The 57,671-nt window shown below is 55.1% G+C and carries 48 protein-coding genes (1 of these 48 running past the window's edge); 33 read left to right on the top strand and 15 right to left on the bottom strand.

Annotated features, from left to right (window positions below; genetic code table 11):
• The 13 genes from Q0796_RS11620 to lpxC form a co-directional block, all read left to right on the top strand.
• Window positions 1–1,528 carry the 3' portion of a penicillin-binding transpeptidase domain-containing protein gene (locus Q0796_RS11620; RefSeq protein WP_298443245.1) on the top strand. The gene continues 212 nt to the left of window position 1, outside the view, so 1,528 of the gene's 1,740 nt are visible here — the last part of the coding sequence; its start codon lies beyond the left edge, outside the window; the stop codon is at window positions 1,526–1,528.
• Entirely contained in the window at window positions 1,512–2,987 is a 1,476-nt protein-coding gene (gene murE / locus Q0796_RS11615; protein ID WP_298443243.1) for a UDP-N-acetylmuramoyl-L-alanyl-D-glutamate--2,6-diaminopimelate ligase, read from the top strand. The genes Q0796_RS11620 and murE overlap by 17 nt, the downstream gene beginning before the upstream one ends.
• On the top strand, window positions 2,984–4,354 hold the full coding sequence (murF, locus tag Q0796_RS11610; protein WP_298443242.1) for a UDP-N-acetylmuramoyl-tripeptide--D-alanyl-D-alanine ligase: 1,371 nt from the start codon (window positions 2,984–2,986) through the stop codon (window positions 4,352–4,354). The genes murE and murF overlap by 4 nt, the downstream gene beginning before the upstream one ends.
• Entirely contained in the window at window positions 4,354–5,433 is a 1,080-nt protein-coding gene (gene mraY, locus Q0796_RS11605; protein ID WP_298443240.1) for a phospho-N-acetylmuramoyl-pentapeptide-transferase, read from the top strand. Before murF ends, mraY begins: the two co-directional genes overlap by 1 nt.
• A gap of 1 nt (window position 5,434) precedes the next feature.
• Entirely contained in the window at window positions 5,435–6,739 is a 1,305-nt protein-coding gene (gene murD / locus Q0796_RS11600) for a UDP-N-acetylmuramoyl-L-alanine--D-glutamate ligase (RefSeq protein ID WP_298443238.1), read from the top strand.
• Complete coding sequence (gene ftsW, locus Q0796_RS11595) at window positions 6,733–7,944, top strand: putative lipid II flippase FtsW (protein ID WP_298443236.1); 1,212 nt, start codon at window positions 6,733–6,735, stop codon at window positions 7,942–7,944. Before murD ends, ftsW begins: the two co-directional genes overlap by 7 nt.
• Window positions 7,941–9,020: an undecaprenyldiphospho-muramoylpentapeptide beta-N-acetylglucosaminyltransferase gene (gene murG, locus Q0796_RS11590; protein WP_298443234.1), complete on the top strand. Its 1,080-nt coding sequence runs from the start codon at window positions 7,941–7,943 to the stop codon at window positions 9,018–9,020. The genes ftsW and murG overlap by 4 nt, the downstream gene beginning before the upstream one ends.
• Complete coding sequence (murC, locus tag Q0796_RS11585) at window positions 9,021–10,487, top strand: UDP-N-acetylmuramate--L-alanine ligase (protein WP_298443232.1); 1,467 nt, start codon at window positions 9,021–9,023, stop codon at window positions 10,485–10,487. It begins immediately after the preceding gene.
• The gene (locus Q0796_RS11580) at window positions 10,477–11,394 is read left to right on the top strand and encodes a D-alanine--D-alanine ligase (RefSeq protein WP_298443230.1); all 918 of its coding nucleotides are present in this window, start codon (window positions 10,477–10,479) and stop codon (window positions 11,392–11,394) included. Before murC ends, Q0796_RS11580 begins: the two co-directional genes overlap by 11 nt.
• A 12-nt stretch (window positions 11,395–11,406) precedes the next feature.
• Complete coding sequence (locus Q0796_RS11575; protein WP_298443228.1) at window positions 11,407–12,135, top strand: cell division protein FtsQ/DivIB; 729 nt, start codon at window positions 11,407–11,409, stop codon at window positions 12,133–12,135.
• Window positions 12,132–13,367, top strand: a complete 1,236-nt coding sequence (gene ftsA, locus Q0796_RS11570) for a cell division protein FtsA (protein WP_298443226.1) — start codon at window positions 12,132–12,134, stop codon at window positions 13,365–13,367. Before Q0796_RS11575 ends, ftsA begins: the two co-directional genes overlap by 4 nt.
• 32 nt (window positions 13,368–13,399) lie before the next feature.
• Window positions 13,400–14,593 carry a cell division protein FtsZ gene (gene ftsZ, locus Q0796_RS11565; RefSeq protein WP_298443224.1) on the top strand — a complete coding sequence of 398 codons (1,194 nt, stop codon included), beginning with the start codon at window positions 13,400–13,402 and terminating at the stop codon, window positions 14,591–14,593.
• A 111-nt stretch (window positions 14,594–14,704) separates the two neighbouring features.
• Complete coding sequence (gene lpxC / locus Q0796_RS11560; RefSeq protein WP_298443222.1) at window positions 14,705–15,616, top strand: UDP-3-O-acyl-N-acetylglucosamine deacetylase; 912 nt, start codon at window positions 14,705–14,707, stop codon at window positions 15,614–15,616.
• A 19-nt stretch (window positions 15,617–15,635) separates the two neighbouring features.
• Here lpxC and Q0796_RS11555 read toward each other — a convergent pair whose 3' ends face one another.
• Entirely contained in the window at window positions 15,636–16,175 is a 540-nt protein-coding gene (locus Q0796_RS11555) for a DciA family protein (protein WP_298443220.1), read from the bottom strand.
• Between Q0796_RS11555 and Q0796_RS11550 the strand changes: the two genes are divergently transcribed.
• The 3 genes from Q0796_RS11550 to Q0796_RS11540 all read left to right on the top strand — a co-directional run bounded on the left by Q0796_RS11550 (window position 16,103) and on the right by Q0796_RS11540 (window position 20,318).
• A complete protein-coding gene (locus Q0796_RS11550; RefSeq protein ID WP_298443218.1) occupies window positions 16,103–17,011 on the top strand; it encodes a M23 family metallopeptidase in 909 nt (302 codons plus the stop codon). The two genes, Q0796_RS11555 and Q0796_RS11550, sit on opposite strands and share 73 nt — an antisense overlap.
• 66 nt (window positions 17,012–17,077) lie before the next feature.
• Window positions 17,078–19,822 carry a preprotein translocase subunit SecA gene (gene secA, locus Q0796_RS11545; RefSeq protein ID WP_298443216.1) on the top strand — a complete coding sequence of 915 codons (2,745 nt, stop codon included), beginning with the start codon at window positions 17,078–17,080 and terminating at the stop codon, window positions 19,820–19,822.
• Between the two features lie 103 nt (window positions 19,823–19,925).
• Window positions 19,926–20,318, top strand: coding sequence for an NUDIX domain-containing protein (locus Q0796_RS11540; RefSeq protein ID WP_298443214.1), 393 nt, complete (start codon window positions 19,926–19,928; stop codon window positions 20,316–20,318).
• Between the two features lie 9 nt (window positions 20,319–20,327).
• On the opposite strand, the gene yacG is transcribed toward Q0796_RS11540, so the two are convergent.
• The 9 genes from yacG to Q0796_RS11495 form a co-directional block, all read right to left on the bottom strand.
• Complete coding sequence (gene yacG, locus Q0796_RS11535) at window positions 20,328–20,543, bottom strand: DNA gyrase inhibitor YacG (protein ID WP_298443212.1); 216 nt, start codon at window positions 20,541–20,543, stop codon at window positions 20,328–20,330.
• Entirely contained in the window at window positions 20,540–21,289 is a 750-nt protein-coding gene (locus tag Q0796_RS11530; protein WP_298443210.1) for a cell division protein ZapD, read from the bottom strand. The genes yacG and Q0796_RS11530 overlap by 4 nt, the downstream gene beginning before the upstream one ends.
• Before the next feature lie 5 nt (window positions 21,290–21,294).
• Window positions 21,295–21,897: a dephospho-CoA kinase gene (gene coaE, locus Q0796_RS11525; protein WP_298443207.1), complete on the bottom strand. Its 603-nt coding sequence runs from the start codon at window positions 21,895–21,897 to the stop codon at window positions 21,295–21,297.
• A complete protein-coding gene (locus tag Q0796_RS11520; RefSeq protein WP_298443204.1) occupies window positions 21,894–22,775 on the bottom strand; it encodes an A24 family peptidase in 882 nt (293 codons plus the stop codon). The genes coaE and Q0796_RS11520 overlap by 4 nt, the downstream gene beginning before the upstream one ends.
• Before the next feature lie 32 nt (window positions 22,776–22,807).
• Window positions 22,808–24,091, bottom strand: coding sequence for a type II secretion system F family protein (locus Q0796_RS11515; RefSeq protein ID WP_298443202.1), 1,284 nt, complete (start codon window positions 24,089–24,091; stop codon window positions 22,808–22,810).
• 42 nt (window positions 24,092–24,133) lie between these two features.
• Window positions 24,134–25,696 (bottom strand): type IV-A pilus assembly ATPase PilB, encoded by a 1,563-nt coding sequence (pilB, locus tag Q0796_RS11510; RefSeq protein ID WP_298443200.1) that lies wholly within the window; start codon window positions 25,694–25,696, stop codon window positions 24,134–24,136.
• Window positions 25,697–25,720: 24 nt separating this feature from the next.
• A complete protein-coding gene (locus Q0796_RS11505; RefSeq protein ID WP_298443199.1) occupies window positions 25,721–26,164 on the bottom strand; it encodes a pilin in 444 nt (147 codons plus the stop codon).
• A gap of 306 nt (window positions 26,165–26,470) precedes the next feature.
• On the bottom strand, window positions 26,471–27,319 hold the full coding sequence (gene nadC / locus Q0796_RS11500; protein WP_298443197.1) for a carboxylating nicotinate-nucleotide diphosphorylase: 849 nt from the start codon (window positions 27,317–27,319) through the stop codon (window positions 26,471–26,473).
• Between the two features lie 4 nt (window positions 27,320–27,323).
• On the bottom strand, window positions 27,324–27,791 hold the full coding sequence (locus Q0796_RS11495; RefSeq protein WP_298443195.1) for a retropepsin-like aspartic protease: 468 nt from the start codon (window positions 27,789–27,791) through the stop codon (window positions 27,324–27,326).
• A gap of 104 nt (window positions 27,792–27,895) precedes the next feature.
• On the opposite strand from Q0796_RS11495, the gene ampD reads away from it, so the two are divergent.
• The 7 genes from ampD (at window position 27,896) to Q0796_RS11460 (ending at window position 40,745) form a co-directional block, all read left to right on the top strand.
• Complete coding sequence (gene ampD, locus Q0796_RS11490) at window positions 27,896–28,462, top strand: 1,6-anhydro-N-acetylmuramyl-L-alanine amidase AmpD (protein ID WP_298443194.1); 567 nt, start codon at window positions 27,896–27,898, stop codon at window positions 28,460–28,462.
• Window positions 28,459–29,298 carry a beta-lactamase regulator AmpE gene (gene ampE, locus Q0796_RS11485; protein ID WP_298443192.1) on the top strand — a complete coding sequence of 280 codons (840 nt, stop codon included), beginning with the start codon at window positions 28,459–28,461 and terminating at the stop codon, window positions 29,296–29,298. The genes ampD and ampE overlap by 4 nt, the downstream gene beginning before the upstream one ends.
• 292 nt (window positions 29,299–29,590) lie before the next feature.
• Window positions 29,591–30,349 (top strand): pyruvate dehydrogenase complex transcriptional repressor PdhR, encoded by a 759-nt coding sequence (pdhR, locus tag Q0796_RS11480; protein ID WP_298443190.1) that lies wholly within the window; start codon window positions 29,591–29,593, stop codon window positions 30,347–30,349.
• 59 nt (window positions 30,350–30,408) lie between these two features.
• Complete coding sequence (aceE, locus tag Q0796_RS11475) at window positions 30,409–33,075, top strand: pyruvate dehydrogenase (acetyl-transferring), homodimeric type (protein WP_298443188.1); 2,667 nt, start codon at window positions 30,409–30,411, stop codon at window positions 33,073–33,075.
• Window positions 33,076–33,089: 14 nt separating this feature from the next.
• Window positions 33,090–34,688 carry a pyruvate dehydrogenase complex dihydrolipoyllysine-residue acetyltransferase gene (gene aceF, locus Q0796_RS11470; RefSeq protein ID WP_298443186.1) on the top strand — a complete coding sequence of 533 codons (1,599 nt, stop codon included), beginning with the start codon at window positions 33,090–33,092 and terminating at the stop codon, window positions 34,686–34,688.
• Between the two features lie 110 nt (window positions 34,689–34,798).
• On the top strand, window positions 34,799–36,226 hold the full coding sequence (lpdA, locus tag Q0796_RS11465) for a dihydrolipoyl dehydrogenase (protein WP_298443184.1): 1,428 nt from the start codon (window positions 34,799–34,801) through the stop codon (window positions 36,224–36,226).
• A gap of 109 nt (window positions 36,227–36,335) precedes the next feature.
• Complete coding sequence (locus tag Q0796_RS11460) at window positions 36,336–40,745, top strand: EAL domain-containing protein (protein WP_298443182.1); 4,410 nt, start codon at window positions 36,336–36,338, stop codon at window positions 40,743–40,745.
• A 59-nt stretch (window positions 40,746–40,804) separates the two neighbouring features.
• Here Q0796_RS11460 and hxpB read toward each other — a convergent pair whose 3' ends face one another.
• Entirely contained in the window at window positions 40,805–41,500 is a 696-nt protein-coding gene (gene hxpB / locus Q0796_RS11455; protein ID WP_298443179.1) for a hexitol phosphatase HxpB, read from the bottom strand.
• Between the two features lie 274 nt (window positions 41,501–41,774).
• Here hxpB and acnB point away from each other — a divergent pair, with 274 nt between their 5' ends.
• From acnB to Q0796_RS11410, 9 genes are all read left to right on the top strand, one after another.
• The gene (gene acnB / locus Q0796_RS11450) at window positions 41,775–44,369 is read left to right on the top strand and encodes a bifunctional aconitate hydratase 2/2-methylisocitrate dehydratase (RefSeq protein WP_298443332.1); all 2,595 of its coding nucleotides are present in this window, start codon (window positions 41,775–41,777) and stop codon (window positions 44,367–44,369) included.
• Window positions 44,370–45,100: 731 nt separating this feature from the next.
• Window positions 45,101–46,072, top strand: a complete 972-nt coding sequence (locus tag Q0796_RS11445) for a phosphotransferase (protein WP_298443177.1) — start codon at window positions 45,101–45,103, stop codon at window positions 46,070–46,072.
• Window positions 46,073–46,087: 15 nt separating this feature from the next.
• Window positions 46,088–47,131 carry an AraC family transcriptional regulator gene (locus Q0796_RS11440; RefSeq protein ID WP_298443174.1) on the top strand — a complete coding sequence of 348 codons (1,044 nt, stop codon included), beginning with the start codon at window positions 46,088–46,090 and terminating at the stop codon, window positions 47,129–47,131.
• A gap of 197 nt (window positions 47,132–47,328) precedes the next feature.
• Entirely contained in the window at window positions 47,329–48,078 is a 750-nt protein-coding gene (locus Q0796_RS11435; RefSeq protein WP_298443329.1) for an electron transfer flavoprotein subunit beta/FixA family protein, read from the top strand.
• Window positions 48,079–48,104: 26 nt separating this feature from the next.
• Window positions 48,105–49,034, top strand: coding sequence for an FAD-binding protein (locus tag Q0796_RS11430; RefSeq protein ID WP_298443171.1), 930 nt, complete (start codon window positions 48,105–48,107; stop codon window positions 49,032–49,034).
• Between the two features lie 150 nt (window positions 49,035–49,184).
• Complete coding sequence (locus tag Q0796_RS11425) at window positions 49,185–50,183, top strand: Fe(3+) ABC transporter substrate-binding protein (protein WP_298443168.1); 999 nt, start codon at window positions 49,185–49,187, stop codon at window positions 50,181–50,183.
• Between the two features lie 3 nt (window positions 50,184–50,186).
• The gene (locus tag Q0796_RS11420; protein WP_298443165.1) at window positions 50,187–51,809 is read left to right on the top strand and encodes an iron ABC transporter permease; all 1,623 of its coding nucleotides are present in this window, start codon (window positions 50,187–50,189) and stop codon (window positions 51,807–51,809) included.
• The gene (locus Q0796_RS11415) at window positions 51,806–52,837 is read left to right on the top strand and encodes an ABC transporter ATP-binding protein (protein ID WP_298443326.1); all 1,032 of its coding nucleotides are present in this window, start codon (window positions 51,806–51,808) and stop codon (window positions 52,835–52,837) included. The genes Q0796_RS11420 and Q0796_RS11415 overlap by 4 nt, the downstream gene beginning before the upstream one ends.
• Before the next feature lie 89 nt (window positions 52,838–52,926).
• The gene (locus Q0796_RS11410; protein ID WP_298443162.1) at window positions 52,927–53,850 is read left to right on the top strand and encodes a Dyp-type peroxidase; all 924 of its coding nucleotides are present in this window, start codon (window positions 52,927–52,929) and stop codon (window positions 53,848–53,850) included.
• Window positions 53,851–53,962: 112 nt separating this feature from the next.
• On the opposite strand, the gene argR is transcribed toward Q0796_RS11410, so the two are convergent.
• Entirely contained in the window at window positions 53,963–54,433 is a 471-nt protein-coding gene (gene argR, locus Q0796_RS11405) for a transcriptional regulator ArgR (protein ID WP_298443160.1), read from the bottom strand.
• A 236-nt stretch (window positions 54,434–54,669) separates the two neighbouring features.
• Between argR and mdh the strand changes: the two genes are divergently transcribed.
• Window positions 54,670–55,605 carry a malate dehydrogenase gene (gene mdh / locus Q0796_RS11400; protein WP_298443157.1) on the top strand — a complete coding sequence of 312 codons (936 nt, stop codon included), beginning with the start codon at window positions 54,670–54,672 and terminating at the stop codon, window positions 55,603–55,605.
• A gap of 72 nt (window positions 55,606–55,677) precedes the next feature.
• Here the strand turns inward: mdh and Q0796_RS11395 are convergent, their stop codons facing one another.
• From Q0796_RS11395 to Q0796_RS11385, 3 genes are all read right to left on the bottom strand, one after another.
• Window positions 55,678–56,928: an ammonium transporter gene (locus tag Q0796_RS11395; RefSeq protein WP_298443154.1), complete on the bottom strand. Its 1,251-nt coding sequence runs from the start codon at window positions 56,926–56,928 to the stop codon at window positions 55,678–55,680.
• Between the two features lie 13 nt (window positions 56,929–56,941).
• A complete protein-coding gene (locus tag Q0796_RS11390) occupies window positions 56,942–57,280 on the bottom strand; it encodes a P-II family nitrogen regulator (protein ID WP_298443151.1) in 339 nt (112 codons plus the stop codon).
• 66 nt (window positions 57,281–57,346) lie between these two features.
• A partial coding sequence (locus Q0796_RS11385; protein ID WP_298443149.1) for a hypothetical protein occupies window positions 57,347–57,671 on the bottom strand: 325 nt, incomplete at its 5' end.

Raw genomic sequence — 57,671 nt, 5'->3', positions numbered from 1 at the left:
TAACGGCGAAATGCTGGCGGTCAGTGTGCCAGTAATGGCGGCCTACGCCGATCCGAAAATGGTGCGCGATGGCAATGGCTTTGATGACATTCGCCGTTGGACCGCCCTCGCGAACGTGCTGGAGGTTAACCAGCAAAAACTGGTGGGCCGAGTGCGTGACAGTAAAGGGCGCTTTGTTTACCTCAAACGCCAAGTAACCCCTGCGGTTGCAGAGTACATTCGCAAACTGAAGATCCCCGGCATTGCGCTGAAACCCGAATCGCGCCGTTATTATCCGGCCGGTGAAATTGCCGCCCAGCTGATCGGCATCACCAACATCGACGATCGCGGCATTGAAGGGCTAGAGCGCAACTACAACGACTGGTTAACGGGCAGCCCCGCCAAATACAAAGTACGCAAAGATCGCCGCGGCGAGATTGTTGAAAACCTGTCGGTGGTGGAAGAGGGGGAAAACCCCAATGATCTGGTGCTCAGTTTGGATATGCGTTTGCAGAGCATGGCTTACACCGCCTTAAAAAAAGCCACCGCCTACCACATGGCCACCTCGGCGTCGTTGGTGATCATCGATATCCCCACCGGTGAAGTGTTGGCGATGGCCAATACCCCCAGCTATAACCCCAATTCACGCAAAGGGCTGAAGCCCTACCAGATGCGTAACCGTGCCATTACCGACGCTTACGAACCCGGTTCGGTAGTGAAGCCGCTGGTGGTGGCGGCAGCACTGGATCGGGGCATCGTCAGCACCACCGATATCATCGACACCTACCCAGGGTACATGCGGGTGCGCGGCGGTACGGTGCGCGATGGCAAAAACTTGGGCAAGAAAGACATCGGCACCTTGTTGGTGAAATCGTCCAACGTCGGCATGACCAAAATGGCGTTGCAGATGGAAGTGGATGATCTACTCGCCTTCTACGCCGATTTTGGTTTGGGCACATACAGTGGCATCAGCTTAGACGGTGAATACACCGGTAACGTGCCCAATCGCAGCCGCTGGTCGGAACATGAACGGGCGACGTTGGCCTTTGGCTATGGCTTAACCGCTACGCCACTGCAGCTTGCGCGGGTGTACGCCATTTTAGGGGCGGGCGGGGTCAGCCGTTCGGCGTCCATTTTAAAGCGTAAAAACATCCCCGCAGGCCAGCGGGTGCTGTCTGAAAAAACCGCCGATGACGTGGTGCAGATGCTCACCGGCGTGGCCAAGAAAAATGGCACCGCGCCACTGGCAGCCATTGAAGGCTATGAAGTGGCGGGGAAAACCGGCACCAGCCGCAAAGCCGTGGCCGGTGGCTATGGCGAAGATTACGTCACCTTGTTTGCCGGCTTGGCGCCCGCCAACAATCCGCGCTTAGCCATGGCGGTTGTGGTGAACGAACCCAAAGGCGACGCCTACTATGGCGGTAATGTCGCCGCACCGGTGTTTTCCGAAGTGATGGCCGGTGCCTTACAACTTTTAAATGTCGAACCGAGCAGCCAGCAACCTCGTCTGGCCGCACTATTTGGGAATAACAATGCCGCTACTCGATAAGGTTTTGTCTCCCTGGCTGGCGTTATCGACAGGGATTGAGTTTAACCACGCGACATTGGACAGTCGCGACGTAACAGCGGGCGATCTTTTTGTTGCTGTGCAGGGTCATCTAGTGGATGGCCGTGATTACATTGATGCCGCCATTGCCAACGGGGCGGTGGCGGTTGTGGTTGAAGCCAGCGCCAGCGATTGCGCGGGTGTTCGTTCAATCAATACCGGGGCAACGGTGATTGCCATCCCCAACTTGGGGCAACAGTTGTCGCAACTGGGACTGCATTGCTACCCCGCCGCCACCCAACTTGAGGTGATCGGGGTGACGGGCACGAACGGCAAAACCACGGTGACGCAACTGTGCGCCCAGCTGTTGACTCAGCTGGGCCAGATTGCAGGGGTGATGGGTACGGTGGGCAATGGCCTGTGGGGGCAGTTACAGCCTTCGGTTAATACCACCTCTGATCCACTGACCGTGGCGCGCAATTTACACCAGCAAGCCCAAGCCGGTGCCACCACGGTGGCGCTGGAAGTGTCGAGCCATGGCCTCAGCCAAGGGCGGTTAACGGCCTTGCCGATGGCCGTAGCGGTATACACCAATTTAAGCCGTGATCACCTTGATTATCACGGTGATATGGAAAGCTATGCCGCGGCAAAGTGGCAGCTGTTTAGCCAGCCACAACTGCAACACGCGGTGCTGAATTTGGACGACCAATACGGCGTGCAGTGGCACCGCCAATTGCAGTCGCAACTGCACACCATTGGCTACAGCATCGACGGTGCCAGCTGCCGTGGTGATTACATCAACGCCAGCGAGGTGCGTTACCACCAGCACGGCGCAACCGCGACCATCCACAGCAGCTACGGCAATGGTGCATTGCACTGCCCGTTATTAGGGCAATTTAATTTGGCCAATGTGCTTGCGGCGATTGCCGCGCTACTGGCGCAGGGGCACCCACTGGCGGCGCTATTGCAAGCAGCGCAACAGCTGCAACCGGCCAGCGGTCGGATGGAGTGTTTTAGTGGCGCTGCGGGGCCAACACTGGTGGTGGATTACGCCCATACCCCAGACGCGTTAGAACAGGCGCTGATCGCGTTGCGGCGGCACTGTCGCGGCAAGCTGTGGTGCCTGTTTGGCTGTGGTGGCGAGCGCGATCGAGGCAAGCGACCGTTGATGGCCGCAGCGGCAGAACGTGGTGCCGATGAAGTGGTGATCACCAGCGATAACCCGCGCAGTGAGGCCTTTGCCGACATTGCCGACGATATGCAGCAAGGGTTAATGCGCGCCCCATATCTGGTGGAAGCGGATCGCGCCGCGGCGGTGCGACAAACGTATGCCTTGGCTGGGGCGGACGATCTGATCTTATTGGCGGGTAAAGGCCATGAAGATTATCAAATCGTTGGCCAACAGCGTTTGGATTATCACGAACGCGCGTTGGCGCAACAGCTGACTCAGGAGGCGGTATGATCAGCACTCCTTTAACAACGATAGCTGCAGCGTTAGGCGCCGAAATGATTGGGGCCAGCGGCGGCCAGATTGAACGAGTAAGCACCAACAGTCGGGCGCTCGGCGCTGGCGATCTGTTCGTTGCCTTGGTGGGTGAACGTTTCGATGCCCACGATTTTATTGCACAGGCCGAAGCGGCAGGCGCTGCGGCAGTCTTAGTAAGCCGACCGGTTGAGACCACTTTGCCGCAGTTGTTGGTGGATGACACCACTTTGGCGTTGGGGCAGCTGGCGGCGTGGCTGAAGCAGCAGCTAAACCCTTATGCGGTCGCGTTAACGGGCTCGGTGGGGAAAACCTCGGTTAAAGAGATGACCGCGGCGATTTTTGCGCTGGCGGGCACCACCTTGGCCACCAAGGGTAACTTGAACAACACCATTGGCGTGCCATTAACGCTGTTAGAGCTCAGTGGCGCAGAACGCTATGCGGTAGTCGAGCTGGGCGCGAATGCCCCCGGCGAGATCCGTTATACCAGCAGCTTGGTGCAAGCGAACGCGGCGCTGATCAATAACATTCAGCCAGCGCATTTAGAAGGCTTTGGTGGCATTGATGGGGTCGCTGCGGCCAAGAGTGAGATCTTTGAAGCACTGCAACCGGATGGGATCGCGATCATCAATCTGGATGACAACTACGCCGATTATCTGCAAGCGCAAGCTGCCGAGCAGCCATTACTGCGTTTTTCCAGTCGCCAAGTGGCCGACATCTGGGCTGATGAGATTCAGCGAGACAGCAGTGGCTGCTACCGGTTTACGTTGCATTGCGGTGAGTTATCGCAACCGGTGAGCTTACCGCTGCCCGGCCGTCATCAAGTTGATAACGCCCTGGCGGCGGCCAGTTTGGCCCACTGTGCTGAGTTGGATCTGGCGTTGATCGCCAAGGGGCTATCCCAAGCCCCAACTGTGCCCGGTCGCACCCAAATTCACTCCTTATCCCCAACGCTGACGGTGATTGACGACAGCTATAACGCCAATCTGGCGTCAACCAAAGCAGGCATCGATTTGTTGGCCGAAATGGCCACCACCACGGTGCTGCTGTTTGGCGATATGGGTGAGTTAGGCAGCAGTACTGAGTCACACCATCGGCAAGTGGGGCAATACGCCTTGGATAAAGGGATTGACCACTTGCTGACAGTCGGTACAGTAAGCGGTTTTGCTGCGGCAGCCTTCGGCTCCAAGGCGCATTTTACCGACCAACAGGCCCTGCTTGAGCACCTGCTGGTTTGGCTGGAGCAAGCAACGGCTCCGGTAACGGTTTTGATTAAAGGCTCACGCAGCGCGCGGATGGAAAATCTGCTGACAGCGCTGCGGCAGCAATTTGAGGTTACTCGCTAATGTTGGTTCTGCTTGCGGACTACCTAACACAATATTTCAGCGCCTTTAATGTGGTGTCTTACCTAACGTTTCGCGCCATCATCAGTCTATTGACCGCCTTGGTGTTCAGCCTGTGGATGGGGCCTAAACTGATCCGTCAATTGCAACGGATGCAGATCGGCCAAGTGGTTCGTGATGACGGCCCAGAGTCGCATTTCTCTAAGCGCGGCACCCCCACCATGGGCGGTTTGATGATCCTTGCTGGGATCTTTGTTTCTACCTTGCTGTGGGGCGATCTCACCAACCACTATGTGTTGGTGTTGTTGTTCGTTCTGGGCAGCTTTGGCTTGATTGGCTACATCGATGATTACCGCAAGGTGATCCGCAAAGATCCGAAGGGCCTGATCGCGCGCTGGAAATATTTCTGGCAATCGGCGGCGGCACTGGTGGTGGCTGTCTACCTGTACTGGCAAGGGCAACCGGAGGGGCATGTGCTGGTGGTGCCGTTCTTCAAAGATGTGATGCCATCACTGGGGTTGATGTTTATCGCCTTGGCCTATTTTACCATCGTCGGCAGCTCCAATGCGGTGAACTTAACCGATGGCTTGGACGGCTTGGCCATTGTGCCAACGGTATTAGTGGCGGCCGCGTTTGCGTTGGTGGCGTACCTCTCGGGTAACGTTAATTTTGCCGAATACCTGCATATCCCTTACCTGCCAGGCGTGGGTGAGATGGTGGTGGTGTGTACCGCCATGGTGGGCGCGGGATTAGGCTTTTTGTGGTTTAACACCTACCCAGCCCAAGTCTTTATGGGCGATGTGGGTTCGTTGGCGCTGGGCGCGGGCCTGGGTGCCATGGCGGTATTGACCCGCCAAGAGTTCCTGTTGGTGATCATGGGCGGGATCTTCGTGCTGGAAACCGTGTCGGTGATCCTGCAAGTGGGCTCGTACAAACTGCGTAAAAAGCGCATTTTCCGGATGGCGCCGATCCACCACCACTTTGAATTGAAAGGCTGGCCAGAGCCACGCGTGATCGTGCGCTTTTGGATTATCTCATTGTGCTTAGTGCTGCTGGGGTTAGCCACCCTGAAGGTGCGCTAAGATGGCGCCGCTGGCAGACACCCTTGTGCTTGGCTTAGGCATTACTGGCCTCTCTTGCGTGCGGTTTTTGCGGCGCCAAGGGCTGGCGGTGTCGGTTTGGGATACTCGCAGCTCGCCCCCAGGGGCGGAGCAACTGGCGGCGGATTACCCCGAGGTGCAACTGCGAACCGGTGCGCTGGATGGCGCATTGCTCAGCCAAGCCAACACCTTGGTGGTGTCACCGGGGATCGCCTTGGCCACTCCGGCAGTGGCGCAAGCCATCGCCGCTGGGGTGGAAGCCATTGGTGACATCGAACTGTTTGCGCGCCATGTGGATGCGCCGGTCGTGGCGATCACCGGATCCAATGGCAAATCGACCGTGACCACCTTGGTGGGTGAGATGGCGGCGGCAGCTGGCTGGTCTGTTGGGGTGGGCGGTAACATCGGGTTACCGGCGCTGGATCTGTTGGGGCAAGGTCATCAGCTGTATGTCTTGGAGCTGTCCAGCTTTCAGTTGGAAACCACCCACAGCCTGAATTGCGTTGCGGCGACGGTGCTGAACCTCAGTGCCGATCATCTGGATCGTTACGACAGTTTTGAGCACTACCGTCAGGCGAAATTAGCGCTGTATCAACAAAGCCAGCGCTGCATTGAAAATGCAGATGATCCTTTAACCGCCAGTGGTGATAGCCACGCCGTCCGTTTTGGCTTGGGCAAACCCGACTCAGGCCATTATGGCCTCGACGGCGAGCACCTTTACTGCGGTCAGCAGGCTCGAATGCCATTGGCGCAGTTGCCATTGGTGGGCAGCCATAACTACGCCAATGCCTTAGCGGCACTGGCGCTGGCGGATTGCGCGCAGATCCCAGCGGCTGCCAGCCAGCAGGCGTTACAGCAATTTCAACCCTTGCCCCATCGTTGTCAGCTAGTTGCCCGCAAACAGGGGGTGCGCTTTGTGAACGATTCCAAGGCCACCAACGTTGGCGCAACGGTGGCGGCACTGCAAGGGTTGCAGGCTGAACAAGGCAACATCTACCTGATCGCGGGGGGCGATGCCAAAGGCGCCGATCTGGCTGAACTGCAGCCGTTGCTGCAGCCTCTGGCGGCGGTGTACACCTTAGGCAAAGATGGCGCCGCGATTGCGGCGTTGGTGGATAACGCCAACGAAGTGACCAGCCTTGAGCAAGCGGTGCAGGCCGCTGCCGCCCAAGCGCAGCCTGGGGATATTGTGTTGCTTTCCCCTGCTTGCGCCAGCTTGGATATGTTCCGCAACTTTGAACAGCGTGGCCAGTGCTTTATCGCGGCGGTTGAGGCGTTGCCATGTTAGCAGCGATGAAACAGCGTTTAACGCCGCGCTTACCCGCGTGGCCGGAGCCCCAATTTGGCGCCGATGAACCGCTGTTCGATCGCTTTTTGTTAGTGCTGATTTTTACGCTGCTGTTTTTTGGTTTGATGATGGTGACCTCGGCATCGATGCCTGAAGCCACTCGCCTAACCGGCAACCCACTGCACTTTATCTACCGCCAAGGTTTCTTTGTGGCGGTGGCGGTGGCAATTATGGCGGCGATCAGCACCATCAAAATTGAGTTGTGGGATCGGATCAGCTTTCCCATCGCGGTGTTTGCGTTGCTGCTGTTGATTGCGGTGCTGGTGGTGGGCAAAACCGTCAACGGCGCCCAGCGCTGGATCCCGTTGGGGATCTTCAACCTGCAAGTGGCGGAAGTGGCCAAGTTTTGTCTCTTTGCCTTTTTGGCGGGCTACTTGGTGCGACGCAACCAAGAGGTGCGCGAGCACTGGCTTGGCTTTGCGAAAGCGGGTTTAGTTTTCGCCGCCTTTGCCTTGTTGCTGTTGCAGCAGCCGGATTTTGGCACCGTGATTGTGATGTTGGTGACCACCGGTGGCATGTTGTTTTTAGCCGGCGCTCGGTTGATCGAATTTGCGGTGTTGATTATCGCCGCGTTAGTTGGGGTTGTGGGCTTGGTGGCCGGCTCCCCTTATCGCTTGGCGCGAGTGCAGAACTTTCTGGATCCTTGGCAGGATCCATTTGGCAACGGTTATCAGCTGACCCAAAGCTTAATGGCGTATGGGCGCGGTGACTGGCTCGGCGAAGGACTGGGCAACAGCATTCAAAAATTAGATTACCTGCCCGAGGCGCATACCGATTTTATCGCCGCGGTGGTGGGGGAAGAACTTGGCTTTATTGGCGTGGCGACCTTGCTGTGTTTGCAGCTGGCGTTAGCGCTGCGGGCGTTATGGATTGGTCATTTGGCCTTAAAGCAACAACAACCCTTTGCTGGCTATTGGGCTTATGGCATTGGGATCTGGTTTAGTTTTCAAACCGCGGTAAACATTGGTGCCAGTGTTGGTGCCCTGCCCACCAAAGGGTTGACGTTACCGTTGGTTTCTTATGGTGGCAGCAGTTTATGGGTGATGAGCGCCGCAGTTGCCGTCTTGGTGCGGATCGATCACGAACGTCGGGTTGTGCAACGTCAGCCGCTCTCACGCAACACTGCGCCGAAGGAGGCGACATGAGTGGTAAACGCCTATTGGTGATGGCCGGTGGTACCGGTGGTCATGTATTTCCGGCACTGGCGGTCGCCAGAGAGTTACGGCAGCAAGGTTGGCAGATCCAGTGGTTGGGTACGGCGGAGCGGATGGAAGCTCGGTTGGTGCCGCAGCACGGTTTTGAGATCCAATTTATTGATATTAAAGGCCTGCGTGGCAATGGCATGTTGCGCAAGTTAATGGCGCCGTGGCAGATCAGCAAAGCCGTGTGGCAGGCATTGAAAATCCAGCGTCAATTTAAGCCCGATGTGGTGCTGGGCATGGGCGGTTACGCCTCTGGCCCCGGCGGCATTGCGGCTTGGTTGCGCCGCACCCCACTGGTGCTGCACGAACAAAATGCGGTGGCGGGTGCCACCAATAAAATTTTGGCTAAGTTTGCCAGCAAGGTGTTAGTGGCCTTTGCCGGCGTGTTGCCCAATGAGCGCCATGTGGGCAACCCGGTGCGCGAAGCGTTGATTGAGATTGGCGCTGCCCAGCCGGTGCAAGCGGGCGAACAACTGAAGGTCTTGGTGGTTGGCGGCAGTCTAGGTGCCAAGGTGCTCAATGAAACCGTTCCTGCGGCTGTTGGGCGGATTGCCGCTCAGGCCAGCATCACCGTTTGGCATCAGGTCGGCCGTGGCAACGGCGACAGCACCGCACAACTGTGGGCACAAAAAGCCCCCGGTGTTGGTGCTCAGATCAGCGAATTTATTGATGACATGGCCGCGGCTTATGCATGGGCCGATGTGGTGGTGAGCCGAGCGGGGGCCTTGACGGTCGCCGAACTGGCGGCGACCGGTCGGCCGGCGATTTTGGTGCCATTCCCCCACGCGGTGGATGATCATCAAACCCAAAACGCGCAGGCGCTAGTAGACAGTGGTGCCGCCATTCTGATGCCGCAAGCGCAGCTAACGGCCTCGGACTTAGCTGAGCAGCTGCTGCGCTTCAGTCAATCGCCACAGCAATTAAATCAGATGGCACAGGCGGCGCGTGGCGTCGCGGTGCTCGATGCAACCGCACAGGTTGCTTCAGTGTGTGAACAGTTAACAGGTCGAGACGGTTAAATGAGTACAATCCAACCCTCTGGGTCTAAGCCGATCCCCCACGGCGTAATGGGGCGAGTAAAACGAATTCACTTTGTTGGCATCGGTGGTGCAGGCATGGGCGGCATTGCCGAAGTGCTCACCAACGAAGGCTATCAGGTCAGTGGGTCTGACATCGGCATCAATGCGGTCACCAAGCGTTTGGCTGATCTGGGCGCGGTGATCCACAAAGGCCACCATGCCGATTGGGTCAATGGCGTTGATGTGGTGGTGGTTTCAACGGCCATCGCCCAAGACAACCCCGAGCTGGTGGCTGCGCAACAAGCGCGCATCCCAGTGGTGCGCCGTGCTGAGATGTTGGCGGAGCTGATGCGTTTTCGTCATGGCATTGCGGTGGCCGGAACCCACGGCAAAACCACCACCACCAGTTTAACCGCCAGCCTGTTTGCCGGTGCCGATTTGGATCCAACCTTTGTGATTGGTGGCAAGCTCAATAGTGCTGGCACCAACGCCCGTTTAGGCCAAAGCCATTACTTGGTTGCCGAAGCGGACGAATCCGACGCCAGTTTCTTGCATCTGCAACCGATGCTGGCGGTGGTGACCAACATCGAACCGGATCACATGGACACCTACGGCGGCGACATCAACAAGCTGTATGACACTTTTGTGGATTTCCTGCATAACCTGCCGTTTTACGGTACTGCGGTGATGTGTTTGGACGATGGCGGCGTGCAAACCGTGCTGCCCCGCGTTGGTCGCCGCATTGTTACCTACGGCTTCCATCCTGATGCGGACGTACGCGCGGAAGATTACCAGCAGGTTGGCACCCAAACTCAATTCACCTTGGTGCGTGCTGGCCATGCGCCATTGGCGTTAACCCTCAACTTACCCGGTCGTCATAACGTGCAAAACGCGTTGGCGGCGATTGCGGTGGCGATGGAAGAAGGGGTGGCCGATGAAGTCTTGCTCAGCGCGTTAGCTCAATTTGAAGGGATCGGCCGTCGTTTCCAGCAATACGGCGAATTTGCCACGGAAGCGGGCAATGTGTTGTTGGTCGACGATTACGGTCACCACCCATCTGAGGTGGCCTGCACCATTAAAGCGGCGCGTGCCAGCTGGCCAGATCGCCGCTTGGTGATGATCTATCAGCCTCACCGTTTTAGCCGCACCCGCGATCTGTATGAAGATTTCTGCGCCGTGTTGGCCGAGGTTGATGGCTTATTGTTGATGGAAGTGTACAGCGCCGGTGAAGAGCCGATCCCAGGGGCGGACAGCCGCGCTCTGTGTCGTTCGATTCGTCAGCGTGGGCTTGATCCGGTTTATGTGCCCGGGCCGGCAGAGCTGCCCGCTTTATTGGCCGAGCAACTGCAAGACGGCGATGTCGTGCTCACCCAAGGGGCAGGTAACATTGGTGCCTTGGCGAAGCAGTTGGCGCAGATGCAGCTGTCCATCGCCAAGATGAAGCAGGAGCCAGCCAATGAGCAGTAACCAGTTTGGCAAAGTGGCGGTGCTGTTTGGTGGCACCAGTGCCGAGCGTGACGTGTCATTGCGTTCTGGCCAAGCGGTGCTGGATGGCTTGCGCCGCGGTGGCATTGATGCCCATAAATTTGATCCTAAGCAGCAGCCGTTTGCAGAACTTGCGGGCTTTGATCGTGCCTTTATCGTTTTGCACGGCCGTGGCGGCGAAGATGGCAGCATGCAGGGGGCACTGCAGCAGTTGCAGATCCCCTACACCGGCAGCGGTGTTTTAGCCTGTGCGATGGCGATGGATAAGGTGCGCACCAAGTTGCTGTGGGCGGGCATGGGCCTGCCCACTGCAAATTTTGAGGTTATTGATAAACACACGTTTAGTCAGACCGATTGCGCCGCTATAATCGCCCGCCTGGGATTACCGGTGATGGTAAAACCCGCCAACGAAGGCTCTTCGGTTGGGATGGCGAAAGCCACCACTGACGCCGAGCTGCAGCAAGCGATTGAGGCAGCGCTGCAGTACGACGACAGCGTTTTGGTTGAAGCGTGGATCAACGGCCCCGAGTACACCGTTGCCGTTATTGGCGACGAAGTGATGCCCGCCATCCAAATGGAAACCGATAACGATTTTTACGATTATCAGGCCAAGTACCAGTCCACCGAGACTCGATACCACTGCCCCTGTGATCTGTCTGCCGATGACGAGCAGGCGTTGCGCCGCTTAGCCCATCGAGCGTTTAAGTCGCTGGGCTGCCAAGGCTGGGGCCGAGTTGACGTGATGCGTGACGAGGCGGGCCAGTGGCAGTTGCTGGAAGTGAATACAGTGCCGGGCATGACCGAAACCAGTTTGGTGCCGAAAGCGGCCAAAGTGGCGGGGTACAGTTTTGAGCAGTTGGTATTAACCATTTTAGCGATGGCCAAATAGCGGGAACAGTTGATGGCGGTAGCGTGGCGACAGATCCGGTGGGAGTTATGGTTAGGGATAGCGTGTTTACTGCTGACCCTCGCGGGCCTGACTCGCGCCGGAATGGCGTTAGCCAGCATCGCGACCGATGCCGATCAGGTGCCAATCACCGAATTGGCTTTGATGGGCGAACGCCGCTTCACCACCGATGAAGATGTGGCCGCCGCAGTGGCTCCGTTTGCCAACTATTCGCTGTTCAGTGCGGATGTGCTGGCGGTAAGCAACACCCTGTCTGCGCTGCCGTGGATTGATCGCGCTGCAGTGCGGCGAGAATGGCCTAATCGGATGCGGGTCTACGTGTTAGAACAGCATCCGGTCGCCCGTTGGGGCGACTTTGGTTGGCTCAATCAGCGGGCTGAATCCTTCAGTGCGCCATGGCGTTCTGAGTTGAAGATGTTACCGCTGTTAATAGGACCGATCGGCAGCGAGACAAAAGTGTGGCAAATGTGGCAGCAACTCTCGGAATTGCTGGTGTTAAGTGGCCATCAAGGGCAAGCTTTACGGTTGAGTCCGCGCCACGCTTGGACGCTGCATTTGGTCGATGGCACAGAATTGGCCTTGGGCCGCGACGACACCGTGGCTCGGCTGCAACGATTTATCGACGCATGGCCGCGAATTTTACAAACGAAGCGCTCGCCGCAGCGAGTGGATTTACGATATGACACGGGCTTAGCCGTGCAATGGCAGGAATTAACGCAATGACAAACAGCCATGAAGCGAATCTGATTGTTGGCTTGGATGTGGGCACTGCCCAAACCACCGCCGTGATCGGTGAGACCTTGCCCAACGGCGAGATCAGCATCATTGGTGTTGCCAGCCAACCGTCTCGTGGGATGGATAAAGGCGGCGTTAACGATCTCGACTCTGTTGTGCGCAGTGTTGAATTGGCGCTGAACCAAGCCGCCACCATTGCCGAGTGCGACGTATCGTCGGTGTACCTCAGCATCTCTGGCCGCCATGTGGCGAGTCAGAATGAAAAAGGCATGGTCTCGATTGATGGCCAAGAGGTGACTGCCGACGACGTTGACCACGTGATCCACACCGCCAAGTCGGTCAAAATTCCAAACGAACGCCAAACTCTGCACGTGTTGCCGCAGGATTACATCATTGACGAGCTGGAAGGGATCAAAAGCCCGGTCGGCATGTCGGGAGTGCGGATGGAAGCGAACGTCCACATGGTCACCTGTGCCGCCGATTGGGCGCGCAACATCACCAAGTGCGTTGAACGCTGCGATGTGCGTGTCGATAGCTTAGTGTTTTCCGGTATCGCTTCGGCCGATGCGGTATTAACCGAAGATGAAAAAGATCTTGGCGTTTGTTTGGTTGATATTGGCGCTGGCACCACCGATATGGTGGTTTATGCTGGCGGTGCGCTGCGCCATTGTGCGGTGCTGCCGGTTGCCGGTAATCAGGTAACCAGCGACATCGCCAAAATCTTCCGGACGCCACTGAGCCACGCCGAGCAGATCAAAGTGGATTTTGCTTGCGCCCGTGCTGCCTTGGTGGGCCAGGAAGAGAACATTGAAGTGCCGTCGGTTGGGGGGCGCCCAGCGCGAACCATGTCGCGCCAAACCTTGGCTGAAGTGGTGGAACCCCGCTACCAAGAGCTGTTTGAGCACGTGGCTCAAGAGCTGCGCCGTTGCGGTTTAGAAGAACAGGTTGCGGCAGGCATCGTGTTGACCGGTGGTACAGCACAAATTGAGGGGGCGGAAACCGTCGCCGAAGAGATTTTTGGCATGCCGGTGCGTTTAGCGCCGCCATTGCCACTGAAGGGATTGCATAAATACGTGGAGGAGCCGGGCTTTGCAACAGCGGTCGGGTTACTTCATTTTGGCGTTGCTCAACTGGATAAAAAGGTTGAAGCAAAGGCGTCAGAGAACGGTATAAGCCAGTCATTTCGCAGGATGCGAAGCTGGTTTAAAGAAGCTTTTTAAAATTTTGGACGCGGGCTGAACGGAGATAAGACATGTTCGAGATAATCGACAGTAATAACGGCGATGCTGTCATCAAGGTCGTTGGTGTGGGCGGTGGCGGCGGTAACGCGGTTGAGCACATGATGGAGCAAACCATCGGTGGCGTAGATTTCATCTGCGCCAACACCGATCTGCAGGCGCTGCGTAAGTCGTCGGCGCAAACCACCATTCAATTGGGTAAAGACGTGACCAAAGGGCTGGGCGCGGGCGCAAACCCGGAAGTGGGTCGCGTGGCAGCAGAAGAGGATCGTGAAGCGATCCGCGCTTCCATTGCTGGTTCTGACATGGTGTTCATTGCTGCAGGCATGGGTGGTGGTACTGGTACTGGTGCCGCTCCGGTGGTGGCTCAGGTTGCCAAAGAGGAAGGGATCTTGACCGTGGCCGTGGTCACCAAGCCATTCTCTTTCGAAGGCAAGAAGCGCAGCTTCTACGCGGATCAAGGCATCGAGATGCTGGCAGAGCATGTTGACTCGCTGATCACCGTACCGAACGACAAACTGATGAAAGTTTTGGGCGGCCGCACCAGTTTGCTGGACGCTTTCAAGGCGGCCAACAACGTGCTGCTGGGTGCGGTGCAAGGCATTGCTGAACTGATCACCCGTCCGGGCTTGATCAACGTCGATTTCGCCGACGTAAAAACCGTGATGTCTGAAATGGGTAACGCCATGATGGGCACCGGTGTGGCTCGTGGCGAAGATCGCGCTGAAGAAGCGGCGGAAGCGGCGGTAGCCAGCCCATTGCTGGAAGACATCGATCTGTCTGGCGCGCGTGGCGTATTGGTTAACGTCACCGCCGGTTTGGATCTCTCGATTGAAGAGTTCGAAACCGTTGGTCATCACGTTCGTGCTTACGCATCCGATAACGCGAACGTGGTTGTGGGTGTCTCTTGCGATCCTGAGATGAGCGACGAGATCCGCGTTACCGTGGTAGCAACGGGCATTGGTGCTGAGAAAAAGCCTGATATCCAATTGGTGACCAAGCCTGCCGCAGCTAAACCGGCCGCAGAGCCAGTGGCAGCTGAAGCGGCGAAACCAGTACTGGATCCAATGTCTGGCTTTAGCCACGCTGAGCCAGCACAACCGGCAACGCCAGCAAGCCCAGCGGCTGCGGCGGCGCAGCCGAAAGCGCAAACGGCCCCAGCGGATATTCTGGACGTGCCGGCATTCTTACGCCGTCAGGCCGATTAAGGTAATCGACACAGTGGCTTAAGTTTGGTGTAGTTCAGACTTTGGCCAATTGTGACTTTTGTGATAGCATATGCGCCCTAATTAACGATGTGGTAGCAGGAGGAGCTGGCAATGAGTAAACAAATGACTCTGCAGCGTCCGATCCAAGCGGCTGGAGTGGGTTTGCACTCTGGCAACAAGGTGACGATGGTGCTTAAGCCTGCCCCAGTGAATACTGGGATAGTGTTCCGTCGGGTTGATTTAGATCCTGTGGTGGAACTGCCTGCCCATGCCGAGCTGGTGAAAGAAACCACTTTGTGTACCGGCCTGAGTAATGATCAGGGCGTAAAAGTGTTGACCATTGAACACCTGATGGCGGCCATCGCCAGCTTGGGTATCGACAACGCTTACATCGAAGTGGATGCGCCTGAAGTGCCAATCATGGATGGTAGCGCCAACCCTTACCTGTTTTTGCTGCAAAGCGCCGGTATTGCGGAACAGTCCGCGTCCAAAAAATATCTGCGAATTCGCAAAACGGTGCGGGTAGAGGATGGCGATAAATGGGCGGAATTCCGCCCTCACCATGGTTTCCGTTTGGACTTCTCCATCGATTTCCAACACCCAGAGATCAGCCGCAGCGCTCAGCGCTACGCCATCGATTTCTCGGCGGAAAGCTTCAACCGTGACATCAGTCGGGCGCGTACCTTTGGTTTTATGAAGGACATCGAATTCTTGCGTGCCAATAACCTGTGTTTGGGTGGCAGCATGGAAAACGCGATTGTTTTGGATGAGTTTCGGATCTTGAATCCAGACGGTCTGCGCGATCCCGATGAGTTTGTGAAGCACAAAATCTTGGATGCGGTTGGCGACTTGTACTTGGCTGGCCACGCGATATTGGGTGAGTTTCGCGCCCATAAATCGGGCCATGCGCTGAACAACAAGTTAGCGCGGGCGGTACTGGCCCAAGCGGAATGCTACGAGCTGGTGAGCTTTGATAAACCACAAGAGGTGCCGATGGATTACCTGGCACCAAGCCTCGCTTAAGTTACCTTAATCTTTGAAATTACTGGCCGCCCCTATGGGCGGCCAGTTTTTTTATTTTAGCGGCTAAATCGCCATCTAAGCGTTCGGCCAATTCGTTTAAGTGCTCGCTGGCTTTAGGGCTTAACTGCTTGGATGGTTTTGGTTTTTCTGGGGTGAACTGAGCCAGTTTCGGGTTGACTTTAAACTCGATACTGGACAGCATGGGAAATCCGTCTCGGCGCAGTGCCGACAGTATATCCAGCCGCTGATATTGCAATCGTGTTGCCCATGTAGCCGATGCAATTTCGATCACTAAAGTGCCACCTCGCATATTTGCCACCCGAATTTGGGAATGGATGGCCGGATCGGTAGCATTCAATACCGCCTGTTGCAGCTGGCTGGTCTTGCTGGTTTGTTGCTGCAGTTGAGCAAATCGTTGTCCCGCCAATTGGGCGAGATCTTGCGGTTTTGATTTCATTTTTAGAGTGTCTACGAATAACCAACCCAATGAGTGTAACAGTCTTTCTCCGTACACAACACGGAATGCGGCGCTGGGAGCCCGGTAAGCGTTGGTTGTCACTGCCGTTGCTGATCTTGGCTTTAGGAGCCGGTTGGTGGCAGCTGCAAACTCAGCAATCGCAACAGCTTGAACAACAACTTGAGCTGGCGAACCTTTCGGTCGAGCAACAGCAGCATTTGCTGCAGCAGTTGCGTGAGCAAACCGACGCCCAACTTTCCCTTATCGCCTCTCGTGTTGGCCGCATTCAAGCTCGGATGAACCGTATTGAAGCCGTTGGCACCGCCATGGCTGCCCAAGCGGATCTGGCCGAGCAATTTGATTTTGACAGCGCGGTTGGTCTAGGCGGGGTCAGTAGCCCTAGCCAAGAAGAGATTGAACTGAGCCTGCTGATGGAGCAGATGGATCAATTACTGCTGCGACTAGAACGCGCAGATAATCAACTGCCCCTACTTGAAAGCTTAGATCGCAGTCACCATATCGATATTGACCGTTACTTGAGTGGCCGCCCGCTCAACAGCGGTTGGCAGTCTTCCTCATTCGGTTACCGCAATGATCCGTTTACTGGCCGCCGGGCAATGCACCGCGGTTTGGATTTTGCTGGCTCCGAGGGGGGTGAAGTGGTTGCTACTGGGGCAGGGGTTATCTCCTATTCTGGCAAGCTGTTTGGTTATGGCAACTTGGTTGAGATTGACCATGGCAACGGTTTGAAAACCCGTTATGGGCACAATAAAGAAAATCTGGTGGAGTTAGGCCAACTGGTGAAGAAAGGGCAAGCGATCGCGCAGATCGGCAATACCGGTCGTTCGACCGGGCCCCATGTTCACTACGAGGTGTTAAAGAACGACAAACAGGTGGATCCCGCTCGATACGTATATCGAAAGCCGCGCAGCGAGTAGGATCTTAAAAACGAATTCCGGGTGCCAGCGCAAGGTGCTCATCTTGTTCAGTAGCGATGTAAGACAATGTTAACGAAACTCCTCACCAAAGTATTTGGCAGTAAAAACGACCGAACCCTCAAGCAACTGCAAAAAGTAGTTGAACGCATCAACAGCATGGAAGCCGAATGGGAAGCGCTCTCTGACGAGCAGTTGCGCCAACTGACGGTTGATCTTAAGCAGCGCGTTGCGCCGGAAGACCAAGGTGGTAAGGGCGAGTCTCTTGATGCCATTTTGCCAGAAGCGTTTGCGACGGTACGAGAAGCTTCAAAGCGCGTGTTTGGCATGCGTCATTTTGATGTGCAGCTGATGGGCGGCATGGTGCTGCAATCTGGTCGCATCGCCGAGATGCGTACCGGTGAAGGCAAAACCCTCACCGGTACTCTGCCAGCCTACTTGAACGCGTTAAGCGGCGCTGGCGTGCACGTGATCACCGTCAACGATTACTTGGCCCGTCGTGATGCTGAGTGGAATCGTCCCTTGTTTGAATTCTTGGGCATGTCGGTGGGGATCAACTTGTCGGGCATGGGCTCGCAAGAGAAAAAAGATGCCTACGCCTGCGACATCACTTACGGCACCAACAACGAATTTGGCTTTGATTACCTGCGTGACAACATGGCGTTTTCAGCGCCAGAGCGCGTACAGCGCGAACTGAACTACGCGGTAATTGATGAAGTGGATTCGATCCTGATCGATGAAGCACGAACCCCGCTGATCATCTCTGGCGCTGCTGAAGATGGCTCGGATCACTACACTCGCGTGAACACCCTGATCCCTAAGCTGGTCAAGCAGGATAAAGAGGACACCGAAGAGGAAGTGGGCGACGGTGACTACACCGTTGACGAGAAAGGCAAACAGGTTCACCTGACTGAACGCGGTCAAGAAAAGATTGAACAGCTGCTGACCGACATTGGTCTGCTGCAAGAGGGCGATTCCCTTTACAACGCAGGCAACATCTCATTGCTGCACCACGTCAACGCGGCTCTGCGTGCCCACACCCTGTTTGAAAAAGACGTTGATTACATCATTGATGACGAAGGTCAGGTGGTGATTGTTGATGAGCATACCGGCCGTACCATGCCAGGGCGTCGTTGGTCTGACGGTTTGCACCAGGCAGTGGAAGCCAAAGAAGGGGTGAAGATCCAGAACGAGAACCAAACTCTGGCTTCCATTACCTTCCAGAACTACTTCCGCATGTACAACAGCCTGGCGGGCATGACCGGTACTGCAGATACTGAAGCGTTCGAATTCCAAAGCATTTACGGTCTGGATACTGTGGTGGTGCCAACCAACCGGCCAATGATCCGTAAAGACATGGCGGATCTGGTGTACCTAACCGCCGCAGAGAAATACGAAGCCATCATCGCCGACATTCGCGATTGCATGGAGCGGGGCCAGCCAGCATTGGTTGGTACCATCTCTATCGAAACGTCAGAGTTCTTGTCGGCGCTGCTGCGCAAAGAGAAGATCAAGCACAACGTTCTGAACGCAAAGTTCCACGAACAAGAAGCGCAAATTGTTGCCGATGCGGGCCGCAGTGGCGCGGTAACCATCGCCACCAACATGGCCGGTCGTGGTACCGACATCGTGTTGGGCGGTTCGCTGCAAGCGGAATTGGATGCGTTGCCTGAAGGCACTGACGCCGCACAAATCGAAACCATTAAAGCCGATTGGCAAGTGCGTCACGACGCGGTGCTCGAATCCGGTGGTTTGCACATTATCGCTACCGAGCGTCATGAATCTCGCCGTATCGATAATCAGCTGCGTGGCCGTTCGGGTCGTCAGGGTGATGCCGGTTCTACCCGTTTCTATCTGTCGATGGAAGACAGCTTAATGCGGATCTTCGCGTCTGAGCGTGTCTCGAACATGATGAAGAAGTTGGGGATGGAGCAGGGTGAAGCGATCGAGCACCCGTGGGTAAACCGTGCCATTGAAAATGCCCAGCGTAAGGTTGAGGCTCGCAACTTCGATATTCGTAAGCAATTGCTGGAATACGATGATGTGGCTAACGATCAGCGCCAAGTGGTTTACGCCCAGCGTAACGAGCTGATGGATGGCGATGACATTCGCGATACCGTTGAAGCGGTACGAGAAAGCGTATTGGAAGACATTGTTTCCCAGTACATTCCACCGCAGTCGCTGGAAGAGATGTGGGACATCACTGGTTTGGAAGAGCGTCTGGCTGCCGATTTCGATCTGAAACTGCCGATTAAGCAGTGGTTAGACGAAGAGGAAGAGCTGCACGAAGAGAATCTGCGTGAGCGCATCGTGGCGGCGTGGGATCAAAACTACCAGCTGAAAGAGGAGCAAGTGGGCGAAAGCGTACTGCGCCAATTTGAAAAGGTAGTGATGCTGCAAACTCTTGATAACTTGTGGAAAGAACACTTAGCGGCGATGGATCATTTGCGTCAGGGCATTCACCTGCGTGGCTACGCTCAGAAGAACCCAAAGCAAGAGTACAAGCGTGAGTCGTTTGAGCTATTCCAAGGAATGCTGGAATCGTTAAAAGCGGATGTGATCAGCTTGCTGTCTAAGATCCAAGTTCAGGCTCAATCTGATGTGGACGAGATGGAAGCCAAGCGTCGCCGTGAAGAGGAAGCGCTGGCGCGCCAACGGGCTTTTGAGCACCAGCAAGCCGAAGCGCAACTGGCACAAGAGCAAGAAGGGCAAGCAGCCCCAGCGACTCGTGAAGGACCAAAGGTTGGCCGTAACGATCCGTGCCCTTGCGGTTCCGGTAAGAAGTTTAAGCAGTGTCATGGCAAGCTGAGCTAAGCCCAGCGGTGACCAAATTAAGGCGGCCTAAGGGCCGCCTTTTTTATCTGTCCCGCGCGATGGCGTTAGGGCAAGGGAATCACTCTCTACAAGGAGCCTGAGAATGACCAAGAAGATAATTAAGGTGGCGATTGCGATCGTCATGAAAGAACAGCAGGTATTAGTCGCCTTAAGAGATCCTAAACAGCACCAGGGCGGCTTATGGGAATTCCCAGGTGGCAAGGTAAACTCTGGGGAAAGTTTTGCTGAGGCGGCTTTAAGAGAGCTTGAAGAGGAAGTGGCGGTGATTGGCCGTGATCCGCAACTTATCTGGCAAACCGAGCACGACTACGGCGATCGCGTGGTGCAGTTGCAGGCCTTTACTCTTTCCTATTGGCGCGGCGAAGCCCAAAGCAAAGAGGGCAACCCCATTCAATGGATTGCCCTCGATAAGCTGCCGCAGTTGCCGATGCCCGCGGCGAATACTGAACTGAATCAGCTATTGCAGACGCTGTAATGGCGCTGATTATTGCTGCTCGTCTTCGTCATTCAGGAAGAAGTCGGGTTCGCTGATATCAAACTCATCCGGCAGTTCTGTTTTACCGGCGATGGTGTGGCGTTCTTCCGCCCACTCGCCTAAGTCGATGAGCTTGCAGCGCTCACTGCAAAAGGGGCGAAATGTTGATTGGGCTTGCCAAACCACGTCGGTTTCACAGGTTGGGCATTTTACGGTAAAGGTCATTGTTGCTCCATGGACAGGCACAGCTGCAGCGGTAAGTTGCGGTGATCCGCCTTGCCGGTCTCATTATTGACTAAATGGATAGTAAAACGATTGCGGTGGGCGCTAATGGCAGGGTAAACCCCATGGGTTTGCTCGATGCGTACTCGCAGCAGATCGATATTTTGTTCTGCTGCAGCCTGGTAAGAGCCCGCCATGGCGATGGAATCCTGCCAGTGGCCACTGCTGCGTAAAATCGCCAGCATCTGCTCTATGGTGTCGGTAAAGGCCGACAGTTGATTTAACCACTGTTTCGCTTGGGTTTGACGCCACGCTAAGGGCTGAGCCATCCAAAAATGCAATTGCGGTAAGTCAAAGCTGCCGCAGCCACCGGGAATGGTCATGCGCTGTTTCAAAGCGGCCAAAAAGCGATCGGCTTTAAGATCCGCCGTGGGTTTCGTTAACCGATGCAGTTTGGCTTGCTGTTGTTGTAGCTGCTGGCATAGCTGATCAAGCTGTTGTTGATCCACATTGGGGTACTGACGCCAGCGTTGTAAGTTGCCTAGTTGACGCTCAATGTCTTTGAGCAACTCTGAGCGCAGATCCGGTCGATCAATTAACTCCATTAGCTCAAACAGGCTACGGAAAAACGCCAATTCACCATGAGCAAGCTGAAAATTTAGGTGTGCGTTAACCTGCTGATTAACCGCTTCGATGCGCAGATAGCTGCGTATTTTTTCATTAAGCGGTTGTTCGAAGAGGAGCCACATGGGGGTTAATTCTCGGTAAGGCGTAAATAGTGCTGATGCAGCAATTCAACTTGATGCTGTAGGTGTTTAAGATCGCGGCTATTGTCGATGATGTCGTCAGCCCGTTGCAAACGGCTTTGCCGATCAATTTGGCTGGCGATGATGTTTTTAACCAACGCTGCATCATTATTATCTCGCAGGGTGGTTCGACGGATTTGGGTCGCTTCATCCACATCAACAACCGCAATGCGATCCATCAACTGGTGCATGTCACCCTCAAGCAACAACGGCACCACCGCAATGACGTAGGGCGTTGTTGCAGCGCGGCATTGTGCCAGTAACTGTTGTCGAATCAAAGGGTGAGTTAGCTGATTAAGCCACTGCCTAGCGTCATGGTCATTAAATACAATTTGCCGTAGTGCGGCGCGGTCTAGTGCGCCGTTAGGCTGCAATATGGATTTACCGAAGTGGTCAACCAATGTGGCCAACCCCTTGCTGCCTGGGGCAACCACTTGACGAGCAATAATGTCGGTATCAACCACTGTTGCGCCAAGCTGGCCAAAATGATCGCTGACCTGAGTTTTGCCAGAGCCGATGCCGCCGGTTAAGCCGATGATAAGCGGCTTCATAGACCAACCATGGTGTGTAAGTACCAGTTGACCAATTCAGGGCCAAAGAACAGGTAACCTAAGCCACCAAGGATGATCCATGGGCCAAATGGCATTGGCTTGCCGGCACCGAGTTGCTTGGTGGCGGTTAGGGCAATTCCCACAACGGCGCCGCCAATGGAAGAGATCAGAATGATTGGTAACAGTGCCTGCCAGCCGAACCAAGCGCCGAACAGTGCCAGCAGTTTGAAATCACCGTAGCCCATCCCCTCTTTCCCGGTCAGCAGTTTGAACCCTTGAAAAATGCTCCATAACGACAAATAGCCGAACACCGCGCCATAAACCGCATCGGTCAGTGCAACAAAGCCAGCATCAATATTGATCAGCAAGCCTAGCCACAATAGCGGCAAGGTGATGGCATCTGGCAGCAGCATTTTGTCAAAGTCGATGGCAGCCAAAGCGATTAAAGCAAACGCCAGCAGCCAGGTTGGCCAGAACAGATCAACCGGGCCAAGTTTAATGGCGATAGCGAGGCACAACAGTGCCGTAGTCAATTCAATGAGTGGATAGCGAATCGAGATAGGAGCGCTGCAATGGTGGCATTTGCCAGCCTGAAGGACATAGCTGAGGATAGGAATATTGCGCCAAGCGGGGATGGCGGTTTGGCATTTAGGGCAATTACTGCCGGGCACTAATAAATTGTACTTCGTCGGCCACGGATCTTTGGGTACGCTAACTTCTAGCCCTTCGGCACACTCTTGCAGCCATTGGCGCTCCATCATAATTGGCAGCCGATGGATCACCACATTAAGAAAGCTGCCAACGATTAAGCTGGTGGTGATAACCACCAGCCAAAAGAGCCACGAATGTTGAGCAAAAAGCTCAAGCCACATTGTCATTACTGCCGCCAATCAATAGATTTTTCTGGATCTTAACCGACAACGCTACCCAATTCGAATATTGGCAGATACATTGCGATAATCAGGCCGCCAACCAAGGTGCCCAACACCACCATCAGCAAAGGCTCAATCAAGGTGGAAAGGCCATCAACGGCGTCATCCACTTCCATTTCGAAGATGTTGGCCACTTTATTGAGCATGTCGTCCAAGGCGCCGGACTCTTCGCCGATCATCACCATCTGGATCACCATGTCAGGAAACAGATTAACGGTACGCATGGCCACGTTCATCTGTAAGCCTGAAGTCACTTCTTCGCGGATTTGCAGAATGGCCTTGCGATAAACCGCATTGCCAGAAGCGCCAGCGGAGGCTTCTAAGCCCTCGACAAGTGGTACACCGGCGGCAAAGGTGGTGGCTAAGGTGCGAGAAAATTTGGCCATTGAACCTTTATGCAAAATGTTGCCGACAATAGGAATTTTAAGCAAAGTGGTATCAACGTTATCGCGAAACTTTTGTGAATTCGTGTGGCTGCGCTTAAAGCCCCACACCACAATCATTAACACCCCAAGAAAGTAATACCAGCTGTTTTGAATAAACTCCGACAGACCGATGACCATCTGAGTAAAGGCAGGCAATTCAGCACCAAAATCGTTAAAAATGGTTTCAAATTGAGGGACGACGAAAATCAATAACACTAGGGTCACAATGATTGCCACGGCGATAACCGCAACGGGATAAAACATCGCTTTTTTGATCTTGGATTTGAGTGCTTCAGATTTCTCACGGTAGGTGGCGATACGATCAAACACACTATCTAAGGTACCGGATTGCTCACCAGCGGAAACCAAATCGCAATATAGATCATCAAAGTGTTGGCGGTGGGGTCTAAGCGCTTGGGCGACCGGGGTGCCCGCTTGGATCTCTTCTAAAATCTGCCCCAGCAGTTTACGCATCGATTCATTTTCGTGGCCTTTGGCAACCATCTCTAATCCGGTCACTAAGGGCACACCAGCCATTAGCATGGTGGCAATCTGCCTGGTTATAACTGCGATATCTTTTGGGGTGATTTTAGCTTTTTTTTGAAATAGTGATTTCTGTTTTTTGGCAACTTTAAGAGGGGTTACGCCTTGCTTACGCAACATCGCTTTCACTTCATTGGCCGAGGTGCCCCGCAACTCGCCTTTGATTGGGTTGCCCTTTTGATTTTTTCCTGACCAAGTGAAATCGGCGACTTCGGTTTTCTCTTTTTTATCGAGCTTGGCTTTTTTACGTAGTCGTTGATCGGCGCTGCTGCGCGCTTGAAACACCTTGGCCATCGAGCAAATCCTTCTGCTTTCTGTCTATTGTTATTAGTGGAGTTAGTGGCTGGTTACTCGATTAATTTCCGCGAGTGAGGTGGTGCCGTCAATCACTTTTTCGAGCCCAGACTCACGAATGGTGATCATGCCATCTTTCTTGGCTTGGGTGGCTAGCTCAATGGCGCTGCCGCCATCCATCACCAGCGATGATAATTCTGAGGTCATTGATAGCATTTCATATAAGCCAATTCGCCCTTTATAGCCACCGTTACAATTATCACAACCCTTGGCTTTATAGCTCACAAAGCCGGTTGCAATCTGTTCTGGGGTGAAGCCCTCCTGCAGCAACTCAGTATCGGGGATGTGTTCTGGTTGCTTGCAGCTGGGACAGAGCTTTCGCCCCAATCGCTGGGCGATGATCAAGCTTACTGAGCTGGCGATGTTGTAGGCGGGCACGCCCATGTTTAGCAAGCGAGTCAGGGTTTCAGGTGAGGAGTTTGTGTGCAAGGTGCTCATCACCATGTGGCCGGTTTGGGCGGCTTTGACCGCGATTTCGGCGGTTTCTAAATCTCGAATTTCCCCCACCATCACAATATCGGGATCCTGACGTAAAAATGAACGCAGGGCGCCAGCAAAGGTAAGGCCAGCCTTGGGGTGGATCTGTACTTGGTTAATGCCGGGTAAGTTAATCTCTACTGGATCTTCCGCCGTGGAGATATTTCGCTCTTCGGTATTAAGAATATTCAGGCCAGTATAGAGCGACACCGTTTTACCTGAACCCGTGGGGCCGGTAACCAGAATCATCCCCTGTGGGCGTTGTAAATTTCGCTGATATAAACTTTTTTGTTTATCGCTAAAACCAAGTATATCGATATTAAGGTTGGCGGCGGATGAATCTAAAATACGCATCACCACTTTTTCGCCAAACAGTGTTGGCAGTACCGACACTCGAAAATCGACCATCTTCTTATTACCCACACGCAGCTTAATACGGCCATCTTGCGGCAAGCGCCGCTCGGCGATATCAAGTTTGGCCATCACCTTAATGCGGGCTGAAATCCTAGGGCCTAAGCCTTGGGGTGGCTGAGTAATGGTGCTGAGCATGCCATCAATACGAAAACGAACTCGGTATTGATCCTCATAAGGTTCGAAGTGCAGATCTGAAGCACCTTTGCGGATCGCTTCGGTCATCAGCTTGTTGATGAACACCACCACGGGGGCGTCATCGGCGCTGCTGCCTGCGGAGTCGTCTAATCTGTTGTCGGTTTCGGCAGTGTCGATCCCAGCAAGGCGCTGCTCATCTTCTTCAGTGATCTCGAGCTGATCAATTTCACCTTCAAGTACCTTGTCGATGATCCGATCCAGCGCCTCTTGCACCACAATAATCGGTTCAACGTGCAGTCCAAGACTGAATTGAAATTCTTCCAGTGCAACGAGGTTATTCGGATTGGAGGTGGCGAGAATCAGCCGATTGTTGCGTTTACACAGCGGCAAACAGCGGTGTTTTTCAATCAGTTTAGGGTTTTTTAAATCATCGGAAATAGTGGATACATCAAGCCAAGATATATCCATATAAGGTAAGCCAAAAGTATTGTTTTTCATATGAAAAACCCCCTTATTCATAAGGGGGCATTAGGCATATTAAAATTAAGGAGCTGCAGCTGCAGCTGAAGTACAGTTTTTTGGCACAAGATCATTATAGGTGCCACCTGCTACCAATGGGGCACCACTAGCAGCACAGCTCCAAGCGCCAGTAGCACCATCTCTTGTTAGGGTTAAGATGCCTGCACTAATTGCATTGTTTACGTTATTAAACGCACACTGAATAGTTGAGTCGGCCGTACCTGCCCCTACTGTTTGAGTGAAGTCACAGAATGCCCCATCAACAGGGGCGTTAGGGGTATTACCTTCGTTTAAAGCAATTTCTAATGGTGTTTTTAGCGGAGACAATTCTGCATATGCACCATTAATCTGTGATTTGATCGTGTATTCCTGATATGCCGGGATCGCGATCGCCGCCAAAATGCCGATAATGGCCACCACGATCATCAGTTCGATCAGAGTGAAGCCTTTTTGATTGTTCCGTTTCATCCGTGTATCTCCAATAAAAAATTCGTATCAGCCCACACTATGGCTGGCCGGCATGGCCCTCCTGGGTGCCGACGACCACCTAGTTAACCCAAGGTAGTACAGCGGCTAGTCTATGCAACAATATTCGGTAACACAATGGTTACTTGCTGTATTGTAAGAGGAACTTCACATCGGGGTTGTGCGGTGATTTGTTGGCAAACGCCCAATTTTTGACTGTAATGAGCTTACTTTTTGAATGGATATTGCGATGGTGTTTGTTAATAACTTGGTTTGCGCAAGCCAAGTTATTAACAAGGGTGTGGCGGGTTAGCGGAAGCGCATGGACAGATCGAGGGCACGAACGTGCTTGGTTAATGCGCCAACAGAGATGAAATCCACCCCTGTTCGAGCAAAGTTACCGATGGTGTCGATGGTAACGTTACCAGAGACTTCCAGCTTGGCTTTTGAGCCGAATTCCTGATTGAGCTTCACTGCTTGGCCCATCATGGTGACGTCAAAATTGTCGAGCATGATGATGTCGGCCCCTGCAGCCAGCGCATTTTGCAGTTCAGATAAATTTTCGACTTCGACTTCTACTGGCGCATCTGGCTTGAGGCTGCGAGCGGTGCTGATCGCTTGATCGATGCCACCGCAGGCGTTGATGTGATTCTCTTTAATTAAGAAGGCATCAAATAAGCCGATGCGGTGGTTTTTGCCACCACCGCAGGTAACCGCATACTTTTGCGCGGTGCGTAAGCCCGGAACGGTTTTGCGGGTATCGAGCAAACGGCAGTGGGTGCCTTCCAGCTTGGCGCTGTAATGCTGCACTACCGTGGCAACCCCAGAGAGGGTCTGGACAAAATTCAGCGCGGTACGTTCGCCGGTCAGTAGGATTCGAGCCGGACCGGCCAGTTCGACTAAGGTCTGCCCTGCGACCACGAGATCACCGTCATCAACATGCCAGTGCAGCGCCACTTCGCCGCCCAGTTGGTTGAAGACCTGTTCAACCCAAGCTTTACCACAGAACACCGCGTCTTCGCGGGTAATCACGGTGGCTTCACTGTAGCGATCGGCGGGGATCAGTTGGGCGGTAATGTCGCCATCGTGGGCTGATAGGCCACCGAGATCTTCATGCAGCGCGGCTGCAACGGCAAGGCGGATGTCGTTTTCCAGCATTGGCTTAATACTTCCTTAGCGTCAATGTGTTGCCGCGCTGAACCAGCTCTAAGTCTTTTAAGGCGTTCATGCCCAGTAAGATCGTGTCGCCGTCCAAGCCCGGATTAATGTGTGCGGACAGATCATACATGGTCAGGCCGCCGATAGAGAGTGAATCAATGCGCGTTCTGCGCACCATAATAGTGCCATTAGCGGTACTGACTGGAAAGGACTGCCCCGGCTGTAACCCCAAGCGCTGGGCGATGTTGGCGGGAATTGAGATCTCGGTAGCGCCGGTGTCGAGCAGCATGACCACCGCTTGGTCATTGATCAGTGCTGAAGTCACGTAATGGCCGCGCTTATTCTGTTTTAGCGTAATGGTTTGCGCCGCCGATAAGCTGAGGTCTTGGTTGGGGTTATATTGCCGTTCGAGCTTATTATCAAAATAGACGTACAGCAGCGCAGCCAGAGCCAGCCACGCTAAGACCAACATCCACTTGCCGAGGGGGTGTGACGAAGACGGTGTTGCAGCCATAGGTTATTGATACACTCGCTATAAATAGACAGTTATTATTTGCTACTGAACAGGGAATTACCATGATTGCGGCGCAATCTACTCTAGAACCGCACGGTCGCTGGCTGGAACAGGCGCAGCATCGCTTTAGTGCCTTTCATGGGCCGCGGCCTAAAACGGTGTCGTTGTTGGTGATCCACAACATCAGCTTGCCGCCAGGGTTGTTCGGTGCACCTTATATAGACCAACTGTTTACTGGTTGCGTTCAGCCGGACTTCCCCATTTTGCAACAGGTGCAATCTTTGCAGGTCTCCGCCCATCTGTTGATCCGGCGAGATGGGCAGATAATTCAATATGTGCCCTTTGATCGCCGTGCTTGGCACGCTGGAGTCAGTTGCTTTGCCGGTGAAGATAACTGCAATGATTATTCCATTGGGATTGAAATGGAAGGCACCGATACCATCCCGTACAGCGATCGGCAGTATCAACAGTTGGCGGAGGTGTGCCGGATCTTAGTGGCGTACTATCCACGATTAAGTGACGAGCGGATCGTGGGCCATTGCGATATCGCCCCGGGTCGCAAAACCGATCCTGGTGCGGCTTTTGATTGGTCGCGTTTGCGCGCGTTAATTCAGGAAGAGCAACGATGACCCTGTTTTCTTTATTGTTAGTGATGTTGGCTGAACGGCTGCGATTGTGGCAATCGGCATTTCAGTTCGAACGCTTCAGCGCGGCCTATATTCAGCGCAGTGGCGCCGATAAACCGCGCCACGCTGTGCAGCTGTTGCTCTTGGCCTTGTTGCCAGCCATTGCGGTGGCACTGTTAACTGAGATCCTACAAGGGCAGGGCTATGGCTTGCCCAACCTCATTTTGTGGATAGCGGTGGGGTTACTGTTGTTTGGCCACAGTGCCATTCGGCAGCGATTCCGACAGTTTCTTAGCAGCGCCTGCAGTGGCGATCTCTCTCGTTGTCATGGGTTGGTGCAGCAGTTGGATGCCTGTCATCAACAAGACAAAGATGAACACGAGCTGGGGCAACACATGGGCGAACTGGCGGCGTGGATCAATTTTCGCTATTACGCAGTGGTTGCACTCTACTTTGTTGCCTTTGGGCCTGCGGCAGCGCTGTTTTATTCGTTAGTGCGCGACATTCACGATCATCACTCGCGCCAAGGGCAAGCACGGTTAACCACGTTATTGCACCTGTTGGATTGGATCCCGGCGCGGCTCATCAGTGTGAGTTTTGCCTTTGCTGGCCGTTTTTCCCATGCCATGGCGGTGTTATTGCCGGATCTGCTGAGTTTGTCGGTGCCTGCACGGCAAGTGGTAATCAACGTCGCGGTGGCCGCGGAAGAGATCCCGGAAAAATCGACCCAACCGATCTGCATTCAGTCAACATTGGCGATGCTGAAACTGGTGAAGCGCAACCTTATCTTGTTGTTAGTCTTGGTTTCTTTTTTGACCATCTTCGGTGTGCTGCAGTAATCCGACCACTTTTATTTGCCACAACTGCTGTCGGTCTCGCTAACACAGAGTGCGAGACCGCCCCTCCTTTGTAACAATATCCCATAGTGGATTGATCCCAACTTTCCAGCATCTTGTCTGCCTAATCACGGCTAAAATAGCGATTCATTGGTGTTTGTTCAAGGAATCGCCCTTCGGTGTGATTGAAGTCAAATAAATTGCACATCGGTTCTGATACTTGTTATATTCCGCCGTAACGGATATTGGTAATACCAATTTACAATCCTGAAAAATCATTGGATGCGACCTAAAAATGTCTTATCGACGAATCAATCAACCGAAACTGTCCGACGTGATCATGAAAGAACTAGAGAAGATGGTTCTTGAGGGCAGTTTGAAGCCGGGGCAAAAATTACCTCCGGAACGAGAACTGGCGGTTCGATTTGAGGTGTCGCGCCCATCACTGCGCGAAGCAATTCAAAAGTTAGAAGCCAAAGGGGTACTGCATCGCCGTCAGGGCGGTGGTACTTACGTTAAAGATCAGCTGTGGAATAGCCTGTCTGATCCGTTGGTGGAATTGCTGGCCAACAACCCAGAGTCGCAATACGACCTACTGGAGTTCCGTCATGCCACTGAGGGCATGATGGCTTACTACGCCGCATTGCGTGGTACCGATGCTGACCAAGAGCAGCTTCGCAACAAGATGGAGCACATCAAGCAGGTGCAAGGGGATCCTATATTAGAAGCCCAAGCCATCGTTGAATTTCATCGCAGCGTCGCTGAAGCCTGTCACAACGTGGCCATGCTGCACTTGCTGCTGAGTTTAACCCCGTTGCTTGAGCGCAACGTGGCTGAAAACTTACAACTTTTATACCGTCGAGAGGGCTCTTCTGACGTGGCTAACATCCACCGTGAAGCGCTGCTTGATGCGATTTTAAAGCGGGAGCCGGAGTTGGCTCGACGCGCGTCAAACGATCACCTTGCCTACATCGAAGAAGTGACGTTGGAAGTACGCAGAGAAGACAGTCGGCAGCAGCGTAGCCTGCGTCGGATGAGAAACGATCTAGTTTAAATTGCATGCAGTACGCCTTGCAGATAAGGCGTTGCAACTACAAGAGTCAGGGAGTGTAAATGTCGGGTTCTATCGTTCAGGATGTTGACAAGCAAGAAACCCACGAGTGGCTACAAGCCCTCGAGGCCGTAATGCAGGAAGATGGTATTGATCGCGCAAAGTTCTTGTTGGATGAGATGATCACCAAGGCACGCAGCGAAGGGGTGGAACTGCCAACCGGCATCACCACCAACTACATCAACACCATCGCCCCCCAAGATGAACCAGCTTACCCTGGTGACATCAGCTTGGAACGTCGGATCCGCTCCATCATCCGTTGGAACGCGATCATGATCGTGTTGCGCGCCTCCAAAAAAGGCTTGGATCTGGGCGGCCACATGGCGTCTTACCAGTCGGCTGCCGCGTTTTACGAAGTGGGCTTTAACCACTTGTTCCGCGCTCCTAACGAAAAAGATGGCGGCGACTTGGTTTACTACCAAGGCCACATCTCGCCAGGGATCTACGCTCGCGCCTTTATGGAAGGTCGCCTGACCGAAGCGCAGCTGGACAACTTCCGTCAGGAAGTGGACGGCGAGGGGATCTCCTCTTACCCGCACCCTAAGTTGATGCCGGACTTCTGGCAGTTCCCTACGGTATCCATGGGCTTAGGCCCAATCAGCGCCATCTACCAAGCCCGTTTCTTGAAGTACCTGAACGGCCGCGGCATGAAAGACACCTCGGCCCAGCGCGTTTACGCCTACTTGGGTGATGGTGAGATGGACGAGCCAGAATCCCGTGGTGCGATCTCCTTCGCCGCCCGTGAAGGCTTAGACAACCTGTGTTTCTTGATCAACTGTAACTTGCAGCGGCTGGATGGCCCGGTGATGGGTAACGGCAAGATCATCCAAGAGCTGGAAGGCCTGTTCAAAGGCGCTGGTTGGAACGTGGTGAAGGTGATTTGGGGCAACGGTTGGGACAAACTGCTGGCCAAAGACACCAGCGGCAAACTGCTGCAGCTGATGAACGAAACCGTGGATGGCGATTACCAGACCTACAAGTCGAAAGATGGCGCTTACTGTCGTGAGCACTTCTTTGGTCGCTACCCTGAAACCGCCGCCTTGGTGGCGGACATGACCGACGCCGAGATCTTTGCACTGCAACGTGGTGGTCACAGCCCATCCAAGCTGTATGCGGCCTACAAAAACGCCATGGACACCAGCGGCAAGCCAACCGTGATCCTAGCCAAAACCGTAAAAGGTTACGGCATGGGTGAAGCGGCAGAAGGCAAAAACATCGCCCACCAGGTGAAGAAGATGGACATGAGCACCGTGCTGCAACTGCGCGATCGCTTGGGCCTGAAAGATCTGTTGAGCGACGAAAAAGTTAACGAACTGCCATACCTGAAGCTGGAAGAGGGCTCGGCTGAGTACCGTTACCTGCACGAGCGTCGTCAGGCACTGGAAGGCTACACGCCAAAGCGTCTGCCAGAATTCACCAAGCCGCTGGAACTGCCAGCACTGGATAAATTCCAAGGTTTGCTGGACGAACAGAAGCGCGAGATCTCCACCACCATGGCGTTTGTGCGCGCGCTGAACCTGATGCTGAAAGACAAAGGCATTGGCAAAAACGTAGTACCAATCGTTGCCGATGAAGCCCGTACCTTTGGTATGGAAGGCTTGTTCCGCCAAATCGGCATCTACAACCCGAAAGGGCAAACCTACACCCCGCAGGATCGCGACGTCGTTTCTTACTACAAAGAGTCGACTTCCGGTCAGGTATTGCAAGAAGGCATTAACGAGCTGGGCGCGATGTCCTCTTGGGTTGCGGCGGCGACCTCGTACAGCACCAACGATCTGCCGATGATCCCGTTCTACATCTACTACTCGATGTTTGGGTTCCAACGGGTGGGCGACATGGCGTACATGGCCGGTGATCAGCAAGCCCGCGGCTTCCTGTTAGGCGCCACTGCTGGCCGTACTACCTTGAACGGCGAAGGCTTACAGCACGAAGATGGCCACAGCCACATTCTGGCGAACACCGTACCGAACTGTGTCTCTTACGATCCAACCTTCGCTTACGAAGTGGCTGTGATCCTGCAAGACGGCATCCGTCGCATGTACGGGCCAGAGCAAGAGAACGTGTTCTACTACATGACGCTGCTGAACGAAAACTACGCCATGCGTGCCATGCCAGAAGGCGCGGAAGAGGGCATTCGTCGCGGTATCTACCCACTGGAAAGCACCGCAGGCGACAAGGCCAAAGTACAGCTGCTGTCGTCCGGCACCATCATGTTGCAGGTACAAGAAGCGGCCAAGATCCTGTCGGAAGAGTACGGCATTGGCTCGGACATCTTCAGCGTTACCTCTTTCAACGAACTGACCCGTGACGGCCAAGACGTTGAACGTTGGAACATGCTGCACCCAACCGCAGAAGCGAAAACCGCTTACGTGGCACAGGTGTTGAACGATCTGCCGACCATCGCTGCCACTGATTACATGAAGAACTACGCCGAGCAAGTGCGTGCCTTCTTGCCAACCAGCAGCTACCGCGTATTGGGTACCGATGGTTTCGGTCGCTCCGACAGCCGCGCTAACTTGCGTCGCCACTTTGAAGTGAACGCTTCATACGTTGTGGTTGCCGCCTTGGCGGAACTGGCGAAACAAGGCCAGATCGACAAGCAGGTTGTTGCCGATGCCATTACCAAGTTTGGCATCAACCCAGACAAAACTAACCCACTGTTCGCCTAAGGGAATTCATCAACATGGCAATTGAAATTACCGTACCTGACATTGGCGCTGATGAAGTCGAAGTGACTGAAATCTTGGTTCAAGTTGGTGACAACGTTGAGCTGGAGCAATCACTGCTGACGGTTGAAGGCGACAAAGCCTCGATGGAAGTACCCGCCGCACAAGCGGGCGTGGTGAAAGAGATCAAAGTAAACCTAGGCGACAACGTCGCTACCGGCAGCTTGATCATGATCTTTGAAGGTGCCGCTGCGGCGGCACCGGTTGAGGCGCCAGCCGCCGAAGCCCCAGTGGCTGCGGCACCAGCCGCGGCCTCCGCTGAAACCATTGCCGTACCAGACATTGGTGGCGACGAAGTGGAAGTGACCGAGATCTTGGTGAAGGTGGGTGACATCGTCACCGAAGAGCAATCGCTGCTGACCGTTGAAGGCGATAAAGCCTCGATGGAAGTCCCTGCGCCGATGGCCGGTGTGGTCAAGTCCATCGACGTTAACCTCGGTGACAAAGTGACGACCGGCAGCGCCATCATGGTGTTTGAAGTGGCCGCTTCGGTTGCCGCTCCTGTCGCAGCAGCTCCTGTCGCAGCAGCTCCGTCTCCGGCCGCTCCAGTAGCCCCTGCGCCTGCTGCACCAGCACCAGCACCAAAAGCCGCCCCCGCCCCAGTGGCCAGCGCGGCGAACGAGTTTGCTGAAAACAGCGCTTACGCTTACGCCACCCCACTGATCCGCCGCTTAGCGCGGGAATTTGGTGTGGATCTGGGCAAAGTGACCGGCACCGGCCGCAAGAAACGCATCGTCAAAGAAGATGTGCAGTCTTACGTGAAAGCCGCACTGGCGCAGGTTCAGTCTGGTCAGGTGAGCTCGGGCAACGGGTTGGATCTGATCCCTTGGCCGAAAGTCGACTTTGCCAAGTTTGGTGAAGTGGAAGAGATCAAGCTGAACAAGATCAAGAAGCTGACCGGCGCCAACATGTCCCGTAACTGGGCGATGATCCCGCACGTTACCCAGTTTGACGAAGCTGATATCACTGAAGTGGAAGCGTTCCGCAAAGCGCAGAACATCGACGTGGCGAAGCAAGAGCTGGGCTTTAAGATCACCCCGCTGGTGTTCATCTTAAAAGCGGTTGCCAAAACCTTGGCTGACTTGCCGCAGTTCTGCTCCTCGCTCAGTGCCGATGGCCAAAGCGTGATCCGCAAAAAGTACATCCACATCGGCGTGGCAGTGGATACGCCCAACGGTTTGGTTGTGCCGGTGGTACGGGATGTGGATCAAAAGGGCATCTACCAGTTGTCTGAAGAGCTGCTGGCTATCTCTAAGAAAGCCCGCGCTGGCAAGTTAACCTCAGGCGAGATGCAGGGCGGTTGTTTCACCATCTCCAGCTTGGGTGGCATTGGCGGCACCGCCTTTACCCCAATCGTGAACGCACCAGAAGTGGCCATTTTGGGTGTCTCTAAATCAGAGATGAAGCCAAAGTGGAACGGCAATGAATTCAAGCCGCGACTGATGTTGCCACTGTCACTGTCTTACGATCACCGCGTGATTGATGGGGCCGATGGCGCTCGCTTTAGCACCACTTTGGCTGGCTACCTAAGCGACATTCGCAAGCTGGTTTTATAAGTGTAAACCTCACGGAAAGGTGGATCTTTGTGATCCATCTTCTGTTCCGGCGCGGGGGCGCGTACAATGCCTCCGCCCCCAATGGAATGCATAAGAATTAGAGGAATATCATGAGCCAAGAGATCAAAACCCAAGTTGTGGTCTTGGGTGCAGGACCGGCCGGTTACTCCGCGGCCTTCCGTGCCGCCGATCTAGGATTAGACACCGTTATCGTCGAGCGTTACAGCACCTTGGGTGGCGTATGCTTGAACGTGGGTTGTATCCCATCAAAAGCCTTGTTGCACATCGCCAAAGTGATCGACGAAGCCAAGCACATCAGTGCTCACGGTGTCAGCTTCGGTGCACCAGAAATCGATTTAGATAAAATCCGTGCCCACAAAGAAAAAGTGATCGGTCAACTGACCGGTGGCTTAGGTGGTATGGCGAAGATGCGTAAAGTGAAGGTGGTCAACGGCCACGCTCAGTTTACCGGCGCCAACAGCATGGACGTAAAAGGTGATGACGGTGAAACCACCACCATCAACTTTGAGAACGCCATCATCGCTGCGGGTTCACGCCCAATCGAGCTGCCGTTTATCCCCCATGAAGATCCACGGATCTGGGATTCCACCGACGCGCTGGAACTGAAAGAAGTGCCAGAAAAGCTGCTGATCATGGGCGGCGGCATCATCGGTTTGGAAATGGGCACCGTCTACGACGCGCTGGGCTCTAGCGTGGAAGTGGTTGAGATGCTGGATCAAGTGATCCCAGCTGCCGACAAAGACGTGGTTCGCGTGTTTACCAAGCGCATGAGCAAGAAATTCAAGTTCATGCTGCAAACCAAGGTCACTGCGGTTGAAGCCAAAGAAGATGGCATCTACGTCTCAATGGAAGGCAAGAAAGCCCCAGCCGAGCCACAGCGTTACGACGCGGTACTGGTTGCCATTGGCCGTTTGCCGAACGGTAAGCTGATCAACGCGGAAGCCGCAGGCATCGCCGTTGATGAGCGTGGTTTCATCAACGTGGATAAGCAGATGCACACCAACGTGCCGCACATCTACGCCATTGGTGACATCGTTGGTCAGCCAATGTTGGCGCACAAAGGCGTGCACGAAGGCCACGTGGCGGCGGAAGTGATTGCCGGTAAGAAGCATTACTTCGATCCTAAGGTGATCCCATCCATCGCCTACACCGATCCAGAGATCGCGTGGGTTGGTTTGACCGAGAAAGAAGCCAAAGAGCAAGGCATCAACTACGAAACTGCCGTGTTCCCATGGGCTGCTTCCGGTCGTGCTATCGCTCAGGACGCCTCTGACGGCATGACCAAGCTGATCTTTGATAAAGACAGCAATCGCGTTATTGGTGGTGCCATTGCCGGTTCTAACGGCGGTGAGTTGCTGGGTGAAATCGGCTTAGCGATTGAGATGGGTTGTGATGCGGAAGATCTGGCCTTAACCATCCATGCTCACCCAACCCTGCATGAATCAGTTGGTTTGGCCGCCGAAGTGTACGAAGGCAGCATTACTGACTTACCCAACGCCAAAGCGAAAAAGAAATAAGACTTACCATTAAGTCTATTAAGGCAGCCCATCGGGCTGCCTTTTTTAATGGATGAAGCCTTAGCGGAAATAGCGTATTTTTAGAGCATCACTGGCAATGGAAAGCACTGTGAAAAAAGGGAATTACTGGTTGAAATGGCTGTCGTTATTGTGGCTGTTTGTTGCCACCAATAGCCTGGCGAATGTGGTTCGCTTTATTGGTGTGGAGCAAGGGCTGCATAATCAAGTGGTGCTCAGCAGCGCTGAGGATCAAGACGGCTTGCTGTGGATCGGCACCGAAGACGGCCTTTACCGTTTAAGTGATCGGGTCGTGCGGCGGGTGGATCTGCGGAGCCAAACCGGGCCTTTAAGCAACAGCGTCTATCGGGCGCTGCAAGTGTTGCCGGATCAACGCCTGTTGGTCAGCACAGCCCAGCAGATGGCGTTGTTTGATATTGGCCAAAACCAATTCACACTGCTTTCCGATCGTTTTCCTATCCTACCGGCCACCAGCAGCACCGCCGCCTTCTACCAGGATCAGCAGCGGCTGATCTGGTTCATCACCGATCAAGGCCAACTCTACCGGCTCAACCCAGGTTTGAATGAGCTGAAATTGGTGGCCACTCTGCCTTCGGGGCAGCGTTATCGGCAAGTGTTACACCACAGTGATGGCACCCTTTGGGTCGCGGCGCCGCACCAATTATGGCAGCTGGATCGGCAGGGCAACATCGTCAATGAAAACCGCTGGAGCGAACAGCTGGGCGAATTGGTGCGGTTGCTCGATTACGATCTCAACACCATTTGGGCCACCAGCAGCACTGGGCTCATGGCCATCAACACCAAATCAACCACGTTGCCACCGCAGTCGATATTAGATGTGCCGGTGCGGGATCTGCAGATGGATCCTCGCGGCAACGTGTGGCTGCTTGGCCGTGGCAAGCTCTGGCTTTGGCGCAGCGGTGAATTGGCCCCAGAGCCGCAACCCTTGCCCCAACGCAGCGGCTTCGACAACACCCTGCTGGTGAAAATGATGCTCGACAGCAAACAGCGGATCTGGCTGTTGAGCAACTACCAAGGGATCATGGCGCTGCGGCCAATGGTCAGCTTTGTCGAAGAGATCTACCAACAGCAACGCTTCCCACAGATGCAATCGGAGTCCATTTGGCACATCTGGGCCGATGCCGATCAACGCTTGTTGGCCAGCGATGGCGGGGTGCAGTGGTTTAACCGGCACACGGGCGAATACCGCCACATTCCATTGCCAGGCTTGGATGAAAGCGGCGCGGCATGGACCGTGATCGCACAAGATCAACAGCATTGGCTGGTTGGCAGCAGCAATGGCTTGTACCGGATCGATCGGCGCACCTTTGTGGCCACAGCACTGCGCCCAGCAGGGGCCGAATACTTAGCGCAGCGCAGCATCTATCTGTTGGTGGATGCCGACGACAGCACCTTGATCGTGACCGATCTGGAAGCGTTTCGTTGGTGGGACGATGGCCGCATTGAGGTGATCTCCGTGGAGGGTGAACCGTTACTGGGGATCCGCAATCTCTATCTGGATCAGCAGCAACGAATGTGGGTCGCCGGCGAAGCGATCCTGGGCTACTTTGACGCCAAGCAGCAATACCAATCGCTGTTGTCGCGGCTGCCTTCGGCGCAGCGGCTGAACAGCTTCAGTATGATCTTACCGATCTCAGAGCAGCGGATCTGGTTTGGAAACTTTGGCCATGGCCTATGGCAATACGATGTGCGCTGGAATGAAGTGGCCGCCATTACCGAACATCTGGGGCTGCGTTGTGACAATCCCAACTTTGCCACCACCCATCTGCAACAGGTGCTGCTGGGGTGCGATCGGATCTTATACCGGATCGAACCGGCCACCGGCGAGGTGATCGGCGTCGATCGTTACGATGGTTTGCCATTGGTGGACTTCAACGAAGGGGCGATGTTCTACCAGCCGGAACTGGGGTTTATGGTGGGCAGCAGCTCCGGCATGGCGGTGCTGGATCCCGATAAGATGTTTGTGGTGGGTCGAGGCCAACACGCCTTAGTGGAATCGGTCCTGCTGCAGCGTAAAGATGGCAGCCGCCAACAGTGGCTGCGGCCAGAGCTGAGCCGGATCGAGATGGATGCCGAAGTGCAGCTGCTGACCTTACAGTTCGCCAGTAACCGCTTATTGGATCCCAGCCCGAAGCATTTTCGTTATCGGCTTAACGTTGGCGGTGTGCCCGGGGATCTGATCAACCTGGATCAGGGCGAGCGGCTGACCTTCAGCCACCTTGAGCCAGGGGATTACGAGGTGGAACTGTACGGATCGTTACAGGGACGCTGGCAAACACTGCCAAGCCGAGTGCGCTTTACGGTGCAGCAAAGTTGGTGGCAACAACCTTGGATCCAACTGAGCGGGGTGGGCGGGCTGCTGTTGCTGATGTTGATCGCCATGCTGAACTTGCGATCGCGGATCCACCAAGGCAACCGCGCCTTACAACAGTTGGCCAACAGCCGCCAAAAACTGCAAAGCGCGTTAAACGCTGGCCACTCTGACAGTTGGGAGTGGCGCCGAGAAGACGGCTTGTTGCACATTCACGATCGGCAAAAGATCTTCAGTCGCAGCGGCGAAACCCAGCAGCTGAAAGTGGAATCGATGGTGATTCATCCAGACGATCGTTTGGCGGTCAGTCGCGCTTGGAAACAACACATCTGTGGCCACAGCGATCATTACAACGTGACTTATCGTCAAACCGATCGCAAAGGCCAGTGGCGCTGGATCCGCACCAACGGCCAAGTGGTGCAGCGGGATCCGGTCGATGGCCAGCCACTGGTGAGCGCTGGGATCTACACCGACATCACCCATACGCGGCGGCTGGAAGAGGAACACTCGCTGTACGCACTGGCGTTTGAGTACGCGGCGGAAGGGGTGTTGATCCTCGATCGTGCCCTCACCATCGTGAGCGCCAACCCCGCAGCGGTTAAGATCTTAGGTTGTCGCCAAGGGGATCTGCACAGTGCCGACTTTATGCGTTTTTGGCAGCACGAGCAGAGCCTAACGGTGGCGGATTTGATGGCGATGCCCACCCCGTGGCAAGGGGAGATCATTCTGTTTAACAGCAAAGGGGTGCCGTTGCCGATGGCCGCCAGCGTCAACACCATGGCCACTGAGCCGGAGCCGCGCTGGATCATTTTGTTCAGTGACATCTCTGAGCGTAAACAAACGGAATTGGCGTTGCAGCGTTTGGCGAACTTCGATCCGCTCACTGGCTTACTGAATCGCTCTAATTTTAATCAGAAATCAGAACGGCTATTGCAGCAAAATCGCTTACTGGAGCAATCGGCGGCGCTGCTGTTTTTGGATCTGGATCGGTTTAAGCACATCAACGATACCTATGGCCACTCGGCGGGGGATGCGCTGCTGGTGGAAGCGGCCAGACGTTTGCAGCAACAATTGAGTGCGGATGATCTGCTGTGCCGCTTTGGTGGCGACGAGTTTGTGATTTTAGTGCCGAAGTTGACGCAGGTGGAGCAGCTAGAGCGCTTGGCCGAGCGGTTGTTGCAGGCGATCAGCGAACCGTTCGAACTGGACACCCAAGTGTTCTATCTCACCACCAGCGTTGGCATCGCGTGCTGGCCAGAAGACGGCGATCAGCTGGAAAGCTTGGTGAAGAATGCCGATTTGGCGATGTACCAAGCCAAAGAGGAAGGGCGAGGGCGCTACTGTTTCTACACCAAGCAGCGTAATGACCAAGCCAGTTACCACTTGGCATTGGATGGCGCTCTGCGGGAGGCACTCTTAAATGAACGGCTGCAGGTGTATTTTCAGCCGCAGTTGGATATGGACAGCGGCAAAGTGGTGGGGGTGGAAGCGCTGCTGCGGTGGTTTGATGTGGGCACTGGTGCGGTGGCACCGGAAGAGTTTATCGCCATTGCCGAGTCCAACGGTTTTATCACCAAGCTTGACCGCTGGGCCTTGCGCCAAGCGTGCCGTGAATTTGTGCGCTGGCCGCAGTCGAAGCAACTGCTGTTGTCGGTGAATGTCTCTGCCATCCATTTCCGCCAAGCGGGCTTTGTTGATTACGTTGCCGAAGTATTAGAGCAGACCGGCATGGCACCGGCGCAGCTGTGCATCGAGATCACCGAAGGGGTATTGATGCAGCAAGTGCAGCTGGTGCAGCGTCATCTGCATGCGTTGCAGCAACTGGGGGTGCGGGTGGCCATTGATGACTTTGGCACGGGCTACTCCAGCTTGGCGTACCTCAGTCAGTTTGCGGTGGATCAGGTGAAGATCGATCGCTCCTTCGTGCTGTCGTTGCCGCAATCGGCCACCAACGCCGCCATTATTCAAACCATTGTCGATCTGGGCCGAAACCTTAAATTAGAGGTGTTGGCCGAAGGGGTAGAAACGGCGGCACAACAAGCGTTTTTACAGCAACAGGGCTGCCATTTAGTGCAAGGCTATCGCTTTGCTAAGCCGATGAGCGCCGATCAATGTCAGAGCTGGCTGCAGCAGTGGGATCACACCCAGTTACTGCAGCCAACGCTGTAGTAACTGGGTGCGAGTGGGTTCGGCTTTCAGGTTGGGCGCTCGGTGTTAGTTGCTCGGTGTTAGTTGCTCGGTGTTCGTTGCTGCGCCGCCAACCATTGTGGGCTGAGCTGAGTTAAGCTGCTGAACTGCAGATCGGCGATGGCAAAGCGGCGATCCTGCTGTTGTTCCGCCTCAGGAATGGCCAACGCCTGCATGGTGGCGGCTTTCGCGGCGATCACCCCATTGACCGAATCTTCAATGGCCAAGCAGTGCTCTGGTGCCACCCCCAGTGCAGCTGCGGCCTTTAAGTAAACCTGTGGGTGCGGCTTGCCGTAAGGCAGATCTTCCGCCGAACACAACGCCATGAAGGTGTCGGTTAAGCCCAAGCGGGTTAAGGTGGCCTCAATTAATGGCCTCGGGGACGAAGTGGCTAATGCCAACGGCAACTTGGCCGCTTGAATGGCGGCAATGGCGCTGGCGACACCGGGCAGCGGTTGCCCTTCCGTACGAACTAACTCAGCCACTTTGGCCACAATCTGCTCGGCCACCTCGTGGATGCTGGTGCCCTGCCACGGATAGCGGCGGTGCCACAGCGCCACCACTTGATCGATACGCAGCCCCTTGGTGGTGACGGTATCGGCTAAGGTCAACGGTACCCCGTAGCGCGGCAATACCGCTAACTCGGCTTGCTGCCAAAAGGGTTCCGAGTCCACCAGTACCCCATCCATATCAAAAATCACCGCCGCGATTGGGCCGCTTAACTGCTGCTCAGACATCGTATTATTCTCAGAGATAAAGCAAAGCTGGATGGTAGTGCAGCGAATTGGCAGAGAAAAGCGCAGATCGCGCTTAGTTGCGGATAAATGCCACCATAACCTTAAACTTTGGGCTAAGGCATCGGCGTTCCGATTCAAAACTGAGCATAACCCCGTTATACTGCCCGCACCTACGCAAGGTGTGGCGTAAATCACAGTTCTGTTGATTAACGCTCGCCGGTTCACAGGATGTGCAGCTTGTCGTGAGCTTGCCAGGATGAAGAGGAATTCCGTTGTGTTAGAAGCCTATCGTGAACACGTCGCAGAACGTGCCACCCAAGGGATCGTTGCCAAGCCCCTCGATGCGCAGCAAACCGCAGAGCTGATCGAACTGATCAAGACTCCGCCCGCTGGTGAAGAAGCAGTCCTGTTGGATCTGCTGGAAAACCGCATTCCACCGGGCGTTGATGAAGCCGCCTACGTTAAAGCCAGCTTCTTAGCGGCCATCACCAAAGGGGAAGTGAGCAGCCCACTGGTGAGCGCCGAGAAAGCGATCAAGCTGCTGGGCACCATGCAGGGCGGTTACAACATCGAACCGTTGATCGCCGCGCTGGATAACGAGGCCTTAGCGCCAATTGCCGCTGAAGCCCTGTCGCACACCCTACTGATGTTCGACGCCTTCCACGATGTGGTTGAGAAGATGAACGCTGGCAACGCCGTGGCGAAGCAAGTGGTTGAGTCTTGGGCAGCAGCAGAGTGGTTTACCTCGAAGCCTACTCTGGCTGAGCAGATCACCCTGACCGTATTTAAGGTGACTGGCGAAACCAACACCGATGATCTGTCCCCCGCCCCAGACGCTTGGTCGCGTCCGGATATCCCACTGCACGCCTTGGCGATGCTGAAAAACGCGCGCGATGGCATTGTGCCTGACGTAGCCGGAGAAGTGGGCCCAGTACAGTTGATTGAACAGCTGAAAGCCAAAGGCCACCCGGTGGTGTATGTCGGTGACGTAGTGGGTACGGGTTCTTCTCGTAAATCCGCCACCAACTCGGTGCTGTGGTTCATGGGCGACGACATTCCTAACGTGCCAAACAAGCGCGCTGGTGGTTTCTGTTTTGGCGGTAAAATTGCGCCGATCTTCTTCAACACCATGGAAGACGCCGGTGCCTTGCCAATCGAAATGCCGGTTGATGACATGAGCATGGGCGATGTGATCACTGTTTTCCCATACCAAGGTGTGGTGAAGAACGAAGCCGGTGACGTTATCTCTGAATTCAGTCTCAAGACCGACGTGCTGTTGGATGAAGTGCGCGCTGGCGGCCGGATCCCACTGATCATCGGCCGTGGCCTGACCGATCGCGCCCGCGAAGTGCTGGGTCAAGGCGCCTCTGACATCTTCCGTCGCCCACAAGACGTGGCGCAAAGCAGCAAGGGTTACACCTTAGCGCAGAAGATGGTGGGTAAAGCCTGTGGTGTTACCGGCGTGCGTCCGGGCCAATACTGCGAGCCGAAGATGACCACCGTGGGTTCTCAGGACACCACCGGCCCAATGACCCGGGATGAACTGAAAGATCTGGCCTGTTTGGGGTTCTCGGCGGATCTGACCATGCAGTCGTTCTGTCACACCGCCGCTTACCCTAAGCCGGTAGACGTGAACACCCACGCGACTTTGCCTGATTTCATCATGAACCGTGGCGGCGTATCGCTGCGCCCAGGAGACGGTGTTATCCACTCGTGGCTGAACCGCATGTTGCTGCCAGATACCGTTGGTACTGGTGGTGACTCCCACACCCGTTTCCCACTGGGGATCTCGTTCCCAGCCGGGTCTGGTTTGGTGGCCTTTGCGGCGGCCACTGGCGTCATGCCATTGGATATGCCGGAATCGGTGCTGGTGCGCTTTAAAGGCAAGATGCAGCCGGGCATTACCCTGCGCGACTTGGTGCACGCCATTCCGCTGTACGCCATCAAGCAGGGGTTGTTAACCGTAGAGAAGAAGGGCAAGAAGAACATCTTCTCTGGCCGCGTGTTGGAAATCGAAGGCTTGGATGACCTGACCGTTGAGCAAGCGTTCGAACTGTCTGACGCATCAGCAGAGCGCAGCGCCGCTGGCTGTACCATCAAGCTGGGCGAAGAGTCTATCGCTGAGTACTTGAACTCCAACATCGTGATGCTGAAGTGGATGATCGCTGAAGGTTATGGCGATCGCCGTACCATCGAGCGTCGCATTCAAGCGATGCAAGATTGGCTGGCTAAGCCGGATCTGATGCAAGCCGACGCTGACGCCGAATACAGCGAAGTGATCGAAATTGATCTGGCTGAGATCGATCAGCCAATCCTGTGTGCGCCAAACGATCCCGATGACGCCCGCCTGCTGTCTGACGTACAAGGCCAGCAGATTGACGAAGTGTTTATCGGTTCTTGTATGACCAACATTGGTCACTTCCGTGCCGCCGGTAAACTACTGGATCAGCACAAAGGGGCCTTGCCAACCCGTCTGTGGGTGGCACCGCCAACCAAGATGGATGCGCAGCAGCTGACCGAAGAAGGCTACTACGGTATCTATGGCAAGGTGGGGGCGCGCACCGAGATGCCGGGTTGTTCCTTGTGTATGGGTAACCAAGCTCGCGTAGCGGATAACTCCACCGTGGTATCCACCTCGACCCGTAACTTCCCCAACCGTTTGGGTACCGGCGCCAATGTTTACTTGGCCTCGGCTGAGTTAGCGGCAGTGGCGTCCATTACCGGTAAGTTGCCTACGGTTGCGGAGTACATGGAATACGCCAAAACCATCGATGCGCAAGCGGCGGACACCTACCGTTACTTGAACTTCCACCAGATGGAGCAGTACACCAAGCCCGCGGGCGAGGTGATCCTGCAGCAGCCAGCGTAAACGCGCTGCGTTAGCCCAAAAGCCCCGCTGACTGAGCGGGGCTTTTTTATGGGCTGTGTACCAATTAGCTGTTGAACTTATTGTGGATGACCCGCTGCGGCATAACGGTCATTGCCGGGACCGCCCGGCGGCGGGCAAGGGACTCGTCCCTTTGCAATCCTGAGCGCCTCCGAGGTGACGACTGCCCCTCGTTCTCGCTGCATTGCGTTGCAGCAACGGCCAGATGCGCCATCCATGGCTTAACTGGCCTCTGCGGCATCCTGCCTTCGGCTTTATTCCATCACTGCTGCACTCGGCGTCACCAAGTCGGCAGAAAGTTATCACCGCCAGATGATTACTTAGCCGTGACAGATGCTCCGCACCGACTTTACTGTCGCATCACAGCGTTGAGCGGTGTACTGCAAAATGAGGTTAAGCAACAGGATGTTGCGAGTGCATTGCTAAGCCATGGATGGCGCATCGATGCAGTGCCGTCGCCACCGCGACATAACCACTTGAAAGCAGTGCCATCGAAGCTCGCCGCAGGCGACAGTAGCTACCGCGCAGCAACGCCAACAGTTAACTAATACACAGCCTTTTTTATGGGGTCGTCTTTGTGGCTAGTGGTCGTGGTTTGCAGACGTGAGTGATGGCAGCAGTCCGGCCTCGACAGCGCGGCGGGCGTACGCATTGCTACGCTGACTGGGCATTTATTGCTACATTGTCGCCACTGTTGTTGCTGTGAGTTGCCTATGTCTGTTGTCGCTGATCTGCTGCGTCGCCATTTTGATGGTGCCCAGCCACGTTTTGTTAGCACGGTGCAATCGCTGTGGAGTGGCTATGGTGCCATTGAACGCTGGCAAGTGGCCGACACCACGGTTGTGGTGAAGCGGATCAGCCCACCCACAGCGGTGGATCATCCCCGTGGCTGGCACAGCGATCTGTCCCACCGCCGTAAACTGCGCAGCTATCAGGTTGAGAGCCATTGGTATCGCCATCTTGTGGCGGGCGCCGTGCCCAGCCCTGAGGGCAGCATCGCCCCGCCTTGTCGCATGCCGCGGCTGCTGCTCAGTCAGCACCATGGCGACGATCACCTGCTGGTGCTGGAAGATCTGCACGCCGCGGGTTTTGATTGCGCGGTCGCGGCGCCGACCGCGTCCCAAATTCGGCTTTGCCTGAAATGGTTAGCGCAGTTGCATGGCCACTATCTGCACCACTCAACGGATGGCCTTTGGCCACAAGGCAGCTATTGGCATCTGGATACTCGGCCGCAAGAGTGGGCGCAGATGGCGGATCGGCCGCTGCAACGAGCCGCTGGCCGCATTGATGGGCGGCTAAAGGCGGCGCAATACCAAACCCTGATCCACGGCGATGCCAAGCTGGCGAATTTCTGCTTAGCCGCCGAGGAAGCCGCCGCTTTGGATTTTCAATACGTTGGCGGTGGCAGTGGGGTTCGTGATGTGGCGTATTTTCTCGGAAGCTGCGGCGCCGAGACGCTGCAGCAGCGTGAACAGTGGTTAGGCTATTACTTCAGCGAGTTCGCGCAGGTGCTGCGGCAACGGCGGATCGATCCTGAGCCTATCGAGCACGAATGGCGGGCGCTGTATGATGTCGAACAAGCGGATTTTGCCCGTTTTCTTAATGGCTGGGCGCCGCAACATTGGAAGGTGAACCCCTGCCTGCAGGCTGCGGTGGCACGCACCTTAACCCAGTTAGCGCAATAGCAAGGAGGCCAAGGAGTGGCGATCAGCAAAGGGCAAAGCATTTCGACCGAGTACATCGAAAGTTTACTGAGCCACGCCCAGCAGCAGGGGTACGACGTGCCCGAATTACTGCAATCGGTGGGGATCAGCCCCGAGCAGTTGCAGCAGCAGCAGTTTCCGGTCATGCAGTTTGCGCGCTTATTTCAACGCCTAACCGAGCTGTTGCAAGATGAACAATTTGGCATGCTGACCGGCGGTAAGATCCCCAGCGGCACTTTTCGCATGATGTGTTACGCCATCGAACACTGCAACGATTTGGAAACCGCACTGCATCGCTGCAGCGATTTTTACGAGATTTGCAAAGGGCCAACCATCAAACCCAGCATCACCATTGAAGGTGAGTTGGTGCGTTTTCATTTTCGGCCGCTCAACAGCCTGCCCAATGAGATCATCGAGCAGGTGGTGTTAAACCGCTCACCGGCGTTGATCCGCACCACGCTGTCGATCTGGCACCACTTTATTAGCTGGATGATCGGCTGCCGCTTGCCACTGGCGCAAGCCAGCTTCACCTTTGCGCCCCAGCCCAACCCCCAGGATTATGAACTGCTGTTTCAATGCCCATTGCAGTTTCGGCAGCAAGAAAACTGTTTCTGGTTTCCCCGCAGTTGGTTGCAGCGGCCACTGGTGCAATCGGAAGCCGCTTGGCGCGGTTTTTTAAAAACCGCACCGCACCAATTGGTGGTGATGGTGAATGGCGATCAGTCCATCAGTGCTCGCATTCGGGCGCGATTCGGGCGCGACTTCAGCCGCGCGTTGCCCAGCCTTGAGCAGATGGCAAAAATGGAAGGGATGTCGGCGCGTACACTGCGGCGTCATTTGGCGAACGAGGGCTTAAATTACTCTCAATTGAAAAGCCAATGTCGTTATGAAGCCTCGCTCGATTACTTAAATTGTCCTGAATTGTCTATTCATGACGTGGCCACACTGGTCGGATTTGAAGATCCCAGCCCCTTCATTCGTGCCTTTAAACAGTGGACCGGACAAACCCCAGGTGAGTTCAGGAATACCATTCTAAGCTGACTATCAGGGTTAGTGCCTGTTCACTTACCGACCTCTCATTCGATTTTAAAACCTAAACTAAAGTCGCAGCCGTGATGGGCTCATGGCCGATCTGGTCTATTAGCTTGGCCTTTTCGGTCATTGGCAAAGTGTGCGCCAGCTCACACAATGGCTTTCACTGGATGCAATGGATGCATCGCCAACAGCAGGTGGACGTAATGAAAGTACTGGTCGCAGTTAAGCGCGTGATTGATTACAACGTGCGAGTTCGCGTGAAAGCGGATAACACCGACGTGGATCTGGCCAACACCAAAATGGCCATCAACCCTTTTTGTGAAATTGCCGTAGAAGAAGCGGTGCGCCTGAAAGAAAAAGGCGTGGCGGATGAAATTGTGGTGGTCTCCATTGGTGATAAAGCCTGCCAAGAGCAGCTTCGCACGGCCTTGGCACTGGGGGCCGATCGCGCCATTCAAGTGGATGTCGCTCAAGCGCCGGATCCGCTCTCTATTGCCAAGTTGCTGCACAAGGTGGTTGAGCAAGAACAGCCGGGTTTGGTGTTGTTGGGTAAGCAGGCGATCGATTCGGACAACAACCAAACTGGGCAGATGCTGGCGGCACTGTCTGGCATGGCACAGGCCACCTTCGCTTCCGAACTGGTGGTTGCCGATGGCCAAGCCACCGTGACCCGCGAAGTGGATGGCGGCATGCAAACCTTGGCACTGAAACTGCCAGCGGTTGTTACCACCGATCTGCGTTTGAACGAGCCGCGTTACGCGTCGCTGCCCAACATCATGAAGGCCAAGCGCAAGCCACTGGCGGTCACCACCCCAGATGACTTGGGCGTTAGCGTAAGCCAACAGCTGACCACACTGAAAGTGACCACGCCACCGGTGCGCAGTGCTGGGGTGAAGGTCAGTTCGGTTGCCGAGCTGGTAGAGAAGCTTAAATCCGAAGCCAAAGTGCTGTAATCGGCTAACTCAGAAGGAATTGAACCATGACCACATTGGTTATTGCAGAACACGATAACGCTGAGCTGAAGCCCGCGACTTTAAACACCGTGGCCGCTGCTGCTGCCATTGGTAACGACGTAACCGTACTGGTTGCCGGTGCGGGCTGTCAGGCGGTGGCCGAGCAAGCCGCGCAGGTATCAGGGGTTGCCAAGGTGCTGCTGGCGGATAAAGCCAGTTATGAACATCAGCTGGCAGAGAATGTGTCCCTGTTGGTGGCAGAGCTTGGGGCCGGTTTTCACCACATCTTGGCGCCCGCCACCACCATCGGTAAAAACTTGCTGCCACGGGTAGCCGCACTGCTGGATGTCAACCAGATCTCCGACATCATCTCGGTTGAGAGCAGCGATACCTTTACCCGCCCCATTTACGCCGGTAATGCCATTGCCACCGTGCAATCGGCGGATGCCATCAAAGTGATCACCGTGCGTGGCACCGGTTTTGATGCGGTTGCCGCCAGCGGTGGCAGCGCCAGCATTGAAGCGATTGAGGGCGAGCACAACGCCGATGTCTCTCAGTATGTGTCTGAGCAACTGGCGGCGTCGGATCGCCCAGAACTGACTGCGGCGGAAGTGATCATCTCTGGCGGTCGCGGTATGGGTAATGGCGACAACTTCGCCTTGCTCGATGGCATTGCCGACAAGCTGGGTGCCGCCGTTGGTGCGTCGCGTGCTGCCGTCGACGCGGGGTTTGTGCCGAACGACATGCAGGTTGGCCAAACCGGCAAAATCGTTGCACCGAACCTGTATATCGCCGTGGGGATCTCCGGTGCCATTCAGCACTTGGCGGGAATGAAAGACTCCAAGATCATCGTCGCCATCAACAAAGACGAAGAAGCCCCTATCTTCCAAGTGGCTGACTACGGCTTAGTGGCGGATCTGTTTGATGTGCTGCCAGAGTTGGAGTCAGCACTGTAACTGTCTTATTCATTGGACAAACAACGGCACCGAAAGGTGCCGTTTTTGTGCGCGCACGCATACAATTTAGCCATTAGCGGCTTGTTGCTGCTGCATTAAGTGGATACTATTCTAAAGAAGAACTATTACCATTTGCATATTGGAGCTCCAATGCGTCGTCTACTAGCTGCAGCCGCCTTAATGGTTACTGCCGTGGCCCAAGCCGCCCCTACCGTTACCATCTATTCCTACCGCCAGCCGTTTTTGATTGAACCAATGTTGGAAAAATTCACCGCTGAAACCGGCATCAACACCGAAGTGGTGTTTGCGAAAAAAGGCTTGGATGAACGCCTAAAGCGCGAAGGTAAGTTGACGCCAGCGGACGTGATGCTGACAACCGACATCTCACGTTTGGCTAACCTAGTGGCGATGGATTTGGTGCAGCCAGTTGAAAGCGACGTATTGAATCGCAACCTGCCAGCGCAATATCGCGATCCCGATAACCAGTGGTTTGCGCTTACCGTACGGGTACGTAACGTCTACAGCTCCAAAGCACGGGTGGGTGAGGCTGCTCTCAGCTATGAAGATCTGGCTCAGCCCCAGTTCAAAGGCAAGATCTGTACGCGCTCTGGTAAGAACGCCTACAACATCGCCTTGGTGTCGTCGATGATCGCACACCACGGTGAAGCCGACACCCGCACTTGGTTGCAAGGGGTGAAGGCCAACTTAGCGCGTAAGCCACAGGGCAACGATCGCGCTCAGATCAAAGCGGTAGCCGAAGGGGTGTGTGATTACGCCATTGGCAACAGCTACTACTTCGGCAAGATGCTGAGCGATCCCAAGCAGAAGCCTTTTGCGGATCAAGTGGCAATCAACTTCCCTAACCAAGCGAACCGCGGTGCCCACGTTAACGTATCCGGTGCGGTGTTAACCAAGCATGCGAAGCAACCAGAAGCCGCCGTGAAACTGCTGGAATTCCTGTCTGGGCCAATGGCGCAGCAGATGTACGCGGAAGCCAACATGGAATACCCAGTCAACCCTGCGGTGAAACCATCGGCGCTGGTTGCCAGCTGGGGCGAATTTAAAGCCGATAGCCTGCCAGTATACAAACTGGCTGAACACCACAAGGACGCGGTGAAGTTGCTGGATCAGGTTAAATTTGATCTGTAAGCGATGAAGCAACCGATCAGTCGCCGCTGGCCCGCCAGCGGCATTGCCATCACCTTGTTGTTGCTGGCGCCAGTGGCGGCGCTGCTACAGCAAGGGCTGCTCCCCGCCAGCGAGGTTTTTACCGAGCTGGCGTCTTCCGTTTTAGGGGACTACATCGCGAACACCGTTGCGATGGTGGTGCTGGTGGGGCTGGGCAGCGCGTTGCTGGGGGTGCCCGCCGCGTGGCTGGTGGCGATGTGTCAGTTTCCCGGCCAACGGCAATTGCAATGGGCGTTGTTGCTGCCCTTGGCGATGCCCGCTTATCTGGTGGCCTATGTGTATACCGATTTGTTGGATTACGCTGGACCGGTGCAACGGGCATTGCGCCACGTCTTTGGCTGGAGCAGTCCCAGCGATTACTACTTCCCTGAAGTACGCAGTTTAGGCGGCGCGGCGCTGATGCTGGCGTTGGTGTTGTTTCCCTATGTCTTTATGCTGGCGCGCACCGCGTTTCTAGAGCAAGCCGGTAACCTGATGCAGGCCAGCCGCACTCTGGGGTGCAGCCCGTGGCAAAGCTTCGTGCGGATCAGTTTGCCGCTGGCACGGCCAGCCATTGTGGTGGGGATCGCCTTGGTGGCGATGGAAACCATGGCGGATTTTGCCACCGTGAATTACTTCGCGGTGAACACCCTAACCACCGCGGTATACGACGTCTGGTTGGACTACGGTAGCCTCAGTGCCGCCGCCCGCTTATCCTGTTTGATGCTGCTGGGGGTGCTGCTGTTGATTGGCCTAGAACGCCGAGGCCGAGCCCAGCAGAAGCTGTTTCAGCGGGGCGACAGCAACCAACGGTTTGACCCCTATCGTTTACGAGGCTGGCGCGGTTGGCTGGCCTGTGGTTACTGCGTGTTGCTGCTGTCGTTGTCTTTTGCGGTGCCCGCCGCCATTTTGCTGGATTACGCCATCGCCTATCTGGATTGGGCGCAGCTGGATAAGTTTTGGCAGTTTAGCAGCAACAGTTTGTTTGTGGCGGCGTCGGTGGCGGTGCTCACCATCACCGTGGCGTTGTTGCTGCAATTTTTGGCACGGCTTGAGGTCGCACAATGGCCTGCGCAGCTGGCGGGCTTTGGGTATGCGCTGCCGGGCACGGTGTTGGCCATCGGTGTGTTGATCCCGCTGACGTGGTTGGATTACCGCATCAATGATGTGGCGCAGTGGCTGGCGCAACCCTTACCTGGCTTGGTGTTATCGGGCTCGATGGTGGCGCTGTTGTTTGGTTATACGGTGCGCTTTTTGGCGGTGGCGCTGGGCAGCGTAGAGGCGTCTTACAAACGCATTAACCCGTCGTTGGACATGGCGGCTGCTACCATGGGCTGTGGCCCTGGCGCCACCTTGAAGCGGGTGCACTTGCCGTTGCTGCGTCGTGGTTTGCTGACCGCAGCGGTGATCGTCTTTATGGAATCGATGAAAGAGTTGCCGGCGGCGCTGCTGCTGAAACCCATCGGTTTTGAAACCTTAGCGACCTACGTTTACCAGTTTGTCTCTGACGAGGCGCTGGAACTGGGCGCCTTACCGGCGCTGGTGATCGTGATTGCCGGCTTGCTGCCGGTTTGGTTGCTGAATCGAAGTTTGGAACAAACCCACTGATGGCCACCTTAGAAGTAAATCAACTGACCTGTCACTACCACGACAAAGCGGTGCTTAGCGGCATTGACTTAGCGGTAGAGCGCAATGAAATTCTGGCGCTGCTGGGCCCCAGTGGCTGCGGTAAAACCACCTTGCTGCGCGCCATTGCGGGGTTGCAGCAACAGGTTGGGGGCGAGATCAGCCTGCAAGGGCGCAGCTTGCATGGCCAGGGGCTTTCATTGCCGCCAGAGCAGCGCGGGGTCGGGGTGATTTTTCAAGACTACGCGCTGTTTCCGCACCTGAGCGTGGCCGACAACATCGGTTTTGGCTTGGGCAGCCTGAGCAAGGCTGAGCGAATGGCACGGATTGACGAGATGCTGTTGTTGGTGCGGCTCGATGGCTTAGGGGATCGTTACATTCACCAGCTGTCTGGTGGCCAGCAGCAACGGGTAGCCATTGCGCGAGCTCTGGCCTATCGGCCGCAGCTGCTGTTGTTAGATGAGCCCTTCTCCAACATCGATTCGCAGGTGCGTGGCGAGATGATGGCGGAAATTCGGCAGATCTTGCGATCGCAACAGGTCAGCGCCATCTTCGTTACCCACGCCAAAGAGGAAGCTTTCGCCTTCGCTGATCGACTGGCGCTGTTGCAAGACGGCAAAGTGGTGCAGCAAGGGCAGGCCGAACAGCTGTATCGGCAGCCGGCCAGCCGCTTTGTGGCGGACTTCTTAGGGGGCGGCAACTATCTGGATGCGGTCGTCAGCGCGGTTGATGCGGTTGAAACGCCACTGGGCACCATTAAGAGCGCCAGCCCGCTCAGTTATCCGCCCTCGCATCGGGCGCAATTGCTGCTGCGACCACAACAAATTACCTTAGCTGCCGCGGATGATGGCAGCGGCGTGATCACCGCCCGCCGCTTTGCGGGCACCTACTGTGATTACCAAGTCGACGTTGGCCCGATTCGCTTGGCGATCCGCTCGGAACTGCTGGATCTGGCGCAAGGGGCTAGGGTTGCGGTAGCTGCGTTACCGCATTCACTCGTTTTGCTGTGATCAATCAGCGTTTTAGCTTTATCGCCCTTGCTTGATGCCTTTTCGGTGCGCACACTAGCGCCGAGTGACTTTATTCAGAGGACAAAGCGATGCCAAGAGAGCAAGGTGGGATCTGTGCCGAGGGAAACCTGCACGGACTGTATATGATGTTTAATGCCCATGACGGGGCCGAAGCCGCCCTGCCGAGCGTATTAGCTGGGCTTGCCTCTTGGATGCAGCAATCGGCGGATCGCAATGCCGATTGCGCCTTTAATGGTTTTGTTGGCATTGGCGCGAACTACTGGGACAACTTGTACCCACAATCACGGCCAGCACAGCTCAGCCCATTTCCTCAATTCTCGGCGGACGATCGTCACGCCCCAAGCCAACCGGTGGATCTGTTTATCCATTTGCGCAGTGACCGGGTTGATTTCAACCACGTGGCGGCGCAAGAGGTGTGTCGCCGCTTAACGGGGCTGGCGGAACTGGTGGAAGAGGTACGCAGCTTCCGCTACTTGGATAACCGCGATCTGACCGGTTTTGTGGATGGCACTGAAAACCCTGTTGGCAGCCACCGCCGCGAAGTGGCGCTGGTTGGGGAAGGCGAGTTTGCCGGTGGCAGCTACATCCACACCCAGCGTTACGTGCATAACATGGGGCTGTGGCAGCAGCAGTCGTTAAAGACTCAAGAAGACACCATTGGTCGCACCAAAACCGAGAACGTTGAATACCCCTCTGCGGCCAAGCCAGCTTTCGCCCACGTGAAGCGCACCAACTTAAAAGACGCCAACGGCAAGTCGATGGAGATCCTGCGTCAAAGCATGCCTTATGGCGACATGAAAGAGCAGGGGCTGTTCTTCATTAGTTGCTGTGCCACGCCGGTGCACTTTGAACAGATGCTGAAATCGATGGTGCACGGCGATGGCCATGGCCATCATGACCATCTGCTGAACTACACCCAAGCGGTCACCGGTGCCTCGTTCTTTGCGCCGTCGTTGGATTTCTTCGATCTGGCGGCGAACCTGCCACGTTAAGCAACTGCGCGGTGCTAAAACCAAAAAACGCCTGACTTACGTCAGGCGTTTTTGTGTTGGCGGCATTAGACATTGGTCGAGGCAAAGCCGCTAAGCCGATGCGCGGTTGGCGTCAATCAACGTAGTTGAACAGCTCTTTGATCATCAGCATGGTGGATTCCAGCTGAGTGATGTCTGCCGGCGCAATAAAGATGGTGTCGTCGCCAGCAATGGTGCCCAGGATCCCTTCGGCTTTACCCATGGAATCAAGCAGGCGGGCGATCAGTTGCGCGGCACCGGGGCTGGCATGCACCACAATCATGCTGCCGTTATGATCCACATCCAGCACCAGATTACGCAATTGCGCGTTAGCGGTTGGTACGCCTAGCTCTGCCGGCAGGCAGTAGACCATCTCTTGCTTGGCGTTGCGGGTACGCACCGCGCCGAACTTGCTCAGCATCCGCGACACTTTCGACTGGTTAATGTTGGCAAACCCAGCTGCCTGCAAAGCGGTAACAATCTCACCTTGGGAGCCAAAGCGTTCCTCTTTCAAGATTAACTTGAATACCCGGATCAGCTCGTCTTGTTGGTTGCCTGTTTTCATAACCTGCGCTTCATTGCTTATTCGATTGGCGCTTAGGGTGCATAAACAGTGCTTATTTTGCAAGTCTGATTCAAATAAAAAGCATAAGAATTCAACCGGTGTGGCGTGATTATTGTACGTAGAGCAAGGCTGGCGGTATTGATGGCGGTCATTGCCAATAACAGTGCCTTTGGGTATGGTGGGCGCCACAGATAGGTGATCATTATCACATTTTCCATGGATATACGGAGACGACGATGAAAGTTGCAGTATTGGGCGCCGCAGGTGGGATTGGTCAAGCACTGGCCTTGTTATTGAAACTAAACCTGCCAGCTGGCAGCAAGTTGGCATTGTATGACATTGCCCCAGTAACCCCAGGTGTGGCCAAAGATATCAGCCACATCCCTACCGCAGTGGAAGCCACGGGGTTTGCCGGTGAAGATCCAACCCCGGCGTTGGCAGGCGCCGATCTAGTGCTGATCTCTGCGGGCGTTGCGCGCAAGCCAGGCATGGATCGTTCCGATCTGTTCAACATCAACGCCGGCATCATTCGCAACTTAACCAGCAAAGTAGCGGAAGTGGCGCCAACGGCTTGCATCGGCATCATCACTAACCCAGTGAACACCACCGTTGCCATTGCCGCTGAAGTGCTGAAAAACGCTGGCGTCTACGACAAGAACAAGCTGTTTGGGGTGACTACCCTTGACGTGATCCGCAGCGAGACCTTTATCGCGGAAGCGAAGGGCCTGAACGTGGCTGACGTGAAGCTGAACGTGATTGGTGGCCACAGTGGCGTGACCATCTTGCCACTGCTGTCGCAGATTGAGGGCGTTGAGTTTAGCGATGATGAGATCGCCAGCCTGACCCACCGCATTCAAAATGCCGGTACCGAAGTGGTGGAAGCCAAAGCCGGTGGCGGCTCTGCGACGTTGTCGATGGCTCAAGCGGCGTGTCGCTTTGGTCTGTCTGTTGTTCGTGGTCTGCAGGGCGAGCAAGGGGTGGTGGAGTGCGCTTACGTTGAAGGCGCTGGCGAGCACGCTCGTTTCTTCGCACAGCCGGTTGAGCTGGGCACCGAAGGCGTCAAAGCCATCTTGCCATACGGCGAGATCAGTGCCTTTGAGCAAGCGGCACTGGATGGCATGCTGGATACCCTGAAAGGCGATATCCAGATCGGCGAAGAGTTTGTGAAATAAGCACCGGCTTCTGAGCGAAAAAAACCGGCGCACTGCGCCGGTTTTTTTGTGCCTGAATTGAGGCGCGAACGGTTACTGGCTTTTCACCGTAACAAACTCTGGGTAAGCGTCGATGCCACAATCCGAGGCATCCATGCCGTTGTACTCTTGCTCTTCGCTGACGCGAATGCCAATGGTGTACTTCAGCACCGTCCACAGCAGTAAGCTGGTGCTAAAGACCCAAGCAAAGATCACCGCAGCGCCGAGTAACTGCCCGCCAAAGGTGGCGTCGGCATTCGAGAACGGCACCACCATCAAGCCAAATAAGCCGCATACGCCGTGCACCGAGATGGCGCCGACCGGATCGTCCAGTTTGATCTTATCCATTGCCACGATGGAGAACACCACCAAGCCGCCGGATAAACTGCCAATGACTGCGGCCATCGGTAACGACGGTGATAAGGGATCGGCGGTGATGGCCACCAAGCCGGCCAAGGCACCATTTAAGATCATGGTCAGATCCGCCTTTGACCAGATCAACTTGCACAGCAGCAGCGCAGCAATGGCGCCAAAGGCGGCGGCGGAGTTGGTATTAACGAAAATTTTGGCCACTGCGGTGGCATTCTCGGCGTCCGACAGCAACAGCTGCGAGCCACCATTAAAGCCAAACCAGCCCATCCATAAGATGAAGGTGCCTAAAGTGGCCAGTGGCAGGTTTGAGCCCGGAATGGGATTCACGCTGCCATCGGCGTTGTATTTCCCTTTACGGGCTCCTAAAAGAAGCACTCCAGCGATTGCCGCCGCGGCGCCAGCCATGTGCACAATGCCAGAGCCGGCAAAGTCCACCAATCCGATGGTGCTAGAGACAAAGCCACCCCCCCAGGTCCAATACCCCTCAATCGGATAGATAAAGCCGGTCAACACGACCGCAAACGCCAGAAATGCCCAAAGCTTCATCCGCTCGGCAACCGCGCCGGAGACGATAGACATGGCTGTTGCAACAAACACCATTTGAAAAAAGAAGTCCGCTTCCAGAGCGTGATCGGCTCCGTCGGCTTGGGTGCCAATTAAGCCGCCAAAACTGGGCAGCCAGCCCCCCTCGGCGTTGTCGATGTACATGATGTGGTAGCCCACCAGCAAAAACATGGCGCAGGCGATGGCGTACAGCGCCATGTTTTTGGTGAGGATCTCGGTGGTGTTTTTGGAACGCACCAGCCCCGCTTCTAACATGGCAAAGCCTGCGGCCATCCACATCACCAGCGCCCCAGAGATAAGGAAATAGAAGGTATCTAGCGCAAAGCGCAGTTCGGTAACGGTGCTGGTTAACTCGGTGGTTGCTTCCATGGCGTAGGTCTCCTTAAATGGCTTCGGCGTCGAGTTCGCCGGTACGAATGCGCACCGCCTGTTCCAGATCGATAACAAAAATTTTGCCATCGCCAATTTTGCCGGTGCCAGCGGCGGCGCTGATCACCTCAATCAGTCGTTCCACCTTGTTGCTCGAGGTGGCGATCTCCAGTTTGACCTTGGGCAAAAAATCCACCTGATACTCGGCGCCGCGATACAGCTCGGTATGCCCTTTTTGGCGACCAAAGCCTTTCACCTCGGTGACGGTTAACCCTTCTACCCCTAACTCGGCGATCGCTTCGCGTACGTCGTCGAGCTTGAAGGGTTTGATGATTGCACTAACCAGTTTCATTGTGTTTCCTCGCCCTATGCTGTGTGACCAAGAGCGTTACAACTGTTGTGCCAATATTAAAAGTTACTATTTATCAATAGCTTGATTGTTTTGGTGAGGAGCCAAAGCAATGACTTGCACCATGTTGAACCGCCGTTCTGCACAATTGCTGTGCAGCGCGGTGTCAATGCGCTGATGCGGTCGAAAAACAGGGGAAGGCAGCCATGATGATGAAATGTTTACCGGATAGGGACGAGCGCATGCCGCCGCAGTGGCGCCGATTAGCGGCCACCGAAGTTGGAAAATTGGCCCCCAAAAAAGGCTGTGCACCAATGAGCTGTTGAACTTATTGTGCATGACGAGCTGCGGCATAAAGGTCATTGCCGGGACCGCCCGGCGGCGGGCAAGGGAC

The organism is uncultured Ferrimonas sp., from assembly GCF_947489035.1.
In the GTDB taxonomy this organism is placed as follows: Bacteria; Pseudomonadota; Gammaproteobacteria; order Enterobacterales; family Shewanellaceae; genus Ferrimonas.
This window is presented reverse-complemented; position numbering and strand designations above follow the sequence as displayed.

Coding starts and splice junctions, on each gene's coding strand:
- murE (WP_298443243.1), top strand. CDS start 1,512: ATGCCGCTACTCGATAAGGTTTTGTCTCCCTGGCTGGCGTTATCGACA.
- murF (WP_298443242.1), top strand. CDS start 2,984: ATGATCAGCACTCCTTTAACAACGATAGCTGCAGCGTTAGGCGCCGAA.
- mraY (WP_298443240.1), top strand. CDS start 4,354: ATGTTGGTTCTGCTTGCGGACTACCTAACACAATATTTCAGCGCCTTT.
- murD (WP_298443238.1), top strand. CDS start 5,435: ATGGCGCCGCTGGCAGACACCCTTGTGCTTGGCTTAGGCATTACTGGC.
- ftsW (WP_298443236.1), top strand. CDS start 6,733: ATGTTAGCAGCGATGAAACAGCGTTTAACGCCGCGCTTACCCGCGTGG.
- murG (WP_298443234.1), top strand. CDS start 7,941: ATGAGTGGTAAACGCCTATTGGTGATGGCCGGTGGTACCGGTGGTCAT.
- murC (WP_298443232.1), top strand. CDS start 9,021: ATGAGTACAATCCAACCCTCTGGGTCTAAGCCGATCCCCCACGGCGTA.
- Q0796_RS11580 (WP_298443230.1), top strand. CDS start 10,477: ATGAGCAGTAACCAGTTTGGCAAAGTGGCGGTGCTGTTTGGTGGCACC.
- Q0796_RS11575 (WP_298443228.1), top strand. CDS start 11,407: ATGGCGGTAGCGTGGCGACAGATCCGGTGGGAGTTATGGTTAGGGATA.
- ftsA (WP_298443226.1), top strand. CDS start 12,132: ATGACAAACAGCCATGAAGCGAATCTGATTGTTGGCTTGGATGTGGGC.
- ftsZ (WP_298443224.1), top strand. CDS start 13,400: ATGTTCGAGATAATCGACAGTAATAACGGCGATGCTGTCATCAAGGTC.
- lpxC (WP_298443222.1), top strand. CDS start 14,705: ATGAGTAAACAAATGACTCTGCAGCGTCCGATCCAAGCGGCTGGAGTG.
- Q0796_RS11550 (WP_298443218.1), top strand. CDS start 16,103: ATGAGTGTAACAGTCTTTCTCCGTACACAACACGGAATGCGGCGCTGG.
- secA (WP_298443216.1), top strand. CDS start 17,078: ATGTTAACGAAACTCCTCACCAAAGTATTTGGCAGTAAAAACGACCGA.
- Q0796_RS11540 (WP_298443214.1), top strand. CDS start 19,926: ATGACCAAGAAGATAATTAAGGTGGCGATTGCGATCGTCATGAAAGAA.
- yacG (WP_298443212.1), bottom strand. CDS start 20,543: ATGACCTTTACCGTAAAATGCCCAACCTGTGAAACCGACGTGGTTTGG.
- Q0796_RS11530 (WP_298443210.1), bottom strand. CDS start 21,289: ATGTGGCTCCTCTTCGAACAACCGCTTAATGAAAAAATACGCAGCTAT.
- coaE (WP_298443207.1), bottom strand. CDS start 21,897: ATGAAGCCGCTTATCATCGGCTTAACCGGCGGCATCGGCTCTGGCAAA.
- Q0796_RS11520 (WP_298443204.1), bottom strand. CDS start 22,775: ATGACAATGTGGCTTGAGCTTTTTGCTCAACATTCGTGGCTCTTTTGG.
- Q0796_RS11515 (WP_298443202.1), bottom strand. CDS start 24,091: ATGGCCAAGGTGTTTCAAGCGCGCAGCAGCGCCGATCAACGACTACGT.
- pilB (WP_298443200.1), bottom strand. CDS start 25,696: ATGAATAAGGGGGTTTTTCATATGAAAAACAATACTTTTGGCTTACCT.
- Q0796_RS11505 (WP_298443199.1), bottom strand. CDS start 26,164: ATGAAACGGAACAATCAAAAAGGCTTCACTCTGATCGAACTGATGATC.
- nadC (WP_298443197.1), bottom strand. CDS start 27,319: ATGCTGGAAAACGACATCCGCCTTGCCGTTGCAGCCGCGCTGCATGAA.
- Q0796_RS11495 (WP_298443195.1), bottom strand. CDS start 27,791: ATGTTGGTCTTAGCGTGGCTGGCTCTGGCTGCGCTGCTGTACGTCTAT.
- ampD (WP_298443194.1), top strand. CDS start 27,896: ATGATTGCGGCGCAATCTACTCTAGAACCGCACGGTCGCTGGCTGGAA.
- ampE (WP_298443192.1), top strand. CDS start 28,459: ATGACCCTGTTTTCTTTATTGTTAGTGATGTTGGCTGAACGGCTGCGA.
- pdhR (WP_298443190.1), top strand. CDS start 29,591: ATGTCTTATCGACGAATCAATCAACCGAAACTGTCCGACGTGATCATG.
- aceE (WP_298443188.1), top strand. CDS start 30,409: ATGTCGGGTTCTATCGTTCAGGATGTTGACAAGCAAGAAACCCACGAG.
- aceF (WP_298443186.1), top strand. CDS start 33,090: ATGGCAATTGAAATTACCGTACCTGACATTGGCGCTGATGAAGTCGAA.
- lpdA (WP_298443184.1), top strand. CDS start 34,799: ATGAGCCAAGAGATCAAAACCCAAGTTGTGGTCTTGGGTGCAGGACCG.
- hxpB (WP_298443179.1), bottom strand. CDS start 41,500: ATGTCTGAGCAGCAGTTAAGCGGCCCAATCGCGGCGGTGATTTTTGAT.
- Q0796_RS11445 (WP_298443177.1), top strand. CDS start 45,101: ATGTCTGTTGTCGCTGATCTGCTGCGTCGCCATTTTGATGGTGCCCAG.
- Q0796_RS11435 (WP_298443329.1), top strand. CDS start 47,329: ATGAAAGTACTGGTCGCAGTTAAGCGCGTGATTGATTACAACGTGCGA.
- Q0796_RS11430 (WP_298443171.1), top strand. CDS start 48,105: ATGACCACATTGGTTATTGCAGAACACGATAACGCTGAGCTGAAGCCC.
- Q0796_RS11425 (WP_298443168.1), top strand. CDS start 49,185: ATGCGTCGTCTACTAGCTGCAGCCGCCTTAATGGTTACTGCCGTGGCC.
- Q0796_RS11420 (WP_298443165.1), top strand. CDS start 50,187: ATGAAGCAACCGATCAGTCGCCGCTGGCCCGCCAGCGGCATTGCCATC.
- Q0796_RS11410 (WP_298443162.1), top strand. CDS start 52,927: ATGCCAAGAGAGCAAGGTGGGATCTGTGCCGAGGGAAACCTGCACGGA.
- argR (WP_298443160.1), bottom strand. CDS start 54,433: ATGAAAACAGGCAACCAACAAGACGAGCTGATCCGGGTATTCAAGTTA.
- mdh (WP_298443157.1), top strand. CDS start 54,670: ATGAAAGTTGCAGTATTGGGCGCCGCAGGTGGGATTGGTCAAGCACTG.
- Q0796_RS11395 (WP_298443154.1), bottom strand. CDS start 56,928: ATGGAAGCAACCACCGAGTTAACCAGCACCGTTACCGAACTGCGCTTT.
- Q0796_RS11390 (WP_298443151.1), bottom strand. CDS start 57,280: ATGAAACTGGTTAGTGCAATCATCAAACCCTTCAAGCTCGACGACGTA.